This window comes from Microbulbifer halophilus, from assembly GCF_026183675.1.
Classification (GTDB): domain Bacteria; phylum Pseudomonadota; class Gammaproteobacteria; order Pseudomonadales; family Cellvibrionaceae; genus Microbulbifer; species Microbulbifer halophilus.
Map to the genome: position 1 here is coordinate 171,451 of NZ_JAPIVK010000002.1, position 57,671 is coordinate 229,121.

At 62.6% G+C, this 57,671-nt stretch carries 49 protein-coding genes (1 of these 49 running past the window's edge); 23 read left to right on the top strand and 26 right to left on the bottom strand.

Features of this window, described 5'->3' with window-relative positions:
• Both lptG and lptF read right to left on the bottom strand, forming a co-directional pair.
• Positions 1 to 593, bottom strand: the 5' portion of a protein-coding gene (gene lptG, locus OQE62_RS01805; protein ID WP_265720269.1) for an LPS export ABC transporter permease LptG. Its footprint begins 469 nt before the window's first position; the window shows 593 of its 1,062 coding nt (coding positions 1-593); its start codon is at positions 591 to 593; its stop codon lies beyond the left edge, outside the window.
• Positions 590 to 1,708: an LPS export ABC transporter permease LptF gene (gene lptF / locus OQE62_RS01810; RefSeq protein WP_265720270.1), complete on the bottom strand. Its 1,119-nt coding sequence runs from the start codon at positions 1,706 to 1,708 to the stop codon at positions 590 to 592. The genes lptG and lptF overlap by 4 nt, the downstream gene beginning before the upstream one ends.
• Positions 1,709 to 1,893: 185 nt before the next feature.
• Here lptF and OQE62_RS01815 point away from each other — a divergent pair, with 185 nt between their 5' ends.
• From OQE62_RS01815 to OQE62_RS01830, 4 genes are all read left to right on the top strand, one after another.
• On the top strand, positions 1,894 to 3,360 hold the full coding sequence (locus OQE62_RS01815; RefSeq protein ID WP_265720271.1) for a leucyl aminopeptidase: 1,467 nt from the start codon (positions 1,894 to 1,896) through the stop codon (positions 3,358 to 3,360).
• Positions 3,361 to 3,779: 419 nt separating this feature from the next.
• Positions 3,780 to 4,205, top strand: coding sequence for a DNA polymerase III subunit chi (locus OQE62_RS01820; protein WP_265720272.1), 426 nt, complete (start codon positions 3,780 to 3,782; stop codon positions 4,203 to 4,205).
• A gap of 24 nt (positions 4,206 to 4,229) precedes the next feature.
• Positions 4,230 to 5,027, top strand: coding sequence for a hypothetical protein (locus OQE62_RS01825; RefSeq protein WP_265720273.1), 798 nt, complete (start codon positions 4,230 to 4,232; stop codon positions 5,025 to 5,027).
• A 173-nt stretch (positions 5,028 to 5,200) separates the two neighbouring features.
• The gene (locus tag OQE62_RS01830) at positions 5,201 to 7,972 is read left to right on the top strand and encodes a valine--tRNA ligase (RefSeq protein ID WP_265720274.1); all 2,772 of its coding nucleotides are present in this window, start codon (positions 5,201 to 5,203) and stop codon (positions 7,970 to 7,972) included.
• Between the two features lie 31 nt (positions 7,973 to 8,003).
• On the opposite strand, the gene OQE62_RS01835 is transcribed toward OQE62_RS01830, so the two are convergent.
• Positions 8,004 to 8,561, bottom strand: coding sequence for a hypothetical protein (locus OQE62_RS01835; RefSeq protein ID WP_265720275.1), 558 nt, complete (start codon positions 8,559 to 8,561; stop codon positions 8,004 to 8,006).
• Between the two features lie 352 nt (positions 8,562 to 8,913).
• On the opposite strand from OQE62_RS01835, the gene OQE62_RS01840 reads away from it, so the two are divergent.
• From OQE62_RS01840 to nagX, 18 genes are all read left to right on the top strand, one after another.
• Entirely contained in the window at positions 8,914 to 10,437 is a 1,524-nt protein-coding gene (locus OQE62_RS01840) for a Coq4 family protein (RefSeq protein ID WP_265720276.1), read from the top strand.
• 301 nt (positions 10,438 to 10,738) lie between these two features.
• The gene (ndhC, locus tag OQE62_RS01845) at positions 10,739 to 11,152 is read left to right on the top strand and encodes an NADH-quinone oxidoreductase subunit A (RefSeq protein ID WP_377535434.1); all 414 of its coding nucleotides are present in this window, start codon (positions 10,739 to 10,741) and stop codon (positions 11,150 to 11,152) included.
• A gap of 9 nt (positions 11,153 to 11,161) precedes the next feature.
• Entirely contained in the window at positions 11,162 to 11,818 is a 657-nt protein-coding gene (locus tag OQE62_RS01850) for an NADH-quinone oxidoreductase subunit B (protein ID WP_265720277.1), read from the top strand.
• 219 nt (positions 11,819 to 12,037) lie between these two features.
• Positions 12,038 to 13,843: an NADH-quinone oxidoreductase subunit C/D gene (gene nuoC, locus OQE62_RS01855; protein WP_265720278.1), complete on the top strand. Its 1,806-nt coding sequence runs from the start codon at positions 12,038 to 12,040 to the stop codon at positions 13,841 to 13,843.
• Between the two features lie 27 nt (positions 13,844 to 13,870).
• Entirely contained in the window at positions 13,871 to 14,449 is a 579-nt protein-coding gene (gene nuoE, locus OQE62_RS01860; RefSeq protein WP_322746554.1) for an NADH-quinone oxidoreductase subunit NuoE, read from the top strand.
• A complete protein-coding gene (gene nuoF / locus OQE62_RS01865; protein WP_265720279.1) occupies positions 14,427 to 15,740 on the top strand; it encodes an NADH-quinone oxidoreductase subunit NuoF in 1,314 nt (437 codons plus the stop codon). Before nuoE ends, nuoF begins: the two co-directional genes overlap by 23 nt.
• Before the next feature lie 349 nt (positions 15,741 to 16,089).
• A complete protein-coding gene (gene nuoG / locus OQE62_RS01870) occupies positions 16,090 to 18,906 on the top strand; it encodes an NADH-quinone oxidoreductase subunit NuoG (RefSeq protein WP_265720280.1) in 2,817 nt (938 codons plus the stop codon).
• A complete protein-coding gene (nuoH, locus tag OQE62_RS01875) occupies positions 18,903 to 19,862 on the top strand; it encodes an NADH-quinone oxidoreductase subunit NuoH (RefSeq protein ID WP_265720281.1) in 960 nt (319 codons plus the stop codon). Before nuoG ends, nuoH begins: the two co-directional genes overlap by 4 nt.
• A gap of 12 nt (positions 19,863 to 19,874) precedes the next feature.
• A complete protein-coding gene (gene nuoI, locus OQE62_RS01880) occupies positions 19,875 to 20,390 on the top strand; it encodes an NADH-quinone oxidoreductase subunit NuoI (protein ID WP_265720282.1) in 516 nt (171 codons plus the stop codon).
• A gap of 140 nt (positions 20,391 to 20,530) precedes the next feature.
• Positions 20,531 to 21,070 (top strand): endonuclease domain-containing protein, encoded by a 540-nt coding sequence (locus OQE62_RS01885; protein WP_265720283.1) that lies wholly within the window; start codon positions 20,531 to 20,533, stop codon positions 21,068 to 21,070.
• A 2-nt stretch (positions 21,071 to 21,072) separates the two neighbouring features.
• Complete coding sequence (gene nuoJ, locus OQE62_RS01890; RefSeq protein WP_265720284.1) at positions 21,073 to 21,594, top strand: NADH-quinone oxidoreductase subunit J; 522 nt, start codon at positions 21,073 to 21,075, stop codon at positions 21,592 to 21,594.
• The gene (gene nuoK, locus OQE62_RS01895; RefSeq protein WP_265720285.1) at positions 21,584 to 21,895 is read left to right on the top strand and encodes an NADH-quinone oxidoreductase subunit NuoK; all 312 of its coding nucleotides are present in this window, start codon (positions 21,584 to 21,586) and stop codon (positions 21,893 to 21,895) included. The genes nuoJ and nuoK overlap by 11 nt, the downstream gene beginning before the upstream one ends.
• Before the next feature lies 1 nt (position 21,896).
• Entirely contained in the window at positions 21,897 to 23,744 is a 1,848-nt protein-coding gene (gene nuoL / locus OQE62_RS01900) for an NADH-quinone oxidoreductase subunit L (protein WP_265720286.1), read from the top strand.
• Positions 23,741 to 25,339: an NADH-quinone oxidoreductase subunit M gene (gene nuoM, locus OQE62_RS01905; RefSeq protein ID WP_265720287.1), complete on the top strand. Its 1,599-nt coding sequence runs from the start codon at positions 23,741 to 23,743 to the stop codon at positions 25,337 to 25,339. Before nuoL ends, nuoM begins: the two co-directional genes overlap by 4 nt.
• Entirely contained in the window at positions 25,336 to 26,871 is a 1,536-nt protein-coding gene (locus OQE62_RS01910; RefSeq protein WP_265720288.1) for an NADH-quinone oxidoreductase subunit N, read from the top strand. Before nuoM ends, OQE62_RS01910 begins: the two co-directional genes overlap by 4 nt.
• 60 nt (positions 26,872 to 26,931) lie before the next feature.
• Positions 26,932 to 27,390 carry a ferritin family protein gene (locus OQE62_RS01915; RefSeq protein WP_265720289.1) on the top strand — a complete coding sequence of 153 codons (459 nt, stop codon included), beginning with the start codon at positions 26,932 to 26,934 and terminating at the stop codon, positions 27,388 to 27,390.
• A gap of 302 nt (positions 27,391 to 27,692) precedes the next feature.
• A complete protein-coding gene (locus OQE62_RS01920; protein WP_265720290.1) occupies positions 27,693 to 30,776 on the top strand; it encodes a chitinase C-terminal domain-containing protein in 3,084 nt (1,027 codons plus the stop codon).
• 224 nt (positions 30,777 to 31,000) lie between these two features.
• Complete coding sequence (gene nagX, locus OQE62_RS01925) at positions 31,001 to 32,098, top strand: transmembrane glucosamine N-acetyltransferase NagX (RefSeq protein ID WP_265720291.1); 1,098 nt, start codon at positions 31,001 to 31,003, stop codon at positions 32,096 to 32,098.
• Positions 32,099 to 32,134: 36 nt separating this feature from the next.
• Here the strand turns inward: nagX and OQE62_RS01930 are convergent, their stop codons facing one another.
• Entirely contained in the window at positions 32,135 to 32,560 is a 426-nt protein-coding gene (locus OQE62_RS01930; protein ID WP_265720292.1) for a MarR family winged helix-turn-helix transcriptional regulator, read from the bottom strand.
• A gap of 173 nt (positions 32,561 to 32,733) precedes the next feature.
• On the opposite strand from OQE62_RS01930, the gene OQE62_RS01935 reads away from it, so the two are divergent.
• Positions 32,734 to 33,930, top strand: a complete 1,197-nt coding sequence (locus OQE62_RS01935) for a multidrug effflux MFS transporter (protein WP_265720293.1) — start codon at positions 32,734 to 32,736, stop codon at positions 33,928 to 33,930.
• 138 nt (positions 33,931 to 34,068) lie between these two features.
• On the opposite strand, the gene OQE62_RS01940 is transcribed toward OQE62_RS01935, so the two are convergent.
• From OQE62_RS01940 to OQE62_RS02045, 22 genes are all read right to left on the bottom strand, one after another.
• Complete coding sequence (locus OQE62_RS01940; RefSeq protein ID WP_265720294.1) at positions 34,069 to 34,572, bottom strand: protein disulfide oxidoreductase; 504 nt, start codon at positions 34,570 to 34,572, stop codon at positions 34,069 to 34,071.
• A 23-nt stretch (positions 34,573 to 34,595) separates the two neighbouring features.
• Positions 34,596 to 35,204: a thioredoxin family protein gene (locus OQE62_RS01945; protein ID WP_265720295.1), complete on the bottom strand. Its 609-nt coding sequence runs from the start codon at positions 35,202 to 35,204 to the stop codon at positions 34,596 to 34,598.
• Positions 35,201 to 37,243 carry a protein-disulfide reductase DsbD family protein gene (locus OQE62_RS01950; protein WP_265720296.1) on the bottom strand — a complete coding sequence of 681 codons (2,043 nt, stop codon included), beginning with the start codon at positions 37,241 to 37,243 and terminating at the stop codon, positions 35,201 to 35,203. The genes OQE62_RS01945 and OQE62_RS01950 overlap by 4 nt, the downstream gene beginning before the upstream one ends.
• Positions 37,244 to 37,502: 259 nt before the next feature.
• Positions 37,503 to 39,404 carry a metallophosphoesterase family protein gene (locus tag OQE62_RS01955; RefSeq protein WP_265720297.1) on the bottom strand — a complete coding sequence of 634 codons (1,902 nt, stop codon included), beginning with the start codon at positions 39,402 to 39,404 and terminating at the stop codon, positions 37,503 to 37,505.
• Positions 39,405 to 39,498: 94 nt separating this feature from the next.
• On the bottom strand, positions 39,499 to 40,206 hold the full coding sequence (gene tsaA / locus OQE62_RS01960) for a tRNA (N6-threonylcarbamoyladenosine(37)-N6)-methyltransferase TrmO (RefSeq protein ID WP_265720298.1): 708 nt from the start codon (positions 40,204 to 40,206) through the stop codon (positions 39,499 to 39,501).
• A gap of 120 nt (positions 40,207 to 40,326) precedes the next feature.
• Complete coding sequence (locus OQE62_RS01965; RefSeq protein WP_265720299.1) at positions 40,327 to 41,790, bottom strand: NAD-dependent succinate-semialdehyde dehydrogenase; 1,464 nt, start codon at positions 41,788 to 41,790, stop codon at positions 40,327 to 40,329.
• A 234-nt stretch (positions 41,791 to 42,024) separates the two neighbouring features.
• Positions 42,025 to 43,419, bottom strand: a complete 1,395-nt coding sequence (gene der, locus OQE62_RS01970) for a ribosome biogenesis GTPase Der (RefSeq protein WP_265720300.1) — start codon at positions 43,417 to 43,419, stop codon at positions 42,025 to 42,027.
• Positions 43,420 to 43,668: 249 nt separating this feature from the next.
• The gene (gene bamB, locus OQE62_RS01975; protein WP_265720301.1) at positions 43,669 to 44,832 is read right to left on the bottom strand and encodes an outer membrane protein assembly factor BamB; all 1,164 of its coding nucleotides are present in this window, start codon (positions 44,830 to 44,832) and stop codon (positions 43,669 to 43,671) included.
• The gene (locus OQE62_RS01980; protein ID WP_265720302.1) at positions 44,829 to 45,566 is read right to left on the bottom strand and encodes a YfgM family protein; all 738 of its coding nucleotides are present in this window, start codon (positions 45,564 to 45,566) and stop codon (positions 44,829 to 44,831) included. Before OQE62_RS01980 ends, bamB begins: the two co-directional genes overlap by 4 nt.
• A gap of 123 nt (positions 45,567 to 45,689) precedes the next feature.
• Positions 45,690 to 46,952, bottom strand: coding sequence for a histidine--tRNA ligase (gene hisS / locus OQE62_RS01985; RefSeq protein ID WP_265720303.1), 1,263 nt, complete (start codon positions 46,950 to 46,952; stop codon positions 45,690 to 45,692).
• Positions 46,953 to 47,205: 253 nt separating this feature from the next.
• Positions 47,206 to 48,318 (bottom strand): flavodoxin-dependent (E)-4-hydroxy-3-methylbut-2-enyl-diphosphate synthase, encoded by a 1,113-nt coding sequence (gene ispG / locus OQE62_RS01990; RefSeq protein ID WP_265720304.1) that lies wholly within the window; start codon positions 48,316 to 48,318, stop codon positions 47,206 to 47,208.
• A 275-nt stretch (positions 48,319 to 48,593) separates the two neighbouring features.
• Positions 48,594 to 49,574 (bottom strand): RodZ domain-containing protein, encoded by a 981-nt coding sequence (locus OQE62_RS01995; protein ID WP_265720305.1) that lies wholly within the window; start codon positions 49,572 to 49,574, stop codon positions 48,594 to 48,596.
• A complete protein-coding gene (gene pilW / locus OQE62_RS02000) occupies positions 49,564 to 50,343 on the bottom strand; it encodes a type IV pilus biogenesis/stability protein PilW (RefSeq protein WP_265720306.1) in 780 nt (259 codons plus the stop codon). Before pilW ends, OQE62_RS01995 begins: the two co-directional genes overlap by 11 nt.
• Positions 50,344 to 50,391: 48 nt before the next feature.
• Positions 50,392 to 51,519, bottom strand: coding sequence for a 23S rRNA (adenine(2503)-C(2))-methyltransferase RlmN (rlmN, locus tag OQE62_RS02005; RefSeq protein ID WP_265720307.1), 1,128 nt, complete (start codon positions 51,517 to 51,519; stop codon positions 50,392 to 50,394).
• Between the two features lie 171 nt (positions 51,520 to 51,690).
• Positions 51,691 to 52,119, bottom strand: coding sequence for a nucleoside-diphosphate kinase (gene ndk / locus OQE62_RS02010; protein WP_265720308.1), 429 nt, complete (start codon positions 52,117 to 52,119; stop codon positions 51,691 to 51,693).
• A gap of 188 nt (positions 52,120 to 52,307) precedes the next feature.
• A complete protein-coding gene (iscX, locus tag OQE62_RS02015; protein WP_265720309.1) occupies positions 52,308 to 52,502 on the bottom strand; it encodes a Fe-S cluster assembly protein IscX in 195 nt (64 codons plus the stop codon).
• A gap of 21 nt (positions 52,503 to 52,523) precedes the next feature.
• Positions 52,524 to 52,862, bottom strand: coding sequence for an ISC system 2Fe-2S type ferredoxin (gene fdx, locus OQE62_RS02020; RefSeq protein ID WP_265720310.1), 339 nt, complete (start codon positions 52,860 to 52,862; stop codon positions 52,524 to 52,526).
• Positions 52,863 to 52,966: 104 nt separating this feature from the next.
• Positions 52,967 to 54,841, bottom strand: coding sequence for a Fe-S protein assembly chaperone HscA (gene hscA, locus OQE62_RS02025; RefSeq protein WP_265720311.1), 1,875 nt, complete (start codon positions 54,839 to 54,841; stop codon positions 52,967 to 52,969).
• A 9-nt stretch (positions 54,842 to 54,850) separates the two neighbouring features.
• On the bottom strand, positions 54,851 to 55,375 hold the full coding sequence (gene hscB / locus OQE62_RS02030; protein ID WP_265720312.1) for a Fe-S protein assembly co-chaperone HscB: 525 nt from the start codon (positions 55,373 to 55,375) through the stop codon (positions 54,851 to 54,853).
• Between the two features lie 201 nt (positions 55,376 to 55,576).
• Positions 55,577 to 55,900, bottom strand: coding sequence for an iron-sulfur cluster assembly protein IscA (iscA, locus tag OQE62_RS02035; RefSeq protein ID WP_265720313.1), 324 nt, complete (start codon positions 55,898 to 55,900; stop codon positions 55,577 to 55,579).
• 29 nt (positions 55,901 to 55,929) lie between these two features.
• Positions 55,930 to 56,340 (bottom strand): Fe-S cluster assembly scaffold IscU, encoded by a 411-nt coding sequence (gene iscU, locus OQE62_RS02040; RefSeq protein ID WP_265720314.1) that lies wholly within the window; start codon positions 56,338 to 56,340, stop codon positions 55,930 to 55,932.
• Positions 56,341 to 56,409: 69 nt separating this feature from the next.
• Complete coding sequence (locus tag OQE62_RS02045; protein ID WP_265720315.1) at positions 56,410 to 57,624, bottom strand: IscS subfamily cysteine desulfurase; 1,215 nt, start codon at positions 57,622 to 57,624, stop codon at positions 56,410 to 56,412.
• Positions 57,625 to 57,671: the final 47 nt, after the last annotated feature.

The window sequence follows — 57,671 nt, forward strand, 5'->3', positions numbered from 1 at the left end:
CACTGATCGTCGTCGAAGACACCACCCTCGGAGAAGACCACCCGCTCCAGGTGGCGTTCGTCGTCGAAGCGGTAGCGGGTGACACCGAACAGTTCCCCGCCCGGCAGGGCCGCGTTGAAGTGCACGAACTCGCCGTCGTCGGTCATCCACAGGCCCTGGTCGAGCCCGGCGTCCTCCAGCTGGCCGGTCGCCATCGACTTGAACTTCTCCGCCGACTGGCTGGTGTGGGGAATGACAAACTCCGCCAGCGCCAGGCCCAGGAAGATGATCAGCAGTACCGGTTTCATCACCGACCAGGTAATGCGCGCCACCGACATCCCCGCGGCGCGCATCACTGTCAGCTCGCTGGTGCTGGCCAGGGTGCCGAGGCCGATCAGGCAGCCCACCAGGGCGGCGAAGCCCAGGTATTCGTACACCTGCGCCGGCAGTGTCCAGAGCAGGTAGCGCAGGATATCCGTCGCCCGGTAGGTCTCACTGAGATCCCCCATCTCGTCGATATAGGCGAAGATCAGGTCCAGGCCCATGATCACCAGCAATACGGCCACAATGGCCGAGGCTACCGCGCGACCGATATAGCGATCGAGTTTGCTCATCGGTCGCCCTCCACACGGGGGCGCTTCGGGCGGCGCCGGAAACCGCGCCCACCGAGCAGAATCAGCCCCAGGATCAGAAACGGCGGATGCACCAGCCAGATGGCGGCCGGATTCTCCAGCTCGCCATCCTCCACGGCGCCGCGTACCCACATCAGGCTGTAGAGGTAGATGATGTACAACAGCACCGCCGGAATCATCTTCAGGTAGCGGCCCCGGCGCGGATTGGTACGGCTAAGCGGCACCGCCAGCACTGTCACCACCAGTACCAGCACCGGCAGGCTGAAACGCCAGTGGAGATTGGCGCGCTCCTCGCGCACATCGCTGCGCATCAGTTCCAGGGTGGCGGTGGATTCGATCCGGTCGCTCTTTTTCCGCCGCAGCGAGGGCACGTCCAGCAACTGCTCATAGCTGGAAAATTCCATCACGCGGTAATCGCGCTGCCCGGGCACCCCCTCGTAGCGGTAGCCATCCCGCAGCACCAGGTAGCGCAGCCCCGTCTCCGGGTCTATCTGCTGCACGCCCTCGCTGGCGACAATCACCGTCTGGCGGTCGCTCTCGGTTTCGACACCGGGCGACCCCAGCTCGGCCAGAAACACATCGTGCATGGTGGATTTGTCATCGCTGAGGGAGTCCGCGTAGTAAACGGCGCGCCCGCCCTCGGTGGTGACAAACTTGCGCGGCACCAGGTGATCGAACTCGTTGCGCGACTTGTCCGCCGTCAGCAGCCCGGACGCGCGCTCGATGCCCGTGGGGGCAAAATAGAGACTCATGGCCGCCACCACCAGCGCCACCACCAGCCCCGGCAACAGGGTATAGCCCAGCAGCCGGCGCTCGCTGAAGCCGCAGGCGTGCAGCACCGTCATCTCACTCTCGATGTAGAAGCGGCCGTAGGCGAGCAGGATGCCGAGGAAAAAGCCCATCGGCAGCAATACTTCCAGGAAGCCGGGCAGGCGATAGCCCATCACCGGGAAGAGGATGCCGGCGGACAGATCACCGGTGGCGGCCGACGCCAGGTATTTCACAAAGCGACCACTCATCACCATCAACAACAGAACGGCGCTGACTGCCAGCGTGGCGTAGAGCAGCTCGCGGCAGAGATAGCGAAAAATAATCACAGACGAATGAATTCCTTGGTGACAGCGGTGCGATGAATTCTGGATCAAAAGTGAGCAAGTTTCCCGGCTGGTACAGCAATCCGGCGGCTGGCGGGTTAAACTTGTGCGACGCATTATCGCCAAAATTGTCTTCGATGTCTCGGGCCGCGGGACATCGACTCAGTTCCAGAAAAAGGAAAGGAAATATGCAGTTTACTGCCAAGGTCACCGATATCAGCAAACAGCGCAGCTCCTGCGCCGTGATTGCCGCGGATGCCAAAAATCGCCTCAGCGCCAGCGGCGACGCGCTGGACAAAACCTGCAACGGCGCCATCGGCAAGATTCTCAAGCGCGGCGACCTGGGCGGCAAAGTCGGCAGTACCCTGCTGCTCAACCAGATCGAAGGCGCGGCGGAGCGCGTACTGCTGGTGCGCGCCGGCGATGGCGTGCTGAGCCAGGCCAATTTCCGCAAGATGGCCAAGGCCGGCGCCGAAGCGGTAAAAGGCTTCAAGGACGCCACCAGCTACCTCACCGAAGTGGAAGTGACCGATGCCGACACCCGCTGGCAGGCGCAGCAACTGGCCCTGGCCGCCGGCCTCGCCGCCTACAAGTTCACCCGCTGCCTCAGCGAGGCCAAGGCGAACCCGCTGAAGAAATTCACCGTGCACGCGACGGATCGCAAACAGCTCACAGCCGCCAAACGCGGCGTCGAGTTCGGCGGCGCCCAGGCCCTGGGCAGCAATGTCGCGCGCGAACTGGGCAACCTGCCCGGCAATATCTGCACACCCAACTACCTCGCCAGCGAGGCGCGGGAGCTGGCCAAAAAGCATACAAACCTGACCACCTCGGTGCTCGACGAGAAGAAAATGAAATCCCTCGGCATGGGCGCCTTCCTCAGCGTGTCCAAGGGCAGCGACGAGCCGCCGGCGATGATTGCCATGCAGTACAAAGGTGGCAAGGCCAAGGACAAGCCGGTGGTACTGGTGGGCAAGGGCATCACCTTTGATACCGGCGGCATCAGCCTCAAGCCCGGTGCGGCCATGGACGAGATGAAGTTCGACATGTGCGGCGCCGCCAGCGTCTTCGGCGTCATCGAGGCGCTGGCGGAAATCGATGCGCCGGTCAATGTGGTGGGCCTGGTGGCCGCCGCCGAGAACATGCCCAGCGCCCGCGCCAGCAAGCCTGGCGATGTGGTCACCTCCATGTCCGGCCAGACCATCGAGATCCTCAACACCGACGCCGAAGGCCGTCTGGTGCTCTGCGACGCCCTGACCTACGCCGCCAAGTTCAAGCCGGCCACCGTCATCGACGTCGCCACCCTCACCGGCGCCTGCGTGATCGCCCTGGGCAGCCACGCCACCGGCCTCTACGCCAATAAGGACAAACTGGCCAAATCCCTGATCGCCGCCGGCGAGCGCACCGGCGACCGCGCCTGGCATATGCCGCTGTGGGATGAATACCAGCCCATGCTGGATTCCAACTTCGCCGATATGCAGAATATCGGCGGCCGCGAAGCCGGCTCGGTAACCGCCGCCTGTTTCCTGTCGCGCTTTACCAAAGACTACGAGTGGGCGCACCTGGATATCGCCGGCAGCGCCTGGAACTCCGGCGCCGCCAAGGGCGCCACCGGGCGGCCGGTGCCGCTGCTGCTGGAATACCTGCTGGGGAAATGAGGCGGGAGGCCGGGACCCGGGACTCTTGGTAGGGGGCGCCGTGCGCACCGATCCAATCAGCGGCGTACACAGCGCATCTCGCAAAGGCTCAACGGTGCGCACGGCGCACCCTACAGTTGGAGAAGAATACTGAGGCCGGATGTGAAGGCCCTGCTGCCGGGGGCTGTTTGTGAAACGATTGACTCGGGACATCCATGTCCCTCGCCCTTCGGGCACCTGCGGCGTCCAAATCGGCAGTCCTGCCGATTTGTGCCGATGAGGCTGTTGAGCAAACAGCCACCAGCAGCAGGGCCGTCCCGGAGCCTGCTTACGGAATCTGCCCGCGCCTCGGTTGCGCGAAGATGCCATTCGAAACCCCGGAACGCTAACTCTCCGGGTCCCGGGTCCCGATGGTCCCGGGTCCCGCCCCGAGGAACCCCATGACCCGCATCGATTTCTACGTCCTGCAATCCGACCGGCCCTACGAGGGCGACATCTTCGTCTGCCGCCTGGCCGAAAAAGCCTACCGCGCCGGCATGCGCGTACTGCTGGCGGTGGACGATCGCCAGCGGGCCGAGCAGCTGGACGGGTTGCTGTGGACCTTCCGCGAGGACAGCTTCCTGCCCCACGCCCTCCAGGGCGCGGAGCAGCGGGCCGCCGTGGAGATCAACTGCGGCGAGGAACCCGGGCCCCACCACGGCCTGCTGATCAACCTCTGCAGCGAGGTACCCGGCTGGTTCAGCCGCTTCGAGCGGCTGGCGGAAATCGTCGTGCAACAGCCCCGGGCCCTGGAGCGCTCCCGATCCCGATTCAGTCACTTTCGCGACCGCGGATATCCGTTACAATCCCACCGTATTGGCAATTAACCCCAGGCACAGCCCCCAGCAGCAATGTCCGGTCGCAAGAACAAGAACAGACACCGCAGAACAGCGCCGGCCACCCGCGGACAGGATCGCGGGCAGCCCACCGAGCTCCTGGACGAACTCAACTCTCTGCGCGACCTGCTGGGCAGCGACGAACTCGGCGATATCCCCCTGCTCGACCGGGTGGCCGAGCCGGCCCCGGACGACACCCCGCCGCGCCGGCAGCCGGGGCAACCCCCGGAACGGGGGCCGCAGCCGCCCGCCCAGGAACCACTGGACGAGAGCGACCTGCCAATCCTCTTCTCTCCCGTGGACGAGGAGCTGCCGGAGGACTGCAAGCCCGAACTGGACGAAGCCGACCGCGCCCTGCTGCGCCCTTTGCAGGAACTGCCGACGAATGCCAATGCCACCGGCGCCGGCTCCCAGCCGGAACAGCAGGGCGAGCTTTTCAGCGAATCCGGGGAGCGGCCCCCCACAACGTCGGAAAACCCCTTCCTCCCGGCCCATATCCGCTCGCGCCTGACCGGCGGCCGCATGCCGGAGCCCGAAGCGGAATCCGCTGCCGCCGAGGAAGACGAGTCCGGGCCCGCACCACAGGAAGGGGAATCGCAGCCCCGGCCCGCCGAGCCGGCGCCCCCCACCGCGGCGCCCCCGGCCGATACCGGGGAAACAGCTGCGGCCGCCGATACCGCGGCAACCGAGCGCGAGCGACAGCGCCAGCAACTGATCGACCGCCTGGTCGCCCAGCAACTGCCGGCACTGGAGCGCCAACTGCGCGCGCGCATCGAGCGGATGGTGGACGAACTGGAACGCAAACGGCAATAAACGGCTGTCGATGCCACCGACCCGGCATTACCGCTCACCGGTTATCGCCGATCGGCGCTGCCATTTTGCCCGCCGCGGACCCGACGGTATAATTCCCGCCCTTTTTCGGCGCACCCGGCTCGGCGCCCCCGGCAGGCACCCGACCCGAATTGACACAAGGTTTCCCCTCCCGCATGGACAAGACATACCAGCCCAACGCCATCGAACAACAGTGGTACCAGACCTGGGAAGAGAGCGGCTACTTCAAGCCGTCCGGCGACACCAGCGCCGATCCCTACTGCATCATGATTCCGCCGCCGAATGTCACCGGCAGCCTGCACATGGGCCACGGCTTCCAGGAATCCATCATGGACGCCCTGATCCGCTACCACCGTATGCAGGGCGACAACACCCTCTGGCAGGTGGGCACCGACCACGCCGGTATCGCCACCCAGATGGTGGTGGAACGGTTGCTGGCGGCGGAAGGCAAGTCCCGTCACGAGTTGGGCCGCGACAAGTTTATCGAGAGAGTCTGGCAGTGGAAGGAAGAATCCGGCGGCAATATCACCCGCCAGCTCAGGCGCCTGGGCGCCAGCCCCGACTGGTCCCGCGAGCGCTTCACCATGGACGACGGCTTCTACAAAGCGGTGCAGGAAGTCTTTATCCGCCTGTACGAGGACGGCCTCATCTACCGCGGCAAGCGCCTGGTGAACTGGGACCCGAAACTGCACACGGCGATTTCCGACCTGGAAGTGCTGAATGAGGAAGAACAGGGCCACCTGTGGCACTTCCGCTATCCGCTGTCCGACGGCTCCGGCCACCTGGTGGTCGCCACCACCCGCCCGGAAACCATGCTCGGCGACACCGCCGTAGCGGTGCACCCGGAGGACGAGCGCTACAAACACCTGATCGGCAAGACCATCAAACTGCCGCTGGCGGAGCGCGAAATCCCGATTATCGGCGACGACTATGTCGACCGCGAGTTCGGCAGCGGCTGCGTCAAGATCACCCCGGCCCACGACTTCAACGACTACGAAATGGGCCAGCGCCACAGCCTCGAGATGATCAACATCCTCGACGCCGACGCCAACCTGAACGACGAGGTGCCGGAAAAATACCGCGGCATGGAACGCTTCGCCGCCCGCTCCCAGGTCGTCGACGACCTGGACGCGCTGGGGCTACTGGAAAAAACCGAACCCCACACCCTGAAGGTACCCCGCGGCGACCGCTCCGGCGTGGTGATCGAACCCTGGCTCACCGACCAGTGGTACGTAAAAACCCGGCCGCTGGCGGAAGACGCGATCAAAGCCGTGGAAGACGGCCGCGTCAATTTCGTGCCCGACAACTACCAGAACATGTACTTCTCCTGGATGCGCGATATCCAGGACTGGTGCATCTCCCGCCAGCTCTGGTGGGGCCACCGGATCCCGGCCTGGTACGACACCGACGGCAAACTCTACGTCGGCCGTTCCGAAGAAGAAGTGCGGGAGAAACACAATCTGGGCGGTATCGAGTTGACTCAGGACGAAGATGTGCTCGACACCTGGTTCTCCTCCGGCCTCTGGACCTTCGGCACCCTCGGCTGGCCCGAGGATACCGCGGAACTGAAAGCCTTCCACCCCACCTCCGTGCTGGTGACCGGCTTCGATATCATCTTCTTCTGGGTCGCGCGCATGATGATGCTGACCCTCTATTTCAAGAAGGAAGTCCCCTTCCACACGGTTTATGTACACGGCCTGGTGCGCGACAGCCACGGGCAGAAGATGTCCAAGTCCAAGGGCAATGTGCTGGACCCGATCGACCTGATCGACGGCATCGACCTGGAGAGCCTGGTACAAAAACGCACCAGCGGCATGATGCAACCGCACCTTCGCGACAAGATCGAAAAGCAGACTCGCAAGGAATTCCCCGAGGGCATCGCCGCCTACGGCACCGACGCGCTGCGCTACACCTACTACTCGCTGGCCTCCACCGGCCGCGATATCCGCTTCGATGTGGGCCGCATCGAGGGCTTCCGCAACTTCTGCAACAAGATCTGGAACGCCTCCCGCTACGTATTGCAGAACTGCGAGGGATACGACTGCGGCCAGGACGGCGGTGAGGATTTCGAGCTGAGCCTGGCCGACCGCTGGATTATCTCCCAGCTGCAGCGCACGGAAAAAACCGTGCGTGAAGCGATGGATACCTATCGCTTCGACCTGGCCTCCCAGGCGCTGTACGACTTTGTCTGGGCCGAGTACTGCAGCTGGTACCTGGAACTGTCCAAGCCGGTACTCTGGGATGAGAATGTGTCGCAGGCGGTCAAGACAGGCACCCGCCGCACCCTGATCCGCGTGCTGGAAACCATACTGCGCCTGGCTCACCCACTGATGCCGTTTATCACCGAGGAAATCTGGCAGCGCGTAAAAGCCCTGGCCGGCACCAGTGGCGACACCATCATGCTGCAGCCCTATCCGGAAGCGGACGAGCGCCGGATCGACACCGGCGCCGAGGCGGCCATCGCCTGGCTCAAGGTAGTCACCGAGGGGGTGCGCAATATCCGCGGCGAAATGAACATTTCGCCGGCAAAGAAAATCCCGCTGTTGCTGCGCGGCGGTTCGGAAGAAGACCGGGAGCGACTGGAGGCCTGCCGCAGCCTGCTGACCAAACTCGCCAGCCTGGAGTCCATCACCTGGCTGGACTCCGGCGAAACGGCCCCCGCCTCCGCCACCGCACTCGCCGGCGACCTGGAACTACTGGTTCCCATGGCCGGCCTGATCGATGTGGCGGCGGAGAGCGCGCGCCTGCAAAAGGAAATCGACAAGCTGGAAAAGGAATTGGCCCGCGTGCGGGGCAAACTCGACAACCCCAAATTCGTCGACAAGGCACCGGCCCATGTAGTGGCGAAGGAAAAGGACAAGCTGGCGGAAATGCAGAGCGCCCTGTCGCGGCTCGACAAGCAACTGAGGGCCGTGGGCGAACTCTAAGCACCCGCTCGGGTGCGGGCGCCGCTGGCAGCTACATGGCCGGCTCGACGAAGGTTACATGCACCGGGCCACCGATACTCTGCAAACCATCCAGCAGGCAGTCCAGATACGCCAGTGTCGGGATATCGTTATAGGTGATCAGCACACTGCTGTTCTGGAATTTGCCGCTCACCACCTCCCCCTGCAGGGCAAACACTCGGGGAACACTGGGCAGATTCAACTCGGTGTCATACAGCTCCACTTGCACCGACTCCCAGTGGACTAGGCTGTCGGGTTGGTTGTCCCAGTCCACCAACGTAGTCCCCACGACATCGGTATTCACCAGGCAGGACAGACTCCCGTTGCCGGTGACATTTTTCAGTGTCGCCGTGTGTGTGGAAAAATCCTCGCTGAACATGCAGTTCAGATTGCCCGTACTGGTAAAGCTGGTCGCTTGCGGCAGCAACTTGAGCGGAGGGTTGAACTGCACGCTGGCATTCCCCAGACAGGTGGCATCCACCTGTTGGGCACCGGCGGGAAGCTGGTACAACAAGCCGGCCCCCAGCAGCAACACCACTGAAAATAGTTTTCTAAATTTAATTATATTCATAGCTAATACCTTTATAAATTTCCAGTTGGGCTAGAATAATAATCTACAAGTACTGACGGAACGATATTGGCCGGAGGGATACCATGCCACCGTTTGAAAAACGCAAACTTCGGCACATTTTCCTGCGGCAACAGACGTCCCCCGACAACCATCCCGCGCAGCCTTCGCCAAACCTGTCCGACGCTTCCAAGAGCCGGGAGATCGACCTCCGGGAATTGTCGTCAACGCGCCGACAGGCATAGAGATCAACCCAAAGCCGCCAAAAGTCATACAGTCCAACATCATGAGATATCTTTTAAAAATCCTGTGCCGTTTCGAAGGGTTTGTCTCCTGGATTGGGCGGAGGGGATTCATGTCCTTCTCCTTCCGCGCTCCCACACCTTCATCCGTCTCTTCGATGTATCTCCTTATTCATAAAAACCGACGCTGGCGCCGCCGTTTCATGACAGAAATGTCAGAAAATCGTGCTTATGCAACCATCCTGGCAAAAAAACCGGCCACACCGGGCGACCTCCCCTCCCTGGAGAAGGCCCCGGCGGGGTCCCTTGGTCATACATACGCTGCTTTTATGAAAAACCACCAACTCTCCCTGCCAGTACCGGTAGAGCCGGTGCCCGACGATGACTTTCACTATTGCGTCTACCGCATTCTCAACACCCATGATCTCTATCACGTTTTGCTGGATACCGTACCGGATTCATATGGCGAGATGGTGGTTGCCTCCTTCACCAATGCACAGATTCCACTGTATCTACACCCATCCACTCATATCGCCGGTTCTCTTGCGTATGCAGCATTCAACCGCAACACCTCAACCCGGTTTCTGATAAGAGGGTGTGCTGTGGGGCACTTACTGGGGCTGCGCAGCCAGCCATTGTTCAACGTTGACTGGGATACCCTGTGGCACTTGCCTCTGCCAGAAGCGAGACAAAAACTCGGCATCAACATTCCGGAAGTGGAATCCCTGGTTGACACTCACACCCCTGGAAGCCCCAGGCTTAAACTGCCAACCCTCTACGAGATGGGCGCGCATAAAGCCTATTATTATGAAAGGCGCCGTATTGGCGACCAGTATGTTCATCTCTACACACCGAGAGTTCCCACAAATGGATTGTGTCTGCTGGGGAGAGCGATGTTTACAAAAGGAGACTACTTTCACCCCGTAGAACGGCACAGTCTCACAGCGGCTTTACTCGGGGCGGGCTGGTCGGTGGCCATCCCTGTTCCCTGCAGGGAAAATAGTGGCGATTTCGACAAACTGGCCAAATCCCAGCTCGCTGTTATCAGAGAGTTGAACAACGACGGCTTCTCCAACCTGCATCTGATCGGTCACAGCTTTTCCGGTGTACTGTATACTTGGCTGTGCCGCGAATATGAAGAGCTGCCAGTAAAAGGCGTGGCGACAATAGCATGCGGCCTGTGGATCCGCGAGGCAGTAAAAACACTCAGCCGCAAAGAGCGACACCACCTGATGCGCTACAACATTCAAATGAGGGTACTTCAGGCAGCCGGAAGGAAAGTCGCTTCCCGACAACATGCCTCCGAAGCACTCAGTGAGACAAAGCGCCTGGTTCGACAAGTCGTGCAATTGCCCTGGAAGGGGAAGACACTGGACCCGGACAACATACTCAATCGTCTGGAAAGGCAAAACCCATCCCACACGGTGCCCTGCCTTTCCCTGGCAGGAAATGGAGATAAAATGATGCCCCCCTCGCTGGTTTCCACTTTTCATTCGCGTTTCATGCCACACGCGAATCAACATATATACCCCGGGGCCGGACACATGAACATTGTCGCTTCCGACCATTACTCGGGCGTATGGCACACACTTATCCACTGGCTGCAATCGGGAAAGACCACGGAGAAGAACCGCTGAATGAGCGGGCGTCACCAAAAACTTCAGAATAATAGATCATAAGAACAGGCTATCTGATAATTAATCGTTCCTTTCGTGGTCTGGCTTTCATTTCTACAAAGCTTTATAAAATTACTGGCCAAACGCATTGGGTCTACGTAGACTCATCCACCGGAGAACCAATAACAGCGCTTTCCAAAGCGGTGTAATTGTCAACAATTCGATTCCGGCCAGTATTCAGAAGTACCCCCTGTAGCAGTTGCGGTAACAGCGATGAACACAGGGCGCAGTCCGCGCCCGCCAGCCTTCGGGGAGAGAGAAGTTGAATGCGACAACCCTAGCCAACCCGGGTATTTGGCCACTGGTAGTCTACGGCCTGGCGGTGTTCGCGCTGATTGCACTGATGCTGGGGCTATCGCACTTCCTCGGTCAACGCCGCCGCGACAAGGCCACCGACGAACCCTACGAATCCGGCATCGTCTCCCAGGGCAGCGCCCGGCTGCGGCTATCCGTCACCTACTACCTGGTCGCCATTCTCTTCATTGTGTTCGACCTGGAAGCCATCTACCTTTTCGGCTGGGCCGTGGCCATACGCGAAACCGGCCTCGCCGGCTTTGTCGAAGCCGTTGTTTTTATCCTGATACTGCTCGCCGGTCTGGTCTACCTGTGGCGGCTCGGCGCGCTGGATTGGGGTGGCCGACAGTTGAGCCTGCGGGAACGAGACAGACAACAATAAGGAAGCCCTATGCGCTGGAAGCTCACCAGAGCGACAGAGGCAGACAACCTGATCGCCGCGGACACCGCGCGCGGGCCGGGCGAACTGCTCTCCGAAGAGGCCGAGAAAAACATTCTGCTGGCCAAACTCGAAGACCTGGTGGCCTGGGGGCGCGCCAACTCCCTGTGGCCATTCAACTTCGGCCTCTCCTGCTGCTACGTGGAAATGGCCACCGCCTTCACCAGCCGCCACGACCTCTCCCGCTTCGGCTCCGAAGTCATTCGCGCCACCCCGCGCCAGGCGGACCTGATTGTCATTTCCGGCACCGTGTTCATCAAAATGGCCCCGGTACTGCAGCGCCTCTACGAACAGATGATGGAGCCCCGCTGGGTCATCTCCATGGGCTCCTGCGCCAACTCCGGCGGCATGTACGACATCTACAGTGTGGTCCAGGGCGTCGACCGCTTTATGCCGGTGGACGTCTATGTCCCTGGCTGCCCGCCGCGCCCGGAGGCGCTGATGCAGGGCCTGAACCTGTTACAGGATTCCATCGCCAGGGATCGCCGCGCGCTGAGCTGGGTAGTGGACGACGGCGGTGTGCGACAGGTGCCAAAACCCAGCCAGCGGGATCTGCACCGGGACGAGCGGATGCGCGCGGAAAAATTGCGTTCGCCGGATTCGGTGTAGCAGCCGGATACGGCCAGTGGCACCGAACCAGGCCCTCTCCCCCGGCCCCTCTCCCGGGGGGAGAGGGGGAGAAAAACGCGGCACCGAAAATAGAGAGCCGGCACGAAACAGTCCCCTCTCCCTCCGGGAGAGGGTTAGGGAGAGGGGGAACGAACGAAGCCCCTCTCCCCGCCCCCAATCCCAAAGGGAGAGGGGAGAAAAGAGCAACAGGGAAGCCCCATGTCAGACGTAATCGCCCAAAGCGTTTACACCCCGAGCCCCTACCGCGAGGCCGCCGAAGCGTTTATCGGCGACCTGCGCCGGGAATACACGGGCGACAACTACTGGCTACAGCCGGACTGCCTGGACATGCCCACCCTGTGGATCGGCCAGCGCGATCTGCTGCCACTGCTGCGCTTTCTGAAAAGCGAAATCTCCCAGCCCTTTGCCATGCTTTACGATCTCTCCGCCATCGACGAGCGCCTGCGCAGCAATCGCGGCAAGGGCGAGCGCAAACAGCCGGAGAGCGACTTCACCCTCGTCTACCAGTTGCTGTCATTCGAGCGCGATCTGTTCGTGCGCATCAAGGTCGCCCTGCCGGAATCGCGCCTGTCGGCGCCCAGCGCCACGCCTGTCTGGGCCTGTGCCAACTGGTACGAGCGGGAAGCCTGGGATCTGTTCGGTATCGAATTTATCGGCCACCCCAACCTGCGCCGCATCATGATGCCGCCCACGTGGCGCGGCCACCCACTGCGCAAGGAGCACCACGCCCGCGCCACCGAGGTGGACCCGTTCACCCTGTCCGCGGACAAGCAACGCGAAGAACAGCAGGCGCTGCTGTTCAAGCCCGAGGAGTGGGGCATGGCCCGCGCCAACGACAGCTCGGAGTTCATGTTCCTGAACCTGGGCCCCAACCACCCCAGCGTGCACGGCGTCTTCCGCGTGGCCCTGCAGCTCGACGGCGAACAGATCGTCGATGCGGTGCCGGATATCGGCTACCACCACCGCGGTGCGGAGAAGATGGCCGAGCGCCAGGCCTGGCACAGCTATGTGCCCTACACCGACCGCATCGACTACCTGGGCGGGGTGATGAACAACCTGCCCTATGTACTGGCACTGGAGCAACTGGCCGGTATCGAAGTGCCGCCGCGGGCGCAGACCATCCGCGTGATGCTGTGCGAGCTGTTCCGCATCGCCAGCCACCTAGTGTTCTATGGCACCTTTGCTCAGGACGTGGGGCAGATGTCGCCGGTTTTCTATATGTTCGAGGACCGGGAAAAACTCTTCGGCATCGTCGAGGCGATCACCGGCGGGCGCATGCACCCGGCCTGGTTCCGCATCGGCGGCGTGGCGCAGGATCTCCCGCACGGCTGGGACAGAGTGATCCGCGAATTTCTCGACTATCTGCCCGCCCGCCTGCGCGAGTATGAGGGCATGGTGATCGACAACAAGATACTGCAGAAGCGCACCCGCGGTATCGGTGTCTACAACACCGCCGAAGCGCTGGAATGGGGCATCACCGGCCCCGGACTGCGCGCCACCGGACTCGAGTGGGACCTGCGCAAGCGCCGGCCCTACAGCGGCTACGATCAATTCGAGTTCGATATTCCCGTCTATGATGGGGGGGACTGTTTCGATCGCTGCCGCGTGCGCGTCGAGGAAATGCGCCAGAGCCTGCGCATTATTCGACAGTGTCTCGACAATATGCCGGGCGGGCCCTACAAGTCCGACCACCCGCTGACCACGCCGCCGCGCAGGAGCGGCACCATGCACGATATCGAGACACTGATCCAGCACTTCGTCAACAACAGCTGGGGCCCGGTTATGCCGGCGGGCGAAAGCTGTTTCCCGGTGGAAGCCACCAAGGGCCTGAACAGCTATCAGATCGTCAGCGACGGCGGCACCAACGCCTATCGCAATAGAATCCGTACACCGTCGTTTCCGCACCTGCAGATGATTCCCCTGATGTCCCGCGGACTGCTGGTGTCGGACCTGATCGCAATCATCGCCAGTATCGATTTCGTTATGGCGGATGTGGACCGATGACCGGGATGGCATCGAGAGGGGAGCAGGGTGAACAGTTTTAGTGAAACAGAAGTCGTCGAAGTAATGGAGCACAGCAACGCGTCCTCGGGCAATACCGACGCCGGCCTCAGCGACGAAGAAAAGCGCGAAATTGATCGCGAGTTTTCCCACTACGAGGGCAGGGCCTCGGTGGGCCTGGAAGCGCTGCGCATCGTGCAGAAACACCGCGGCTGGGTATCCGATAAGAGTCTACAGGCGGTAGCCGACTACCTGGAAATAGCACCGGCGCAGCTGGAAAGTGTCGCCACCTACTTCCAGCTTATTTTCCGCCAGCCGGTGGGCAGGGAGGTGATGCTGCTGTGCAAGAGCGCAAGCTGCTGGATCACGGGCTGCAGCCGGCTGCAGGTACATATCCGCAAACGCCTGCAGATAGCGCCGGGGCAAACCAGTAAAGACGGAATTTTCACCCTGCTGGAAACCCCCTGCCTGGGCGACTGCGACAAGGGGCCGGTAATGCAGGTGGGTGAGGAAATGCACCGCCATCTCACCGAAGAGGCCATCGACAAGCTCATCGAGCAGAAAATTCACAAACATAAAAAAAACGATGCAGACCGATCCACTGACTAACCCCCTCACCAAAAACGTGGGCGCGGAGAACATCGCCACCGATCTGGAGCGCTACCGCGCCAACGGCGGCTATCGCGGCTGGCAGAAGGCACTGCAGATGGCCCCCGGCGATATCGTCAAGACGGCGCAGGACGGCGGCCTGCGCGGGCGCGGCGGCGCCGGTTTCAATACCGGTCTCAAGTGGAGTTTTGTCCCCACTGGCGACGATGCGCCGCCGGTCAAATACCTGGTCTGCAACGCCGACGAAATGGAACCCGGCACCTTCAAGGACCGGCTGCTGATGGAGCGGGACCCGCACCTGCTGATCGAGGGCATGGCCATCGCCGCCTACGCCATCGGCGCGCGCACTGCGTATATTTTTATCCGCGGTGAGTACCACCTGGCCACGGCCCGGCTGGAGCGGGCCATCGACGAGGCGAAACAACAGGGGCTGCTGGGCGACAATATCCACGGCAGCGGCTTCAGCCTGGAAATCTACCTGCACCGCAGCGCCGGCAACTATATCTGCGGCGAGGAAACCGCGCTGCTGAATGCCCTCGAGGGCAAGCGCGCCATCCCCCGCGCCAAACCGCCATTTCCACAGGTCAGCGGCCTCTGGGGCAGACCCACGGTGGTCAACAATGTGGAAACCCTCTGCAATGTCCCGCCCCTGATCGACCTGGGCATCGACTGGTACCGGGGGCTCGGCCGCGGCGAAGACGCCGGCAGCAAACTGTTCGGCGTCAGCGGCAAGGTCAGAAAACCCGGGACCTGGGAACTGCCTATGGGTACCCCCATTCACGAAATCATCGAAGAGTGCGCCGGCGGCATGTGCGACGGCCTGAAACTCAAAGGCTTCCTGCCCGGAGGCGGCTCCACGAATTTTCTCGGCCCCGAACACCTGGACCTGCCCATGGACTACGGCGCCATCGGCAAGGCCGGCAGCCGCATGGGCACCGGCACCATCATCGTCGTGGACGACAGAACCTGCCCGGTGGGGCTGGTGCTGAACCTGTCCCGCTTTTTCGCGCGGGAATCCTGCGGCTGGTGCACCCCCTGCCGCGACGGCCTGCCGTGGGTGGTGCAACTGCTCAAACGTATCGAATACGGCCAGGGGCGGCCCCGAGATCTGGAGCTGCTTCGCGAACAGGCCGAACGCATGGGCCCGGGCAACACCTTCTGCGCCCTGGCACCGGGCGCCGCCGCGCCCATATTGAGTGGATTGAAATTATTCGAGCGGGATTTTAGCGAGCATATTGCGCGGGGCCGTTGCCCCTATGTGGCGGAGACGGAGGTGCTGGAGGCGGTGTAAAAATCCCGGGACTCGGGACTCGGGACTCGGGACTCGGGACTCACGTAGGGTACGCCCTACAGCTGTAAGAGCCCGCTTGCAGGCGAATAAATCGGAGCCTTCGCTCTTTTCGCCTGCAAGTAGGCTCCTACAGTTGCGGCTCAAAAAGAATACCGGAGTCAGCGCAAAGGTCCTGATGCCGGGGGCAGTTTGCGGGACCTTGTGAGAAAGGATGTCGATTAGAGCTACAGGGACGTATTTACCGCGTGTCCCGCAAACTGCCCCGGTAGCAGGACCGTCACTGGCCTCTCTTGGTGGCACAGAGAAAGGGCGAGGGCGGCCACGGAAATACAAATAAGACGGATCGAAAATGCCGACAATCACCATCGATGGCGAAGACTACCCGGTAGACGGCGAACAGAACCTGCTGGCCAACTGCCTGTCACAGGGCATCGACCTGCCCTACTTCTGCTGGCACCCGGCCATGGGCTCCGTGGGCGCCTGCCGACAGTGCGCGGTGATCGAATACAAGGATGCCGAGGATCCGCACGGCAAACTGGTAATGGCCTGCATGACGCCCGTGAAGGACGGCGGGCTCTACAGCGTTCAGGCCCAGGCCGCGCGGGAGTTCCGCGGCGGTATCATCGAAGACCTGATGACCAACCACCCCCACGACTGCCCGGTGTGCGAGGAGGGCGGCGAGTGCCACCTGCAGGACATGACCGAAATGACCGGCCACGTGCAGCGCCGCTATCGCGGCAGCAAACGCACCCACCGCAACCAGTACCTGGGCCCCTTTATCAATCACGAAATGAACCGCTGCATCGCCTGCTACCGCTGCACGCGCTTTTATCGCGACTACGCCGGCGGAGAAGATCTGGAATCCCTGGGCCGCAACAACCAGGTCTATTTCGGCCGCCAGAATGACGGCATGCTGGAAAACGGCTTCAGTGGCAACCTGGTAGAAGTCTGTCCCACCGGAGTCTTTACCGACAAAACCTTCAGCGAACACTATGTGCGCAAATGGGATCTGCAGACGGCGCCGTCCATCTGCGAACACTGTGCCGTGGGCTGCAACACTGCACCCGGCGCGCGCGAGCCCGGTAATGGTTCCGGGGCGATACTGCGTCGGATAACCAACCTCTACAACCGCGATATCAACGGCTACTTCCTCTGCGACCGCGGCCGCTTCGGCTACGACTATGTCAACGCCGACTCGCGGCTGAAAAAACCGCTGGCGGCCAGCTCCGAATCCCTGATCGGATCTACCGCCGCCCCGGGCGAAAAAGTACACAGAGAAATTCCCCCGGAGCAGGCGGTCGCCAGGCTCTCTGAACAGCTTCGGGAAGCGCGCAACGGCAAACGCCGCCTGTTCGCCATAGGCTCACCGCGCACCTCCCTGGAAAACAATTTCGCCCTGCGCCAGCTGGTCGGCGACGATCATTTTTATTCGGGGCTCGGCGAACGCGACCTCGAACTGCTGCACCTGATCGACCGGGTACAGTGCGACCCGCGTATTCACAGCCCCAGCACGCCGGAAATAGAGAGCGCCGACGCAGTGCTGATTCTGGGCGAGGATATCGACAACACCGCACCGCGTATTTCACTGGCGGTGCGCCAGGCGGCGCGCAACCGGCAGAAGCGGCAGGCGCGGCAACTGAAAATCCCCCTGTGGCAGGACGATTCCGTGCGCCAGCTCGGCGGTAGTCCCAGCCCGATACTGCTGGTGGGCACCGGTACGCCGGCGATGGAGGAGATCGCCAGCGAAATACTGCACTGCACCATCGGGCAGACCGCCGCCTTCGGCGCCGCGGTGCGGGATTGTCTCTGTGGTCGGGAGCCGGCAGCGGGGCTGCTGCCGGAAAGCCAGCTCGAACTGGCCCGGCGCGCCGCGGAGATGCTGTCGTCGGCGGAGCGGCCGCTGATTATTTCCGGCTGCGGCAGCCGCAACGGCGAAATGATCCGGGCTTCGGCCGCCATCGCCTGCGCCCTCGCCGAATACGGGGAAAGCGGTTCCGATCAGTGCGATCTCTACCTGGCCTGCCCGGAAATGAACAGCCTCGGTATCGCACAATTGTCTGCCCCCGACTCCGGCCGCCTGGAGGAACTGGCAGCCAAGCTCCGCGATACCCGCGAAGGGATACCGACGACACTGGTCATACTGGAAAACGACCTCTACCGCCGCGGCGACCGCCGCACAATCGATACCATGCTGTCCGCCGCCGACCAGGTTGTGTTGCTGGACACGCTGCTCAACGCCACGGCCCGGCACGCCGACCTGATATTCCCCGCCGCCGCCACCGCGGAATCGGAGGGGAGCACCGTCAACAGCAACGGGGTCGCCCAGCGTTTCTACGCCGTCTACGAAGGCACCGGCTTTATTCAGGAGAGCTGGCGCTGGCTCGCCGACGCGGCCGCCGATGACGATAAAACCCATCTCGCCGCCTGCGAACACGTTTTCGAGCTGACCGCTGCCCTGGCGAAGGAGTTTCCGGCACTGGCGGTGCTGGAGGAAACGGGCCCCGACGAAAACTACCGTATCGACGGCCTGAAGGTTGCCCGCCAGAGTCACCGCTACAGCGGCCGCACCGCAATCCGCGCCGGCGAGCATGTGGCCGAGCTGCCGCCCCACCCCGATCCCGACGCACCCATGGTCTTCAGCATGGAGGGTATACAGAACCCCGGTAAAACGCCGCTGCAGGCCAATATCTGGTCGCCGGGCTGGAACTCCAACCAGTCGATTAACAAATTCCTGCGGGGTATCGGCGGCGCACGCAAGGGCACCGACGGCGGCCAGCGAATCGAGCGGGAACCGCAATCGCTGGACGAATGGCAACCAGGGGGCGGTGAAGCCACTTCCGCGAGCGGCAACTTCACCACCATCCCCCTCTACCGAATGTTCGGCTCCGACGAACTGAGCGCGCGCGCGAAAGCGATCGCCAGCGTCGTCGACGAGCCCTATGCGGTGCTCAGTGCGAACGATGCGGAGGAGCGCCATATCCGCACCGGCGACCTGCTGCGGATCAGGGTCAATTCGGAAAGCTACCCGGTGGAAGCGCGGGTCTCCGCCACCCTGCCCCGCGGCACCCTCGGCGTACCGGCGGGCCTGCCGGGGCTCGAATCCCTCGACTGTCATCTGCCCGGCCGAGTGGTGGTGGAGCAAACCGACACCGGAGACACCCCATGAGCGCCTCCATCTGGCCGACACTGCTGAATATTTTCGGTGTGCTGACCGCGGCGGTACTACTGGCCGCACTGCTGACCTGGGGCGAGCGGCGCCTGCTGGGTTTCTGGCAGGACAGACCCGGCCCCAATCGCGTGGGCCCCTTCGGTCTGTTCCAGGTAATCGCCGATATGATCAAGCTGTTTTTCAAGGAGGATTTCGTACCGCGCTTTGCGGATATCCCGGTCTTCATTCTCGCGCCGACCATCGTCATGGTCTCGATGCTGCTGGGTTTTGCGGTGATTCCAGTGTCGCCGGCGGTGGGTGTGATCGACCTCAATGTGGGGCTGTTGTTCTTTCTCGCCATGTCTTCCATGGCGGTCTACAGCGTGATTCTGGGTGGCTATGCCTCCAACAACAAATACGCACTGCTGGGCGGGCTGCGCGCTGCGGCGCAGACGGTATCCTACGAGGTCTTCATGGGGCTGAGCCTGATGGGCGTGGTGATGCTGGCCGGCAGCTTCAACCTGCGGGAAATCGTTCTGGCCCAACAGGATGGCTGGTTTATTCTGCCGCAGTTTGTCGGCTTCCTGATATTTTTTATCGCCGGTATTGCCGAGAGCCACCGGCTGCCGTTCGACCTGCCGGAGGCGGAGCACGAACTCACCGCCGGCTTTCACACCGAATATTCGGGCATGAAATTCGGCATGTTCTTTGTCGGCGAATACCTGTCGGTCATCCTGATCTCCGCGCTGACCACCACCCTCTTCCTGGGCGGCTGGCTGGGGCCCTGGCTGCCCCCCGCGGTCTGGTTCGCGCTCAAGACCGGGCTGCTGGTGGCCGTTTTCGTATTGCTGCGCGCCGCCCTGCCGCGACCGCGCTACGACCAGCTGATGCACTTCGGCTGGAAACTACTGCTGCCGCTGTCGCTGGTCAATCTGCTGCTGACCGGAGGAATACTGTTATGGCTGCAACAGTAACGGAGGTCCGCCATGTTTAGCCTGCTGCGCAGTCTGTGGCTGGTATTCCGCCACCTGTTCACGCGCAACGCCACCGTCCAGTACCCGGACGAAAAACCCTACCTGGCGCCCCGCTATCGCGGACGCATCGTGCTCACCCGCGACCCGGACGGCGAGGAGCGCTGCGTCGCCTGCAACCTCTGCGCGGTGGCCTGCCCGCCGGACTGTATCTCGCTGCAGAAAACCGAAGACGAGGACGGCCGCTGGCGCCCGGACTTTTTCCGCATCAATTTTTCCCGCTGCATCATGTGTGGCCTGTGCGAAGAGGCCTGTCCCACCTATGCAATCCAGCTGACACCGGATTTCGAGATGTGTGAGTACGACCGGCAGAATATGGTTTACGAAAAAGAGGATCTGTTGATCAGTGGGCCGGGGAAGTATCACGAGTACAGTTTTTACAATGTGGCTGGGAAGGCGATTGATGGTAAGGGTAAGGGGGAGGCCGAGAATGAGGCGGAGCCTATCGATGTGAAGAGTCTTAATTTGTAAGTACGGGGGTCGGGAAGAGCCCTCTCCCCCGACCCCTCTCCCGGGGGGAGAGGGGAGTTTTGTAAGCAACTCAGGTTTCACCGAACAGCCTCTGTATTTTTATAAAACTTCTGAAATAAGAATATGAATTGATAAGAACCATGAACCCGAACAGACCAACAAGCGGAAAAAGAAAGCTCCCCTCTCCCCCCGGGAGAGGGGCCGGGGGAGAGGGCAGCCTGCAGCTGGCACGAGCCCGAGATCTGCGCACAAACTCAACGGAAGCCGAAAAACGCCTCTGGTATTACCTCCGCGCCCGCAGGTTTATGGGTTTGAAGTTCAGACGGCAACAACCCATCGGCTCGTACATCGTCGATTTTCTATGCCTGGATCTGAAACTGATTATCGAGCTGGATGGCGGCCGGCACTCAGAACAAGGAGCTTACGATCGAAGAAGAGATACCTGGTTGCAGAATCAGGGCTTCAGGGTACTCAGGTTCTGGAACAATCAGGTTCTGAGTGAAACCCCAGCCGTGTTGGAAGCGATAAGGCACGAGGCGCTCGCCCTCTCCCCCGACCCCACTGACTCGCGCCATCCGTGGCGCTCGCCCGCTTCGCGGGCGCCTTCGGCGTCCAAATCGGCAATCCTGCCGATTTGTCCCGGGGGGAGAGGGGAGCTTTCTTATCAGGTTGAGGAGTAAAAATGAACTTTGCGATTTTTTATCTCACCGCCACCATCGCCACCCTCTCCACCGCCATGGTCATCTTCAACCGCAACGCGGTCCACGCCCTGCTCTACCTGATCGTGTCCCTACTCTCAGTCGCCGTAATCTTCTACCAGTACGGCGCGCCCTTCGCCGCGGCGCTGGAGGTGATCGTCTATGCCGGTGCGATCATGGTGTTGATGGTGTTCGTGATCATGATGCTGAACCAGGGCGAGGCGGCGGTGGCGCAGGAGAGTCGCTGGTTGCAGCCGCGCAGCTGGATTGGCCCGGCAATACTGTCGGCGGTGTTGCTGGTGCAGTTGATATGGCTGCTCGGCGGCGACGGTGGCGAGGGCAGCCCAAACAGCGTGGGGCCCAAGGAAGTCGGGATCGCGCTGTTCAGCCGCTACATCCTCGCAGTGGAACTGGCCTCGATGCTGCTGCTGGCTGGACTGGTGGGTGCTTTTCATCTGGCGCGGCAACGGAAGACGGATGGCGGGGAGGTAGAGCATGCCGATTGAGTCGGGTCTGCACGCGGGCCTGTCACTGGCCGCCATCCTCTTCTGTCTCGGCCTCGTTGGCCTGATGGTGCGGCGCAATATCATTTTTATGTTGATGTGCCTGGAGATCTGCACCAATGCCGCGGCGCTTGCGTTTGTAGTGGCCGGCGCGCACTGGGGCCACGCCGATGGCCAGGTAATGTTTATCTTCGTGATCACGCTGGCAGCGGCCGAGGTGGCCATCGCGCTGGCGCTGGTGCTGCAGTTCTACCGCCGCCGACACACGGTGGATATCGATCGACTGAACGGGCTGCGAGGTTGATATGGAGGAGACGGGTGTGGGTATCGTCGGCTGGATTCCGCTGCTGCCGCTGCTCGGTTTTCTACTGCTAATCTCAGTGCCCCTGGTTAGCGACAGGGAGCTGCCGGAAAAAGCGACCGCAATCATCGGCGTCGGCAGTGTCGGCCTGGCGGCGCTGCTCACGGGTCTGCTGGCCGCCACCCATTTCGCCGGCAACGCTGGTGCGACACTGGCAGTATCACTCTGGCAGTGGCTCAGTGTCGGCGGACTGCAGCTGGGTTTCGATTTTTATCTGGACTGGCTGACACTGGTGATGCTGTCGGTGGTGACCGGCGTCGGCTTCCTGATCCACCTCTACTCCGCCGGCTATATGCGCGGCGACAGCGGCTACCGGCGCTATTTCGCCTACCTGAACCTGTTTGTCTGCGCCATGCTGCTACTGGTACTGGCGGACAACCTGGTGCTGCTCTATCTGGGTTGGGAGGGCGTGGGCCTTTGCAGCTATCTGCTGATCGGCTTCTGGTATCGGGATCCGGCCAACGGCGCCGCCGCGCGCAAGGCATTTATCGTCACCCGTATCGGCGATACCGCCATGGCCATCGGCCTGTTCCTGCTGTTTAACGAATTCGCCACACTGAATATCCGCGAGCTGATCGGCGCCCTGTCGTCCGCGCAGCCGAACGATGCAACGATCACCCTGGCGGCGCTGTTGCTGCTCGGCGGCGCCGTGGGCAAGTCGGCGCAATTGCCGCTGCAGACCTGGCTGCCGGACGCCATGGCCGGCCCCACCCCAGTCAGCGCCCTGATCCACGCTGCCACCATGGTTACCGCCGGTGTCTACCTGATCGCGCGTATGCACCCGCTGTTTGTGCTGTCGGAAACGGCCATGAGCGCGGTGGCGATTGTCGGTGCACTGACCCTACTGCTGGCCGGTTGCAGTGCACTGGTGCAGTCGGATATCAAGCGGGTGCTGGCCTACTCCACCATCAGCCAGATCGGCTATATGTTTCTGGCCCTCGGTGTGGGCGCCTGGTCCGGGGCCATTTTCCACCTGATAACCCACGCCTTCTTCAAGGCGCTGCTGTTTCTCGTCGCCGGCTCGGTAATCCTGAGCCTGCACCACGAGCAGGATATTTTCCGCATGGGCGGCCTGCGCCGGAAGATTCCCTTCACTTTTATCTGCTTCCTGATCGGCTGCGCCTGCCTCGCCGCGCTGCCGTTTACCTCGGGTTTTTACAGCAAGGATCAGATACTGCTCAGCGCCTGGAATTTCCATCGCGGTTTCAACGGTATCTGGCTGGCCGGGGTTGTCGGTGCACTGATCACCGGGCTCTACAGTTTCCGCTTGCTGTTGCTGGTGTTTTTCGGCCGCGAGGGCAGCGCCAGCGCCCACTGCGAGGACGCCAACCGCCCTGTGATGACACTGCCGCTCGTCGCGCTGGCGGTACTGGCGCTGCTGGGCGGCCTGCTGGCGCCGCCGCTGCAGTCGGTCTTCGGCGCCGCCGGCGGCCACGCGCCGATGTGGGTGGAGGCCATTGCCATCGCCGCACCCTTTGTCGGCATCGCCATCGCCTGCTGGCTCTGCCTCTATCGGCGCACGCCGGAAAAAGCGCCTTCGACACTTTATAAACTCTGGTACAGCGGCTGGGGCTTCGACCGGCTGTACGACACGCTACTGGTAAGACCCTTTGTCGCGCTGGCGCGGCTCAACCGCAACGATATCGTCGACCGTTTCTACAGCGGCACCGCCGCCGCCAGCCGCCAGCTACACGGCCTGATCAGCCTGTCCCAGAACGGGCAGGTGCGCTGGTATATGGCCACGCTGGCGGTCGGAACCATTCTGTTTCTCGCGCTACTGGTGGCCCTATGATGCTCTCCATAACACTGCCGGCAATCATCGCGGTACTGTTTCTCGGCGGCATTCTGGCCTGGCTGGCGGAGCGCTGGAAGGACGGCGCCAGCCGCTGGGTGGCACTGCTGAGCCTGCTGCTGGCCTCAATTCTGCTCGCGGGCTACTGGCCACAATTTACAGATGCGTCCCGCGTCGGCCTCTGGTGGGACAGCCTGCAACTGAGCTGGATACCGCGCTTCGGTATCACTTTTTTCCTGGCGCTGGACGGCCTCGGTTTTCTGCTGCTGGCGCTGACCCTGTCCATGGGCCTGTTCGGGCTCGCCGCCACCTGGCGGGATATCGACTTCCGCCGCGGCTTCTTCTATTTTAACTATCTGTGGACACTGGCCGGCGTGGTCGGCGTCTTCACCGCCATGGACCTGTTCCTGTTCTTCTTTTTCTGGGAAGTGATGCTGGTGCCGATGCTGTTCCTGATTGCGATCTGGGGTTACGAACAGCGCCTCTACGCGGCGATCAAGTTTTTTATTTTTACCCAGGCCAGCAGCCTGCTGATGTTGATCGCCATAGTCGCGCTGGTTTTTCTGCACTACAACGCCAGCGGCCAGGTGACCTTCAACTACCGCGAACTGCTCGCCGCCGAGCTGTCGCCGACCGCCGGCTACTGGCTGATGCTGGGCTTCTTTATCGCCTTCGCGGTCAAGCTGCCGGCGCTGCCGTTGCACCCCTGGCTGCCGGACGCCCACACCCAGGCGCCCACGGCGGGCAGCATCCTGCTGGCGGCGATACTGCTGAAAACCGGGGCCTACGGTCTGCTGCGTTTTACCCTGCCGCTGTTTCCCGAGGCCTCCATCGCTTTCGCGCCGGTGGCCATGGCGATCGGCGCTGTCAGTGTGGTCTACGGCGCGGTCATGGCCTTCGCCCAGCGGGATATGAAGCGACTGGTGGCCTACTCCAGTGTCAGCCATATGGGCTTTGTTCTGCTGGGGCTCTACGCCCTGAACACCATCGCCATCCAGGGCGCGGTAATGCAGATGATCGCCCACGGCCTCAGCACTGCCGCACTGTTTGCACTGGTGGGCGCGCTGCAGCAGCGGCTGCACAGCCGCGATATGGACGAACTGGGCGGGCTCTGGGCCGGCCTGCCGAAACTCTCTGCCGTCGCGCTGTTTTTTGCCGTGGCTTCGCTGGGGTTGCCGGGGCTGGGCAACTTTATCGCCGAATTCCTGGTGCTGGTGGGCAGCTTCGACAGCGGCCGTTGGGTGACGGTGGTCGCCGCCATCGGCCTGATCGGCGCGGCACTCTATGCGTTGTTGATGATGCAGCGGGTATTTTTCGGCGAAGCGAAAAAAATAAACACAGACGGGCTTTTGCGCGATCTTAACGGGCGCGAGACAGTAGCCCTGCTGGCGTTGGCTGTCGGCCTGGTGTTCCTGGGCCTGCGCCCGCAGGGGGTTTTCGATACCGCCGAGCCCGCCGTGGCTGGCGCGCTGCAGCGGATCGACAGTGCGCTGGCGGAAAAATCCCGAGATGCGGTGCCGCTCGCCACGAGCAACGCGCATTCGACGGAGGCCCGCTGGCCGCATTCCAATCCTGAAGGGGGTATTTCGCCATGAGTCTGCTGGAACTCCACGCGATACTGCCGCTACTGGTGCTGGGTGCCGGTATCGTTTTCCTGTTGCTGCAGGTCTCCTTTCGCCGCGGCCACCGCGGCGCGCTGGTTACCACGCTGATTGTCCTGGTGGCGGCGGCACTGGTCTGCTTTCAGGTGGCGGGCCTGCTGGCCGGCGGGACGAGCTCCATAGAATCCACCGACCTGCTACTGGTGGACCACCGGGCGCTGTTTTTCTGTCTGCTGCTGTTGCTGGCCGCGGTCGCCATCGCGGTGCTGGGTTTCAACTACCTGAAACACCGCTGCGATCGCAAAGTCTTCGCCGACAGCTATCCGGAAGAATTCTATATCCTGCTGCTGCTGACCATGCTGGGCGCCTGTACGCTGGTGTTCGCCAGCCATTTCGCCAGCTTTCTGCTGGCACTCGAACTGGTCGGCCTGTCGCTCTACCCGCTGTTGGGTTTCGCCGTCAACGGCGACCGCTCGTCACAGCGGGAGCAGCTCGCCTCGCTGGAATCGGGGCTCAAGTATCTGCTGCTGTCGGCCCTGTCCACGGCGCTGGCGCTGTTCGGTATTGCCCTCGTCTATGCCGCCGGCGGCGCGCTGGATTTTGCCGGCGTCGCCGCCGCGGTAACCGGCATGAAAAGTGGGCCGTCGCTGATGCTGGCGGGACTGACGCTGCTGCTGATTGGCGTGGCCTTCAAGCTGTCGCTGGTGCCTTTCCATATCTGGACGCCGGATGTCTACCAGGGCGCGCCCACACCGGTGACAGCGCTGATCGCCACCGTCGGCAAGGGCGCTGTGGTAGCGCTGCTGCTGCGGCTGTTCGAGCGGCTGGATCTGTTTGCGGTTCCCGCGCTAACCGGGCTGCTGGCGATCATGGCGGTGGCGAGTATGCTGGCGGGCAACCTGCTGGCGCTGATGCAGGCGAATATCAAGCGCCTGCTGGCCTATTCGTCCATCGCCCATCTCGGCTACCTGATCGTGGCACTGCTGATCGGCGGCAGCGCCTTCGGTATCGAGGCGGTGATCTACTACCTGGTGGCCTATGTGATCACCACCCTGGGCGCCTTTGCTGTGGTGGGGCTGATCGCCGATGCGGCGGTGGAGCTGACCCCCGGCGGTGCGCGGCCGCCGTCGGACTCCGGCAGTGATCCCTTCCACCGGGAGCACTACCGCGGGCTCTTCTGGCGCTCCCCCTGGCTGGCCTGCTGCCTGGCGGCAATGCTGCTGTCGCTGGCGGGCATCCCGCTGACCATCGGCTTTATCGGCAAGTTTTATATTTTTGCCGCCGGCGTGCAGGGGGAGCTCTGGTTGCTGCTCGCCGCGGTGGTGATCGGCAGTGCGCTGGGGCTCTACTACTACCTGCGACTGCTGCTGACGATGCTGCAGCGGGAGTCGGCCGTAACCGCGGCCGGACAGGACGGAGTCGAGATAGCCGTATCCGGTCACGCCGTACTGGTGCTGCTGACCGGGGCACTGTTGCTATTCGGTATCTTCCCGCAAGTCTTGATCAATTGGATAAATGCACTATAAACATGAAAGACGACAACGAACCATTGCCGCCACCACCCACAAAAAAGACAAGGCAATTCCATGAAGACTTTCAAACAGGCCTACCAGATACTGAAAGACGCCGAGAAGTTCCACCGGGAGATGGCCGATTTCTACGAAGAATTACTGGATAAGGCCGACAACAACCGCACCCGGTTGCTGCTAAAACATATGCTGGAGCACGAGCAGCGAATGGCGCAGAACCTGGCCAATTACAGCGGCGTCACACAGCACAAGGTGATGAAGACCTGGCTGCAGTACACCCAAGAGGAATCGGCCGGGCACTTTATCAAGTCACTGAATCTGAGCGATCCCCCCACCATTAAGGAAATCAACCGTATGGGGCGCGAGGTGGAACGCTATTTCTCGGACCTCTACGAAGCCGTCTACGGCGCGATTGAATCCGCGGAAGTCAAAGAAGTCTTCGAAGATCTCAAGCAGATTCAGGACAAGGAGCGGATTACCCTGTCGATGGCAACCAACTCGCTCTGGGATATGTAGTAGCGGGACTCAGGTGAGTGCCAGGGATGGCGCACATCACTCGGGAGTCAAGCAGGATGCACTTCCATTCCTCACCTGCAAGCGGGCTCCCCCAGGCCGGGTTCGAAAGAAAGCGGAAGATCCATGCATAAGGGGGAGTTTCTTTGGCCTGGCGGTTATTTTTTCGCCAATTTCACAATTGTGATCGAATTCCATTGCTTCAGCGGTAAGCTGTTGTTATTTTGACAGCGATGTCATTTTGATGGCGCCGGGGTTTGAGCGCCTCAACTCAATAAGAATAACTGCTCCAGCAAGGTGAAAATATGCACAAGCAACTCGCGCTCGGCGCCCTCGCCGCAGCCATGCTCGGTGCGGGACACGCACATGCCGTGGACTGCTCCAGCCTCTCCCCATGGAATGCTTCCACCGCCTACAACGGCGGCGCCCGGGTAGAACACAACGGCAACGCCTACGAAGCCAACTGGTGGACCCGGGACCAGGATCCGGAAGAGTACTCTGGCCAGCATCAGGAGTGGGCCCTGCTCGGCGCCTGTGACGATGGCGCGGATAACCCGCCCCGGGGCTCGATAACCAGTCCCACCGCCGGCTCTGTATTCACCGAAAATGACAGCGTTATCATTTCCGCGGATGCCAGCGACGACAACGGCGTGGCCGCGGTGGAGTTCTATATCGACGGCAACTCCATCGGCACGGACAACGAGGCGCCCTACCAGACCACCTGGATCGCGGTGGCCGGCTCTCCGCTGATCACCGCGCGGATCGAGGACACGGCAGGACAGGAGGCTCTCACCAATGATATCGGCATCACCGTGGAGCCCGGTGACCAGGAACCGAACACCCCTCCCAGTGTCAGCCTCGACACACCCGCCGACGACAGCAGCTACGAGGAAGGAGTCAGCGTCAGCCTGAGCGCCTCGGCCGAGGACGACGAGGGCCCAATCGGCCGCGTCGAATTCTATGTCGGCGGCCGGAAAGTCGGCGAGGATGCCAGCGCGCCCTACAGCTACGACTGGACCGCCGAGGCCGGCGAACACGAGGTTTTCGCCCGCGCCTACGACAGCGCCGACACCTGGGCGGATTCCACAGCGATCTCGATCACCGTCAACGGCGAACCGGTGACCGGCGACTTCCCCTGCCGTCCGGACGGTCTCTACACCAGCCCCGGCACACATCCGGATTACTGCGATATCTACGACGAGGCCGGACGCGAGAAAATGGGCGCCGACCATCCGCGGCGGATCATCGGCTATTTCACCAGCTGGCGTAACGGTAGCAACGGCCAACCCAGCTACCTGGTGAAAGATATTCCCTGGGGCAAGATCACCCATATCAACTACGCCTTCGCCCATGTGGGCAGTGACTACTCCCTATCCGTGGGCAACACCGACAATCCGGACAACCCCGCCACCGGCATGCAGTGGCCGGATGTACCCGGCGCGGAAACCGATCCGGATTACGCTTACAACGGACACTTCAACCAGCTGTCCAAATACAAGGAATCCCACCCGGATGTAAAAACCCTGATCTCCGTCGGTGGCTGGGCCGAGACCGGTGGCCACTTCAACGAACACGGTGACCGCGTAAATGACGGTGGCTTCTACACCATGACCACCAACGCCGATGGCAGCATCAATCACCAGGGTATCGAGGCCTTCGCCGATTCCGCAGTGGATTTTATCCGCACTTACGGCTTCGACGGTGTGGATATCGACTACGAATATCCCACCACGATGAACGACGCCGGCAACCCGTTGGATTTCGGTATCGCCAATCCCATGCGCGCCCACCTGATGGAATCCTACGAGGAACTGATGCGGGTGCTGCGCGAAAAGCTCGACGCGGCCGGCGAGCAGGACGACACCCACTATATGCTCACCATCGCCTCCCCCTCTTCCGGCTACCTGCTGCGCGGCATGGAAACCATGCAGATCACGCAGTACCTGGACTACGTCAATATCATGACCTACGACCTGCACGGCGCCTGGAACGAATACGTGGGCCACAACTCCGCGCTGTTCGATAACGGCGAAGACCCCGAGCTGGAAGCAGCCAACGTGTATTCCACCTCACAGTACGGCGGTATCGGCTACCTGAATATCGACTGGGCGGTGAAGTACTTCCGCGGATCCATGTCGCCGGGCCGTATCAATATCGGTATTCCCTACTACACCCGCGGCTGGCAGGACGTCGCCGGCGGCAGCAACGGCCTCGGCGGCAGCGCGCCGCTGCCCGCACAATCCGAATGCCCCGAGGGCACCGGCGGCGCAGCCGACTGCGGCAACGGCGCCGTGGGAATCGACAATATGTGGCACGACAAAGACGCCGACGGCAACGAAATGGGGGCGGGCTCCAACCCCATGTGGCACGCGAAAAACCTGGAAAACGGCATCCTCGGCAGCTATCTGGAAGACTACGGCCTGGACCCGACCAACGATCCGGAAGACGAACTGGTAGGTTCCTACGTGCGCCACTACGACAGCGTCGCCGAAGCGCCCTGGCTGTGGAACGAGAACAAGGATGTCTTTCTCTCCACCGAAGACGAAGAGTCCATGAGCGCGAAGGTACAGTATGTGATCGACAGGGGTGTGGGCGGCATCATGTTCTGGGAACTGGCCGGCGATTTCGGCTGGGATGCCAACCGGGGCGAGGCCGGTGAGTACTTCATGGGCTCCACCCTCACCACCCTCGCCTACGACAAGTTCAAGACCGCCGACGACTACCGCGAGCTGCGCAGCGACCGACCACTGCCGGACGAAGCGGTAAATATCGATATGGTGATAGATGGCTTCAAGCTGGGCGACCAGAACTACCCGCTCAACCCGAAGCTCTACATCACCAACAACACCGGCGTCACCATTCCCGGTGGCACGACCTTCGAGTTCGATATGCCCACCTCCACCTCCGACACCATCACCGACCAGAGCGGTGCTGGCCTGGAAGTGATCGAGAGTGGCGCCAATGCCGGCGGTGGCAACGTAGGGGGCGCGGAGCACGAGTTCCACCGCGTGCGCTTCACTCTGCCGGAATGGCAATCCCTGGCCGACGGCGCCACCTGGGACATGACCCTGAACTACTACCTGCCGGTTTCCGGCCCCCAGGCCTACACCGCCACCATCAATGGCACCACTTACGCCCTGGCGTTCGAACATCCCGAGTTGCCGCTAGCGGACCTGTCCGATGGTGGTGACGGCGGTGGCGGCAGCAGCTGTAGTTCAGCCGACGTGGACACCGGCGACCTGGTGACCTATCCGGAGTGGCCCCGGGGCGATCACGCCTCCGGCGGTGACCGGATTATCCACGAAGGCAGTGTCTATCGGGCCAACTGGTGGACCAACTCGGTGCCGGGTAGTGACGGCAGCTGGGAATTTGTCTGCACCGTCGACTGAGTAGCTTCCCTCTCCCTTTGGGAGAGGGAACTTGAAAGAAGCTGTTCTCTCAGGATGTTTCTCTCTCGTCGTTGATCTATAGGTAATGCTCCTATATTTGCCCCGGCTCACCGGGGCTTTTTTCGTTCTTGAGCGGGGGAGTATTTTTCCAATGGATCTGCTCACGGACACGCAACGGGTAAAATGCCCACAAGAGATTCGGAAAAGATGTATCGGGAAGTAGTATGAAAGCCAAAAAACAACGCCTCGCCTCCCTGGATGCCCTGCGCGGTTTCGACATGTTCTGGATTATCGGCGGCGAGGCCCTGTTCCCGCCGTTGCTGGCACTTAGCGGCTGGTCGGTATTCGCGTTCGGTCACAGCCAGATGCAGCATACGGAGTGGAACGGTTTCACCTTCTACGACCTGATTTTTCCGCTGTTCATTTTTCTCTCCGGCGTCACCCTGGGCCTCGCCAGTAAATCCCTGCGCGGACTGCCACTGGCCGAGCGAAAGCCGGTCTACGGCAAAGCGGTAAAGCGCCTGCTGATCCTGGTCGTTTTGGGGATTGTCTATAACCACGGCTGGGGCACCGGCATTCCTGCAGATCCCGGAGAAATCCGCTACGCCAGCGTGCTCGCCCGAATCGGCTTCGCCTGGTTCTTCGCCGCCATGATCGTCTGGCACACCGGTGTGCGCACCCAGTACGCGATCGCCGTCGCCATACTGCTGGGTTACTGGCTGATACAGGCCGGTTTCGGCGACCTGACGCCAGTGGGCTCCGCCAATGCACGAGTCGACCAATGCTGCCTGCCGGGAATCACTTTCCGGAACCGCGCCTACGACCCGGAGGGCCTACTGTCCACCATTCCGGCCATCGTCAACGCACTGATGGGTGTGTTTGCCGGCCGCTGGCTTCGCCGGTATCAGGGACAACACGGGAAAATCCTGCAGGGATTGGTATTCGGCGGTAGCGCCTGCCTGTTGGGCGGCTTTCTCTGGCACTGGATCTACCCGGTGAACAAGGCGCTCTGGACCAGTTCCTTCGTGCTGATCACCAGTGGCTGCAGCCTGTTGCTGCTGGCGCTGTTCTATCTGCTGGTGGATGTCTGGCAGTGGCGGCGGTTCAGCGCTTTTTTTGCGGCAATCGGCTGCAACGCGATTCTCGTGTATCTGGGCACCAGCCTGGTCAATTGGAGCTACAGCAGCCAGAGCCTGTTCGGCGGTATCGCCGCGGCGCTGCCGGAGGCCGGTGGTACCCTGGTGATCGCCATCGGTGTGATACTACTGCAGTGGCTGTTGCTGCGCTGGCTGTATAAACGCGGTATTTTTATCAGCCCCTGAAGCCGTTCGGGTGATCGCCGCCGGCCGGAGCAATTTTCAGTCTTCGTCCGGCAGGCACTTCCGCAGCAGCCCACTCAACTGTTTTTTCTCCGCCGCGCTCAGCGCATTGAAAAACTGTTCGTGGGCGCCCCGCCGGGCCACACGGATTTTTTTCAACACCTCCATTCCCCCATCGCTGAGCGACAATTGCTGGCGCCGCGCGTCTTCCGGATCGGGACTGCGCAGAATCCAGCCTTCCGCCACAAGGGGAGACAGCATCCGGGTAATGGTCGCCTTGTCGCGGCCGGAGCGGCGCGCCAGTGCGCCGGCGGAGATACCGGGCTCGGTGCCGATCATCTGCAGCAACTGTGTCTGAGGCGGGGACAATTCCAGTCCCGCCCGCGCCAGCGACCGTATCATGACCTTGCGCAGCTCGATCATCAGGGCGCCGAGGGTAAATTCGAGGGAGGGGGTATCCGGCATGGCTTCTATCCGCAATCGGCAACAAAACAAACAGCTGGGCTACCCGTAGGCAGTGCATAAAAGTTGACAACGCCAACCACATTTGATTGACTACATCAACTATCTATCCTGCTGCCCCGCCTGTCAAGGCCCAGTGGAAACACATTGCTTGGCTGTCTGTCAGAGGTACTACTTTGAACCACTCCCCCGCCCCGGGTTTCGGGTTTATCCTGCTACTCGCCATGACCGTAGCCCTGGGCCCCCTGGCGCTGGATACCTACCTGCCGGCCTTTCCCGCCATGGCCGACACTCTGGGGGTGGACAGCCACATTCTTTCCCTGAGTATTTCCATCTATGTATTTGCACTGTCGCTGGGCCAACTGATCGGCGGACCGCTGTCCGACCGGCTCGGCCGCGGGCCGGTGCTGCTGTCCGGGCTGGCGGTTTTCACCCTGGCCAGCCTCGCCATCTGGCAGACGGACGACTTCAAGCTGCTGTTGCTATTGCGCGCCCTGCAGGCCTTCGGCGGCGGCTGGGCCGCGGTCTGTGTACCGGCACTGGTGCGCGACCGCATCCGTGGCCGCGAAGCGGCAAAACTGTTCAGCATGATCGGCCTGATCGTGGTGGCTGCGCCGGCCTTTGCCCCCAGTCTCGGCAGCCTGTTGCTGGAACTGGGGGGCTGGCCCAGCATCTTCCTGTTCCTGGGCGTGTACGGCGCGGCTCTGCTGGTGGCCCTGCGCAGCACCCTGTTCCGCGGTCCCCGGACCCCGGTGACGGCACCCGCGACCAGTGCCCTGCGCCGCTACGCGGCGGTTCTGGCCACCCGCCCGGCGCTGCGCTTTATCGGCCTGCAGGCTATGGCCTTCTCGGTGATGATGCTGTTTATCACCCATTCATCGTTTATCTACCAGCATCATTTCGGGGTGGGGCCAAAACTTTTCGCCATACTGTTCGGCGCCAATATCGTGGTGATGACGGCGATGATGCTGCTCAACCGCATTGCCCTGAACCGTTTCTCCCCGCACCGGATACTGCGCATCTCGATCACCCTGCAGGCGGCCGGTATCGCCGCGCTATCGCTGGTACTGTGGCTGGCGCCGACGCTGTGGCTGTTTGTCCCGGCGATGATGATTACAGTGGGCGCCATGGGTGCCATCAGCCCCAACAACCAGGCCAGCTGCATGGAGTATTTTGAAGAAAACGGTGGCACCGCGGCCGCGCTGATGGGCGCTTTGCAGTTTTCGGTAGCGGGCGGGGTTTCGGCGCTGTCTTCCATGCTACCGGAAACCGTGGAGGCGGTTGTCGCGGGTATGGCGATCTGTTCGGCGGTGTGCCTGCTGCTGGTGTGGACGCCGTTCAGGGATTCACTGCCGGCTGAACAGCCGCTTTAGAATGGCGCTCCCCCCCAACCTACACTTGCCATTCCGGCAGGGGCCAGCCCCGAGACGGTGTAGATCGGGCTGAGCCCCGCGAAGTCCAACGAGCAGGGCACGGGCCCATCTTCCGCCGCGCCGATGACCGGTAAGCATTCAATCGGTCAGCGCCAGCCGCAACTGCAGGCCCCATTTGGAGGTGGTGCCCGAGGTCACCCAGCGGACGTCGCCACGGCTGTCGACAATCACGATGGTGGGAGTCACACGCACGCCCCAGCGGCCGCTGAGCGCGCCGGTCGGATCGTTGATGGTTGGAAGCTGAAGCCCGTGATCACGCAGATATCCGCGCAGTTCATTCCCGTCGCCGGACTGCATGGCGACGGAAATGACCTGGTGATCCCGGGCCAGGTCGGAGACGGCCGGGGATACCACCCGACAGTAGGGACACCAGGTGGCCCAGAAATAGATCAGTACCGGCCCGTCGGCAGCCATCCGCTGCAGGTCGACGGCGCGCCCTTCCAGCGTGGTGCCCGCCAGCGGCGGTGCCTGCTCTGTGGGGATACCCCGCTGCTGGTAGTAACCCACAGCGCCGACAATCACCGCCGCAAACAGCAGGACAGCCGCCAGTTTGCCCAGCGCCGCGATCAGTTTTTTCCGCAACGGCATATCCCCTGAGGCACCGGTCAGTACTTGACGCTGCAGCCGTAGGCCCGCGACGAGGCGACGTCGATCGCTTCACCGCTCAGGGAGGCATCCAGCGCAGCGGCCACATAGTTCTCGGAATCGGGTATCACCGCCGGGTTGGCGGAGTCGTTGTTGTCGATGGCGCCGGCGTAAACCACTTCACCCTGCGGGTTGATGATGAACATATGCGGCGTGGTCTTGGCGCCGTAGGCGCGGCCCATGCTGCCGTCCGGATCCAGCAGGAAGGGCGCGCTGGCGTTCAGCTTGTGGGTCTCGGCCTCCGCCAGTGCCTGCGCCGGCTCCAGGTAGCCCTGCTTGCCCTTGGCCGAGGAGATCACCGTCAGCCAGTTGATATCCTCCGCAGTGTATTTCTTCTGCAGCGCCTGCATATTGCCGCTGCCGTAGTGTTTCTGGACATAGGGGCAACCCTGGTTGAACCACTCGAGCACCAGCCACTCGCCCTGGTAGTCGGCCAGCGAATGGGTCTTGCCCTCGGCGTCAACCTCGGAGAAATCCGGGGCCTTTTCACCCGGCACGGCGGCTGCCAGTGCCAGCGTGGGTAGGGCGAGCAACAGCAACAGGCTGCGGATCAGGTGTCTTCCGTTCATGGCGTTTCATCCTCTGCAAGTTGAAGGGTGGATTTCTCATCGAACAGCGCCACTATCATGCGCTTCTGTAAAATCTGCGGCAGCAGCTCCGGCTCTTCCGCACCGGGCGCATACCAGGCGTAGACCGGCACCGAATTGCGCCCCAGTTGCGCCAGCGCCCGGGTGATCTCTGAATCGTGATTGGTCCAGTCGGCACGCACCAGCAGTACGTCGTGGTCGGCGAACAGTTTCATTGCCGCCGGCGTATCCAGCACCAGTTTCTTGTTCACCTGGCAGGTAATACACCAGGCGGCGGTGTAGTCGATAAAGACCGCGCGGCCATCGGCCCGCGCCCGCTCGATGGCGATTTTGTCGTAGGGCTGCCACTCGCCCTGCGCCAGTTGCGGTTCACTCTCCGGCGAGCGCAGCGCGCCGAACGCCGCCACCAACGCACCGACCGCCAGCAGATAGCCGGCCACCCGGCCGGCGCGAGCGAAGTTGCGCCCCAGCCACAGGGCGAAGACCACCGCCAGCAACAACAGGGTGCCGATCAGCCAGCCGCTGTCCCCCAGCAGCCGGCCCAGTACCCACAGCAACCAGATCACCGTGGCGTAGAGCGGGAAAGCCAGCAGCTGTCGGAATTTGTCCATCCAGGGGCCCGGTGCGGGAAGCCTCTTCAACAGCGCCGGGCTGGCGCACAGCAACACGAAGGGCGCGGCGAGGCCGGCGCCGAGCCCCAGGAACAGCGCCATCGCCGAGGCGGATGGCAGCACCGCCGCCGCTCCCAGTGCCGCGCCCATAAAGGGCCCGGTGCAGGGCGCGGCCACAAATACCGCCAGCACGCCGGTGGCAAAGGAACCGCCGCGACTGCTGCCGGCGATATTCATCAGCCGGTGGCCGAACTCGAACACGCCGCTGAACGACAGCGCCATCAACCAGAACAGCAGGATCAGCGCCAGCACCACCGGCGCCGACTGCAACTGGAAGCCCCAGCCCACCGCGGCGCCGCCGGCGCGCAGTGCCAACAGCAGGCCGCCCAGGGCGGCAAAGGTCACCAAAACACCGGCGCTGTAGACCAGCCCCTCGCGCAGCCGGCCGGCGGTATCGGTGCCGGTATTGATCAGGCCGAACAGCTTTATCGACAGTACCGGGAAGACGCACGGCATCAGGTTCAATACGGCGCCGCCGGCAAAGGCGGCCAGCAGCAGCCACCAGAGGGCGGTGGCCTGTCCATCCGTCGGGGCGCTCGACGCGGCACCGAACGGAATTGCATCGAACCGCCAGGCGCGCTCGCCGTCGGTGGCGACAAAACCGGCGGTTTCGGGCCGCTGCGACCCGGGTACCCGCTCGAAGGTGTAGTGGATCCGATCGCCGTCGGTGCGCAGCGCCGGTTCCGTGGCCGTCAGCAGTTCCCCGTCCAGCGGAAATACCCGCGGCGATTGGCCCGGTCCCTCCAGGGTCAAGCGAACCTTTTCGCCGCCGGATTCGGACAGGGATATCGCCCGCCAGGGGCTCCCGGCGCCGGGGCGCGGCACACGCTGCGCAAACCGGTCCCGCAGGGCGCGGTCGCCGCTGTTCCAGCTGGAAGCCGGCCCCACCGGGCGCTCCAGGCGCATGCTGCCGAAGCCGGGGATGCAGTTGATCCTGCACACCAGCCATTCCAGATTTGCCTTCAGGGACAGCGTATCGGCGCCGGCGGCGGGTGTTACCTCGAACAGGTAGGCGACATTGCCCTTGTAGCCGAGATTGGTGAGATGCTCGATCGGCAGGCGCACCGGAAAGGGCCACTGGATCTCGCCCACTGCCGCCGTGTCACTGGCGATATCGAAGCGCGGCGCGGCACCGGAATCGCCCGCGTTGCGCCAGTAGACATGCCACTCCGGATCCACTTCAAAATAGAAACCGATGGTTTCCGTCTCGCCGGCGACAAAGGATTCCGGCGCCAGCCAGCGCACGCGCACATGGTCGCCGCTGGCGCTGTCCTGGGCAGCCGCCACAGAGGCAAGGCCCAACAGGATCACCAGGAGAATGTATTGCGCGACATTGTGCAGGTTGGACACTGACACCTCGTTAATGGCTGCCGGCCCGGATACGGGGTGTTCGGTTTACCGGTGTTATTTTTATACGACAGCGTCATTCAAGCGGATTCGCCGGCCCGCTGCAAATGCGTTTGCGATGGTTGCACCGGGATTGGGGGCAATCGGAGAAAGCGTTGAGGGGGCTCGGGTGGGATGGCCGGAAGTGTAAACGATGTTTCCGGTTTGTACCGTACAGTCCCCTCCCCCCAAGGGAGAGGGGACTGTACGGGGCCATAGCCACTTAATCCAGGCTGTCGCGCTCGACCAGCGCCAGTTCCGCATCCCGCTGCAATACCGCCCACCAGCGATTGTCCTGTGCCGGGTCGAACCCCGCCAGCGGCCAGTCGCCACAGCCGGCGGCCCGCTCCGGCGCCGTATCCAGGTAACTCTGCTGCCAGCCCGCCTGGACCAGGCACTCTTCCGGTGCCAGCGCTCGCCAGTCGCCCGCCTCTTTGATAGCCAGTACCGGGGATTCCCCGGCGTCTTCCGGGCCGCTGAATGACAGCGCGTAGGGGTCGGCCACGGCGTCGCCGATATTCCAGGATTTTGTCGCGTAGTCCGGCAGTTCGACCGGCGGCTTGGCACCGCCGTCGGTGCTGCTCGCGGGCAGCCCCGAATCCGCTTCGATATCTCCGGGCGCGCCGTAGTCGTCCTGGTAGACACCGGTCTGGTTCTGGGTGCCGCTGACAATCAGGATATCGGAAATGGTGTCGTCGCCAGCAGGCAACCAGCTCAGGGTGATGTGCTCTTTCAGGTCGATGGTGGCTTCCGGGATTATCAACGAATCGCTGTCTGTATCCGGTACAGCGCGCTGCGGGCCGTTCAGGTTCGGTGTCCAGCTCTCGTGGTACTGGAACAGCCACTGGTAGGCCAGGCGCATGAGGTCGTTGAGGGATTCCGCGCGGCTCAACCCGGGGGTGTATTCCATATCCCGGGTGCGGGTATCGGTGCGATTGAAGGTCCTGTTGCGCCCGCCAGTCAGTTGCGCCTCACCGCCATTGGGCGACAGGCAGAGAGGGGTACGGTATTCCGGCTGCAATACCATCGCCGAGCGGGTGCCCTCTGGAATCGAATCCGGATAGACCACCACCTCACAGCGGTCGGTGGTGCGGGAAAACCGGTCGAGCAGTGCCCATTCCGCTGCAAACGACTCGGCCCCGTCATTGCTCTGCGCCGTATGGGGTGAGAAATGGGAAGCGTAATCCACCCTGGAGCCGCGGAAAGTCAGCACCGAGGAGTTGACGTCGAGAGACCCCGAGCCGTTTTTCATGGTGGCGTTTTTCTGCGACACGATCGTCTGCACCAAGTCCCGTTCCCCGTAGCGGAATTCGTAGCCCTTGTAGGAGGCGTTGCCGGCCATGATCTGGGTGTAGGCCGGCATGCGGTAATTGCCGCCCGCAGGTGTGGAGCCGGACGGCAGCGTCTGCAGCGCGGTGCGGGCGGAGATCAGCGAACGCTGGTACTGGTGCTCGTGGCCCTGCACATAGATGACGTCGTTGTCGGCGAGGAATTCGCGGATCTGCGGCTGCACCCGATAGACCCGGTTGTCTTCTTTCGTGCCCTCGACAATCTGTTCGCGGGTCTGGCCGTACTTGGCACCGATCAGGCCGTCATGGCTGGCGACGACGATATGATCCACCCTGTCACGCTGCTCGTAGACCACCTGCTCAACCCACTCGAAGGCGATGGGCAGGTTGTAGTAGGCGAGACCGATCACCAGCACATTCTCGCGCACCACATAGTAATTGACCCATTCGTAACCGGGCATATGCACCGCGTCCCCGGGAATGAAATCCCGTATACTGTCGATCCACTCGACGGTGTAGGCATAGCTGGTTTCGTGGTTGCCCATCACCGGCAGGAACTCGATGCCCTTTTCCGCGTAATCGCCGGCCGCGGAGCGCCACTCGGCGAATTCCAGCGCGGAACCGTGATCCGTCAGGTCACCCAGCGCGATCACCATATCCACGCCCGCGGCCTCCTGGTGCTGGAGCACTGCGCGCATCGGGTGCAGGGCCACATGGGCCTGTCCCTCTCTGTCGGTACCGCCCTGGGTGTCGGGCAGCAGGCCGATGCGGAATACCGGCGTTTCGATTGTAGATTGGGAATCCGATTCGCAACCGACAAGAATCAGTGCCGACAAGAGCCAACAGCAACCGGTTCTGATATTACCGACCATTTCTCCCGCTCCATTTACCGGCCCATTGAACCGACAGAAAATGACAGTTTAGCGACATTTATTGGAGATCCCGTTCCCGCAGGGGCGTCAGTGCAGTCACCTCGATCCCCCCGTCGACATAGCGCCAGCGCAGGTCGAAGCCGCACAGTTGCATACCGTAGATCCGCTGCGAATCCGGTTGCTGGTAGGCGGGTTTGGGGTCCTGGGCCAGCACCTGCTCGATCAGTCGCGGCAGGTCCGTGCCCCGGTCGTCGCGGTAGGCGGCGGCCTGTTCGCGGATGGCGTCCGGAATCGATACCGGCAGCGGCGCCGGCGCCGCACCGGCAAAGGCACTGCGCGCCTCGGGGAGCGAGTCGGCGTAGGGAATATAGGGCTTGATATCCAGCACCGGTGTGCCGTCCACCAGGTCGGCGCCGCCGACAATCAATTCGACCTTCGGTTCGGTGCGCACCTCAAGCAGCCGTACCACCGACAGTCCGATATTGTTGGGGTGAAACGGCGAGCGGGTGGCCAGCACGCCCAGTTTTTTATTGCCGCCCAGGCGCGGCGGCCGCACTTTCGCCGACCACTGACCGGCGGCCCGATGAAACTGGAACATCACCCAGATATGGGTATTTTCCTCCAGCCCCGCCACCGCATCGGGCATATCCAGCGGCGGCAGCAGTTCGATGGAAGCGCGGCTGGCGTCGGCCAGCAACGGCTGTCGCGGCACGCCGAACTTTTCGCCGAAGCAGGAGTGGACGGTGGCGATGGGCTCGACAATCATCGGTGACCAGTGCTCAATTGGTAGTAGTAGGATGCGCCGTGCGCACCGGCCGGATTAGCAACGATCTCGATCCTGGCTGGTGCGCACGGCGCACCCTACACTGTTTCCCGTTGGGGGGAATCAGTTATTGATGCCACCGAGGCAGAGATATTTTATTTCGAGATAATCGTCGAGGCCGTACCTGGAACCCTCGCGGCCCTGGCCGGATTCCTTGACACCGCCGAAGGGTGCCATCTCGTTGGAGATGATGCCTTCGTTGACGCCCACCATGCCGTATTCCAGCCCCTCGCTGACGCGCCAGATGCGGCCGATATCGCGGGAGTAGAAATAGGAGGCGAGGCCGAATTCGGTATCGTTGGCCATGGCGATGACTTCGTCCTCGCCGGAGAATCTGTACAGCGGCGAGACCGGGCCGAAAATTTCGTCCCTGAACAGTTTCATCTCGTCGTTGACATCGGTCAGAACCGTGGGCGCATAGAAGCAGTCCCCCATTTCGGCGGGGCCGCCGCTGACAGCCTGCCTGGCGCCCTTGGCGAGGGCATCCTCCACCAGTGCCTTGACATCCTCCACCGCCTGGCTGTTGATCAGCGGACCGACTTCGATGCCCTCTTCCACGCCGTTGCCCATTTTCAGCGCCTCGACGGCGGTGGAAAATTTCTGCGCGAATTCGTCGTAGACGCCGTCCTGTACAAAAATGCGGTTGGCGCTGACGCAGGTCTGGCCGGCGTTGCGGAATTTGCAGATGATGGCGCCCTTGACGGCCTCATCGATATCCGCGTCGTCGAAGACGATAAAGGGTGCATTGCCACCCAGTTCCATCGAGGTTTTCTTGATGGTCTCGGCGCACTGGGCCATCAGCTTTTTGCCCACTGCCGTGGAGCCGGTAAAGGTGAACTTGCGCACCAGCGGGTTGGCGGTCATCTCGGTGCCGATTTCCCGCGAGCTTTTGCCGGCCACCACGTTGAACACCCCGGCGGGAATGCCGGCCTCTTCCGCCAGCACCGCCAGTGCCAGCGCCGACAGCGGCGTATCGGAGGCCGGCTTGGCCACGAACGGACAGCCGGCAGCCAGTGCCGGGGCCATCTTGCGCGCGATCATGGCACTGGGGAAATTCCATGGAGTGACGGAACAGGTAACACCGACGGACTGCTTGATGACGACGACGCGCTTGTCGTTCGACGGCGGCGCGATGACATCGCCGTAGACACGCTTGGCCTCTTCACTGAACCATTCGATATAGTTGGCGCCGTAGGCGATTTCGGTTTTCGCCTCCTTGAGCGGTTTGCCCTGTTCGGCGGTGAGGATTTTTGCCAGGTCGTCGACATTGTCCATGATCAGGTCGTACCAGCGGCGCAGGATCTTGGCCCGCTCCTTGACGGTCTTGTCGCGCCAGGCGGGCCAGACTTTGTCGGCGGCCTCGATGGCGCGGCGGGTTTCATCGGCCCCCAGGTCGGCGATGCTGGCGACCACTTCGCCGGTGGCGGGGTTGGTGATATCGAAGGTTTTGCCGGAATCGGCGTCGATCCACCGGCCGTTGACGTACGACTGCTTGCGCAGCAGGGAAGGATTGTTGAGTTCAAGCATTTTTGGCCTCCATGTTGGTTCGCCTGCAAGCAGGCTCCTGCGGCGGAGCTGGAGCCCTCAGTGCTCCGAGAAAACGGCTCCGCGTTCCCGGGACCGGCCCGTCCGCCGCTCCTTTGGGAGAGGATTGGGGAAAGGGGCACCGGTCGAGGCCCTCTCCCCCGGCCCCTCTCCCGATGGGAGAGGGGAGCTGTTCTTTCGGGTTTCGGGGCCGTCCGGCCCCGAGTCCCGACAACCCTACTTCTTCTTTTTTACAAACTTCATCAAGCGGCGCTTCTTGGCTTTCTGGCGATCGGTCAATTTGTTCTTCCTGCCGGCGTAGGGGTTGCTGCCGCTGCGGAGTTCGATCTTGACCGGGGTGCCGTGCAGGTCCAGCGCCTTGCGGAAGGTTTTTTCCAGGTAGCGCACATAGTGCGCGGGCACCTGCTCCGTCTGGTTGCCGTGGATCACGATCACCGGCGGATTCTGGCCGCCGGCGTGGGCGTAGCGTAGCTTGATGCGGTGGCCGTGCACCAGCGGCGGTTGGTGCTCACTCACGGCCCACTGCAGAATGCGCGTCAGGTGGTTGGTGGACAGTTTGTCGGTGGCGCTCTGGTAGGCGGACTCAATCGACTCGTACAGGTGGCCCACACCGGTGCCGTGCAGGGCCGAGATAAAATGGATATCGGCAAAATCCACAAAGCGCAGGCGCCGTTCCAGTTCCGTTTTCACATACTGGCGGTGGTCGTCCTCGAGCCCATCCCATTTGTTCAGCGCCACCACCAGCGCGCGGCCGGCCTGGATGACGCTGCCCATCAGGTGCAGGTCCTGGTCCACCAGGCCCTCGCGGGCGTCGATGACCAGCACCACCACATTGGCGTCTTCCACCGCCTGTAGCGTTTTGACGATGGAGAATTTCTCCACCGACTCGCGGATATTCTTGCGCCTGCGAATACCCGCAGTGTCGATCAGAGTGTAGGGCTTATCGTCGCGCTCGTAGTTGATATAGACACTGTCGCGGGTAGTACCGGGCTCGTCGTAGACCACCACGCGGTCCTCGCCCAGCAGGCGGTTGACCAGTGTGGACTTGCCCACATTGGGCCGGCCGACGATGGCGATCTTGATACCCTTGGCCTCGTCCGCGATCTCCGGCTCCACCGGTTCGGGGAGGTCTTTCACCACCCGCTCCATCAGCGCGCGCACGCCGCGGCCGTGGGTGGCGGTGGTGGGCAGCAGCTCGCCGATACCCAGTTCGTAGAAAGGCGCCAGGGCGATATCCGGATTGACGCCGTCGACCTTGTTGGCCACCAGCAGGGTCGGTTTGGAGCGGGTGCGGAGCTGGTCGGCGATCATCTCGTCCGCCGGGGTCAGACCGTCGCGGCAGTCCACCAGAAACAGGACCACATCCGCCTCGTCGATGGCCTGCAGCGATTGCTGGGCCATGGCTTCGTCGATGCCCTCCTCATCGCCGCTGATACCGCCGGTGTCGACCAGGATAACCTTGTGGCCCTCGATCTCCGCCTCGCCGTATTTGCGATCGCGGGTGAGACCGGCGTAGTTGGCCACCAGGGCATCGCGGCTTTTGGTGAGCCGATTGAAAAGGGTGGATTTGCCCACGTTGGGGCGCCCGACCAGGGCGATTACTGGCAGCATAGATCGTTCAACTCAAGGCAAATTGGCGTTTGCCAGAAATGCGAACGCCCGCAGAGATGCGGGCGGTATTCCAATTTGGAGGCGCCGGCCCGGCCCTCTCCCCCGGCCCCACTGACTCGCGCCTTCCCTGGCGCTCGCCGCTTCGCGGCGCCTTCGGCGTCCAAATCCGCTCCCGGCGGATTTGTCCCGATAGGAGAGGGGAGCTATTCTATCGGGTTTCGGGGCCATCCGGTCCCGGGGCCCGGAGTATTATCCCCGCTCCAGCCGCAGGGCGACCAGTTCGCCGTCGTCGGACAGGGCAAACAGCAGGTCGCCGTCTGCCAGTAGCGGGATACGCACCGGGTCGCTGTCGATCTCTTCGCGGCCGACAATCTTGCCACTGGCGGGATCCAGCACGTGCAGGTAGCCCTCCAGGTCGCCGACCACCAACACGTCGCCGAAATAGGCCGGCCCGCTGAGTTGGCGGCGCAGCAGGTCGTCGTTGTTCCATACGATCTGACCGTTGCCCACATTGTAGGCGTAGACGCTGCCCCCGGCATCGCTCAGGTAGACATTGCCCGCGCCCACGGCCACGCTGTGGTGGGTCGAGGCGTCGCGCGCCCAGAGGCCGCGGCCGTCCTCACGGGACAGGGCCACGGCGCGGCCCTGGTAACTGGCGGCGAACACCAGGTCGCCGCGTACCACCGGCGAGCCGTCGATATCCACTACCCGGTCCAGCTCGGCGGAGCCCTGTGGAACGGCGACGCGCTGGTCCCAGCGCGGGATACCGTCGGTGGCATCCAGCGCGACCATTTTGCCGTTGTCGAGGCCGGCGTAAACGACGCCGGCGGACATCACCGGTGCGGCGGTACCGCGCAGGGTGAGTACCGGCAGGGTTGTACTGTGGCTCCAACGCTCCTCGCCGCTGGAGGCATCGAGGCCAATCAGCTTGCCGTCGACGGTCTGCACCACCACGCGACCGGAGCCGACCGCTGGCGCCGCGACCACTTCGCTGGACAGCTGATGGCTCCAGACTTCCTCGCCGGTATCCAGGTCCAGCGCCTCGACCCGACCGCGGTAGTCGGCGACCACGGCGAGGCCCTGGCCGACACCCACACCACCGCTGATCTCGACGTCCAGCTCTGTCTCCCACAGACGCTTGCCGCTGCTGCGCTCAAAGGCGACCACATCGCCCTCGCTGTTGGCGGCGACGATGCGGCCGGCGGCGATACCGGGCTGCAGCATGGCGTAGAGTCTGGCGTCGATGTCACCGATATTCTCGGACCAGACCTCACGCAGTTCGACACTGGGTTCGATATCCACCAGTTCGACCGGATCCGTATCCTCTTTGTCATCATTGGAGGCGCAGGCGCCCAGGGTTGCGGCCAGTGCCACGGCCGCCATACGCGCGGTGTTGCGGGAAAGAAAATTCATTGCTCACTGCTCTCCTGGTCCTGTGCGTCTGTCCCCGATTGCGCCGGTCCTGCGCTGTCTTCTGCTGCAGCTTCCTCTTCGGCCGGGGCCAGGCTCTCCGACTTCATGCGCAGCAGCCGGGCGCTGTTGGCCTGATCCGGCAGCAGTTGCGCCAGCGCCTGCTGGTAGGCGCTGTGGGCACCGGCTTCGTCACCCTTCTGCAGCAAGATATCGCCGCGGGTTTCGGCGTAGAGGGCGGCGAAGGCCGGCGGCACCTCGCCTTCCAACAGTGCCAGCGCCTCGTCCGGCTCGCCGCGGGCGGCCTTCACCGCCGCCAGGCGGCGCTTGGCCAGCAGTTCCATGGAAGGTTCGGAGGCGTTGTCCAGTACCCACTGCAACTGTTTGGCCGCGGCCTCCAGGTCATTGTTCCCGGCGGCAATCGCGGCCAGGCGCAGGGCGGCCTGGCTGGCGTAGATACGCTTGCCGAACTCGTCTTTGAGTTGCCGCGCGACACTTTTGGCGGTGGTCAGTTGCTTGTTGTCCGGCTGGCCTTCGTTGGCGGACACTGCCTCTACGAAACTCTGGTAGAGATTGGAGGCCGCCTCGGCCTTGTCGCGTTCACTGGTCTGCCACCACTGGTAGCCGAAGTAACCGGCCAGTGCCAACACCACGCCGGTGACGATGCCCGTGCCGTTTTCCGCCCACCAGCGTTTGAGGGTTTCTATCTGTTCTTCTTCGGTAATGTGGTCAGCCATGTAATTATTTGCCTTTCCAGTTTTTAGAGTCGGGCCGGGGCCCGAAATTCACGAGCCCGGAATCGGGTTACCAGATTTGCCGATGCGCGGGCCCCGGAGCCCGATGGTCCCGGGTCCCGAAGATCACCCCTGCAGCACTGTCGGCAGTTCGGCCAGCGCGACCGTCTGCTGCGGCTGGTCGGCGCGCAGGAATTTGACCGTGACCTGCCCCGACGCCGCCTCGTCCTCGCCGATTATCAGCGCGAATTCGGCGCTGCTCCTGTCGGCCTTTTTCATCTGGCTCTTGAAGCTGCCGCCGCCCATATGGGTCTGCAGGCGCAGCCACGGCATTTCGTCGCGCAGTTGCTCCGCCGCAGCCAAAGCCGCCGATTGTACATCACCTACGGCCACTACGTAGGCGTCCACTTGCTGGTGCAGCGCTTCGGGCAGCACTTCCAGGGTCTCCAGCAGCAATACCAGCCGCTCGACCCCGAGGCCGAAGCCCACCGCCGGTGTCGATTTGCCGCCCAGTTGTTCTACCAGACCATCGTAACGGCCGCCGGCGCAGACGGTGCCCTGGGCACCGAGGCTGTCGGTGACCCACTCGAACACCGTCTTGCCGTAGTAGTCGAGGCCGCGTACCAGGCGGGAGTTGATCTCGTAGCCGACGCCGGCGGCATCGAGCATGGCTTTCAGTTGCTCGAAATGCGCCGCGGATTCCTCGTCGAGGAAGTCCAGTAGACAGGGGGCGTCCGCCAGCAGTTCCTGAGTGCGGGCGTTCTTGCTGTCGAGAATGCGCAGCGGGTTGCGCTCCAGGCGGCGCTGGCTGTCCTCGTCGAGCTGCTCGCGGTGGTCGCTGAGGTAGGCCACCAGCGCCTCGCGGTAGGCGGTGCGGCTGGCGCTGTTGCCCAGGGAGTTGAGCTGCAGTTTGACGTGATCGGCGATACCCAGCTCGCGCCACAGGCGCGCAGTCATGATGAGGATTTCCGCATCGATATCCGGCCCCTCGATACCGAACACCTCGATACCGAACTGGTGGAACTGGCGCAGGCGGCCCTTCTGCGGGCGCTCGTAGCGGAACATGGGGCCGAAATACCAGAGCCGCTGGGGCTGTACCAGCAGGTTGTTCTGGATGGCGGCGCGCACGGTTCCGGCGGTGCCCTCCGGGCGCAGGGTGACGCTGTCGCCGCTCTTGTCTTCGAAGGTGTACATTTCCTTCTCGACAATATCGGTGGCCTCACCCACGGCGCGGCTGAAAAGCTGCGTCGCCTCGAGGGAGGGGGTGCGGATTTCGCTGTAGCCGTAGCGGCCGAAGAGTTCGCTCAGGGTGGATTCCACATACTGCCATACCGGGGACTGGCCCGGCAGCAGGTCGTTCATGCCGCGTATTGCGCGAAGTTGTTTCAACGGTGTTCCTTAACTTGCTCGTTCTTGTGATACCACGGTGGCTGGTGCCGGTAAGAGAAGTCCGTGGCGGCGCTGCTACCGGTACTCCCTTGCGGGACACGCCGTACATCCATCCCTGGAGGCTTGTCGGCGAGGTGTCCCGGCCGCTCCAGGTATTCACGGCGCCTTCGGCCCCTCTCGCCGACAGTCCCGCAAGGGAGTACCGGCACCAGCGCCTTGCATCTGGCTTTCGTGTTCTTTTCGGTTGACTGACTCAGGACTTTGCGATGATATCCGCCTCGCGCTCCTCCTTGGCCGCGGCTTTTTCGCGGATCAGGCGCTCGAGGTTGTCGACCAGGTTCTCGTGCTTGAATTTGCGGTCCGGCTGGCCGTCCACGTAGATGGCGTGGCTGGGCGTACCGCCGGTGAGGCCGATATCCGCCTCCTTGGCTTCCCCCGGGCCGTTGACGATGCAGCCAATCACCGCCACGTCCATCGGTGTGGTGACGTCCTCCAGGCGCGTTTCCAGTTCGTTCATGGTATTCACCACGTCGAAGTTCTGGCGCGAGCAACTGGGGCAGGCAATGAAGTTGATGCCCTTGGTGCGCAGGCGCAGGCTCTTGAGCAGGTCCCAGCCCACTTTCACCTCTTCCACCGGGTCCGCCGCCAGCGACACGCGTAGGGTGTCGCCGATGCCGTCCAGCAGCAGCGCGCCCAGGCCGATGGCCGATTTCACCGTGCCCGAGCGCAGGCCGCCGGCCTCGGTAATGCCCAGGTGCAGCGGCTGCTCTATCTGCTCGGCCAGTTTCCTGTAGGCGGCGGTGGCCATGAAGATATCCGAGGCCTTGACGCTCACCTTGAAATCCTGGAAATCCAGGCCGTCGAGAATCTCCACATGGCGCAAGGCGGATTCCACCAGCGCGTCCGGCGTGGGCTCGCCGTATTTCTTCTGCAGGTCTTTTTCCAGCGAGCCGGCGTTGACGCCGATACGGATGGGGATATTCAGGTCGCGGGCCTTGTCCACCACCGCGCGGATGCGCTTCTCGCGGCCGATATTGCCCGGGTTGATGCGCAGGCAGTCGACCCCGAGGTCCGCAACCCTGAGCGCGATGCGGTAGTCGAAGTGGATATCCGCCACCAGCGGCAGGTCCACCTGTTTCCTGATCTCGCCGAAGGCCTCGGCGGCGTCCAGGCTGGGCACGGAGACCCGCACGATGTCGGCGCCGGCCGCCTGCAGCTGCTGGATCTGGTCCACGGTGGCGGCCACATCGCAGGTGTCCGTATTGGTCATGCTCTGCACCGAAATCGGTGCACCGCCGCCGACGGGCACATCGCCCACCATGATCTGGCGCGACTGGCGGCGGACTATAGGTGACTCAAATTGCATAGGACTGACTCGGCAGTTTCGCAGACTGGAAAATCGAAGGGAGGGATTATAAATGCGGAAGGCTGACAAATCAGCATGGATAGCTGATTTGTACAGCCGGAGGCTGCCCCCGCAGGGGGTGAAGTACAGGGATGTGCTTCATACATGCGGAATATGGTTAAATCGCGGGCAAATCGGCCAATTCCGTACGTTTGACCGTCAGTGAGGATATGCCCCATAGGGACAGGGAACTCCGGAATGCAGCGAGGGGATCATTCCGCATTCATCATTCCCCCTCACTCCCCAACCCTGAGCTTGCGGGTACTGCGCCCCCCGAGCGGATCGCTGTCCACCAGTTCGCCGCGGAAGTGCACCCGAGTACCCGCCGCATTGCCGAGCATCAGCTCGAACGGCGGTTCGCCATCGACGGCGACCTGACTGCCGGGGGGTTGCAGTTTGGCCAGCAGCACGGCACCGCTGGCGTCCTTAACTTCCACCCAGGCCTCCTCGGTGAAGGTGAGCTGCAGGGGCTCGCTGTCCGCCGCTGCCGGGACCGGTTCGGCGGCCGATTCGGCCGCGGCGAGCTCTTCGGCCGGCGCTTCCGGCTCGGGCTCCGGCGCCGCCGGTTCAGCGGTCGACTCTGCGATCGATTCTCCGGCGAGCGACTCGCCGGCGACCTGCGGCTCGGCTTCCTGCCCCGCCGGGTCGTTATATTCATCGGTTTCCACCGCCGCGGCCGTCGCGAACTCCGCAGTTTCCGTCGGCGCCTCGGGAGTGTCGGCGACAGTCTCTTCGGCAACAGGGTCGACAGGCGCCGAATTCAGCACTGGCGGCGTCAGGTCGCGCCCATTCACCCACCAGAAGATGCCGGCAACCACCAGCAGCGGCAACAGTGCCAGGCCACGCAGGCTGCGTTTGGGGCGATTGTCGATCACCGGCCCGCGGCGCACGTGTTCGACGATCGCCCGGCTCTCCTCTTCCGCCGCGGCATAACCGGAAAAGGCTTCCAGTGCCGGGGCCGGATCAATGCCGAGCTCCTTGCAGGCATTGCGGATATAGCCACGCACATAGAGGGCGCTGGGCAGGCGGTCGTAGTCGTCGCGTTCGAGCAGTTCGAGCTTGTCGACGGTCATGCACAGGCGGCGCGAGAGATCCTCCAGGCTGAGGCCGGCACCCTCGCGAGCGCGGCGCAACTGGTGGCCGGGGGAATTGTCCAGGTCCCGCTCACCGCTGTGCGGCGCGGGGCTCTCGGTGCTGTCAGAAACGTTATCCGTCATTGGCAATCATCTTCTTGTACTTCAGCGCTTCGTCTGAGTAGGGGTAGAGATTTTTCAGGGCCAGACCGTAACTGCGCTCCTTGTCTCGGTTGCCAAAGATTTTCTCGATACGGATCCCCAGCCACAGGGACTGGGGAGTCTGCCGGTTGTCGGCGCTGAATCTGTCCAGGTAGCGCTTCGCCTCAGGATAGGCACCGGCATCGTATTTTAGTTCCGCCAGCGCCAGCATTGCCCGCGCCAGGTTGTTGTCCAGTGCCAGGGCGCGGGTATAGGCCTTTTCGGCCTCTTCCTCCCTGCCCAGCCGGGCCGCTGTGCGGCCCAGATTGGCGTAGGCGTAGGAGCGGCGGTTGTAATCCAGGTCCCGGGAGGCTTCGCGGAAGAGTTCCAGCGCTTCTTCGTAGCGCTCCTGCCGGTAGAGAAAGGCACCGTAGTTGACTTTCGCCATGGAGAAGTCGTCGCCGTAGCGCAGGGCCTTCTCGAAGTGGTCTTCGGCGACGTCGGTCTCGTCCTGCTCCTGGTACAGCAGGGCCAGGCCGTGGTGGGCACGGGGATCGTGCTCGCCGAGTTCCAGGGCTTTCTTGAAGTGCTCCCGTGCGGCGCCGCGGTTTTCACCGCTCTGCAGATAGCGCAGCCCCAGTTGTACATGGGTCTCCAGCGCCTGGTCCAGGTCGATTTCCTGGCTTCGCGGCAGGCCGGTGGTCACACAACCACTCAGCAATACAGTGAGAAGAAGCCCCGCAAGCGGCAGGGGGAGGGATCTGGCTAACACAACATCACCTGTCTTTTTATATTCCGCCCGGGTGATGTCTTGCCGACATCACCCGACGATATGTACCGGCCGCTCGGCATTGCGATAGCGCTGGGAGCGGCGTGTGCGGTCGTTGACGTTGCCGGCCAACTGGCCGCAGGCCGCGGCGATATCGTCGCCGCGAGTGGTACGCACGGTTACGGTAAAGCCTTTGTCCAGCAAAATCTGCTGAAAACGTCGCAAAGCGTTGTTGCTGACCCGCTGGTAATCGGACAGCTCGAACGGGTTGAAGGGTATCAAATTTATTTTGACGGGCACATCGCGCAGCAGTTCGGCCAGCTGCTCGGCGTGCTCCGGGCGGTCGTTGACCTCCCGCATCATGGTGTACTCGATGGTCATTTTGCGATGGGTGTCGGGCATGCTGTCGATATAGCGCTTGGCGCTGTCCAGCAGCATGGCGATGGGGTATTTCCTGTTGATCGGCACCAGTTCGTTGCGCAGTTCGTCGTTGGGCGCGTGCAGCGAGATAGCGAGACTCGCGTCGGTCACTTCCGACAGCTTGTCCAGCGCGGGCACGACGCCGGAGGTGCTCAGGGTCACGCGGCGCTTGGAGATGCCGTAGGCGTTGTCCTCCATCATCAGGTTCATGGCGTCGACGACATTGTCGAAGTTGAGCAGGGGTTCGCCCATGCCCATCATCACCACGTTGGTGACCTTGCGCGGCCCCTTGGGCTCGAGCTGGCCGAAGGATTTGCAGGCAATCCACACCTGGCCGATGATCTCGGCAGCGGTCAGGTCGCGGTTGAAGCCCTGCTTGCCGGTGGCGCAGAAACTGCAGTCGAGTGCGCAGCCCACCTGGGAGGAGACGCACAGGGTGCCGCGCTCGCCATCGGGGATATAGACGGTCTCGATGGCACTGCCGCCCTCGACCCGGACCAGCCACTTGCGCGTGCCGTCGGCGGAATCCCACTGTTTGAGCACTTCCGGGGCGCGGATCTCTGCCACCTCGGCCAGCTTCTCGCGCAGGGCCTTGCTGACATTGGTCATCTGCGCGAAGTCGTCCACGCCGCTCTGGTGCATCCACTTCAGCACCTGCACGGCGCGAAAGCGCTTCTCGCCCAGGGACTCGAAGAACGCGGTCAGCTTCTCGACCGAGAGGCCGAGCAGGTTCACTTTTTCGGTTTTTTCCTGGGTCATGGGATTCACCTCAAGGGATTCTTTCAGGCTCCGGGGCCGGGCCTGCTACCGGGGGCTGTTTGCGGGACACGCCGTGAATACATCCCTGTAGGCTTGTCGGCGAGGTCCCTCTCGCCGACAGTCCCGCAAACAGCCCCCGGTACCAGGCCCTTCACATCGCCCTAACCGACATTAGCCGCGCGGGCAGATCTCGTCGTCGGCGAAGAAGTAGCCGATCTCGCGGGCGGCTGATTCGGGGGAGTCGGAGCCGTGTACCGCGTTGGCGTCGATGCTGTTGGCGAAATCGGCGCGGATGGTGCCGGCTTCGGCTTCCTTCGGGTTGGTGGCGCCCATCAGGTCGCGGTTGGCGGTGATGGCGTTGTCACCTTCCAGTATCTGGACCACAACCGGGCCGGAGGTCATGAAACCCACCAGGTCCTTGAAGAAGGGACGCTCTTTGTGTTCGGCGTAGAAACCTTCAGCCTTTTCGTTGGACAGGTGCAGCATTTTCATGGCGACGATACGCAGGCCGGCCTTCTCGAAGCGGCTTTCGATTTCGCCGATAACATTCTTGGCGACCGCGTCCGGCTTGATGATGGAAAGAGTGCGCTCCTGGGCCATGATTTTCTCCAATTTCTCTGGTTGCTGGGATATTCGTCATTCAAATACAGAAAGAGCAACCCGATAGTTGCTCTCTCCCGATATTCGCTTCGTTTAATAAATAAACAACCGCCGGTGGCGGACGGCGGATTATACGCGTTACTGCGTGAAGTTTGTACTATTTCCGATGCAACGGGGCCCTATCCAGGCTAATCGGCCTCTTCGATCCAGGCAGCCTGGATGGCCTCGAGGATTTTCTCGCCGCAGCGATCGGGATCGTCGTCGAAACCGGGCAGCTCCACCACCCAGTTGCGCAGGTCGACGAAATTGACCCGCAGCGGATCCACATCCGGATGGGTGTCCACCAGCTCGATGGCGATATCGTTGATGTCGGTCCATTTCATGTTGTCTGCTCCCGCGCTCCGTCAGTGTTTTTCCGATACCTGGTTGATGGTGTATTTGGGGATTTCCACCACCAGGTCTTCACCGTCGACGATCGACTGGCAGGACAGGCGCGACTCGGGCTCCAGTCCCCAGGCCTTGTCCAACATATCCTCCTCCAGCTCGTCCGGCTCTTCCAGTGAGTCGAAGCCCTCGCGCACGATCACGTGGCAGGTGGTGCAGGCGCAGGATTTCTCGCAGGCGTGCTCGATCTCCACGCCGTTCTGCAGCGCCGCGTCGCAGACGCTGACGCCAGGTTCCACTTCCACTACCTTGCCGTCGGGGCAGAGTTCGGTGTGGGGCAAAAATACGATTTTCGGCATAACTGACTGACTCTCTATGGTCCTAAACCCGGGAACATCGGGGCTCGCCCGACACCCTCTCCCCCGGCCCCTCTCCCAAAGGGAGAGGAGGAGCAACGCGGGGGTTATTTATCGAATTCATCCAGCGAATGGCCCTGCATGGCGCGCTTGATGGAGGCATCCATGCGGCGCTGGGCGAAGCCTTCGGACAGTTCGTTGAGCGCCTCGATGCGCCGGTGGATCTCGTCGGCGTCGCCACCGTTATGGGCCAGGCGCAGCGCCTCCATGCCGCGTTCGATATCGTCCAGTTCGCTCTCGCTCAGCAGCTCCGCGCCGTTTTCCCGCAGCGCCACCAGCAGGCTCTCCAGGGTGCGCTCCGCCTCCACCTGGGCCTCGCGCAGCGCGCGGGCGGCGACATCCTCTTCCGCGTGGGCGTAGGATTCCTTCAGCATGCGCGCGATATCCGCGTCCTCCAGGCCGTAGGAGGGCTTGACGGTGATATCCGCGCTGACGCCGCTGCTCTTTTCCATGGCGCTGACGGACAGCAGGCCGTCGGCATCCACCTGGAAGCTCACGCGGATATGCGCGGCGCCGGCGGTCATCGGCGGAATGCCGCGCAGCTCGAAACGCGCCAGGGAGCGGCAGTCCGACACCAGCTCGCGTTCGCCCTGCACCACGTGCACGGCCATGGCCGTCTGGCCGTCCTTGAAGGTGGTGAATTCCTGCGCCTTGGATACCGGGATGGTGGTGTTGCGCGGGATGATCTTCTCGGTGAGCCCCCCCATGGTCTCGAGCCCCAGGGACAGCGGAATCACGTCCAGCAGCAGCAGGTCGTCGCGGGACTTGTTGCCCACCAGGACGTCCGCCTGGCGCGCGGCGCCGATAGCGACCACCTGGTCCGGGTCGATATCCGCATGGGGTGCGCGGCCGAAGTAGGCTTCCACGCGCTCGCGCACCCGCAGGGTGCGGGTGGAGCCGCCCACCAGCACCACTTCGTCGATGTCCTCCGCGCCCAGGTCGGCGTCGCGCAGGGCGCGCTTGCAGGAGCGCAGGGTTCTGGCGATCAGCGGATCCAGCAGTTCGGCCATGCCGGCGCGATCCAGGCTGCCGCGCCAGTCGCCGAATTCGAGTGCGACGCTGTCTTCGCTCGCCAGCAGCTCCTTGGCCGCGCAGGCCCGATCCAGCAGCGCGCGCTGGGTGGAGACGTCCAGGTCGCTGCCGAGGCCCGCCTGTTCGGCGATCCAGCCGGCGATGGCGCGGTCGAAGTCATCGCCGCCCAGGGCCGTATCGCCGCCGGTGGACAGCACCTCGAACACGCCGCGGGACAGGCGCAGGATGGAGATATCGAAGGTGCCACCGCCCAGGTCGTAGACGGCGATGGTGCCCTCTTCCTTCTGATCCAGGCCGTAGGCCACAGCGGCGGCGGTGGGTTCGTTCAGCAGACGCAGCACGTGCAGGCCGGCCAGTCTGGCGGCGTCCTTGGTGGCCTGGCGCTGGGCGTCGTCGAAGTAGGCCGGCACGGTAATCACCGCCCCGTCCAGTTCGCCGCCCAGTGCCTCGCTGCCCCGCTGCGCCAATACTTTGAGGATTTCCGCCGATACCTGTACCGGACTCACCGGACCGGCAGTGGTCTCGATCATCGGCATGCCGCCGTCGCTGTCGACGAAGCGGTAAGGCAGTTGCTCGCCGAAGCTTTTCACATCGGCGATACCGCGGCCCATCAGGCGCTTGATCGACAACATGGTGTTGTAGGGGTCTTCCCCGGCGCGTGTGCGCGCCGGGGCACCCACGGCGATATCGCGCTCGCCCTCTTCCTTCATGCCATAGTGCACCGCCGACGGCAGTATCACACTGTCGTCGGGCCCGGCGATCGCCTCGGGCGCGCCGCTGCGCACCGCGGCCACCAGGGAGTTGGTGGTGCCCAGGTCGATACCCACCGCGCGTTTGCGCTGGTGCGGCTCGGGTGTCTGGCCGGGTTCGGAAATCTGCAGTAGTGCCATTGTTACTCTTTAATCCAGGAGATCTTCTTCCAGTTCTTCGACCTGCTTCTGCAGTTTGCCCAGGAACTGCAGCTTGAGCAGGGAGTCCTTGCCCGCGTCGAGGTCGCCGTCGGCGAAGACTGCGGCAAAATGTTTCTGCTCCGAGGCGAAGAGGCCGTGCACCTCATCGCTCAATTCATCCAGGGCCGCGGCCGGGTCCGCTTCGCCGCGCACCTCTTCAAGACGCTCGCGCAGCATCATCTGTTGCATCAGGAATTCGGCGTCGGAGGTGGTCCGCTCCGGGCTCACCTCGACGCCGGCAAGCTTGAGCAGGTAGCCGGCGCGCCGCACCGGATCGCGCAGTGTGCCGTGGGCCTCGTTGATCTGCGCCGCGTACTGCATGGCGAGCAGTTGCTCGCGATCGGATTTCGAGGCGTACTTGTCCGGGTGGAATTCCCGCTGCAGTTCGCGGTAGCGCTCGGCCAGGGCCTTGCGATCGACCTCGAAACCGGGCTCGAGACCGAATATTTCGAAATGGGTCTGGTTCTGTGCCATTGAATACGCTCTTTTTCCCCGGCCCCACTGACTCACACCTTCCCTGGTGCTCGCCGCTTCGCGGCGCCTTCGGCGTCCAAATCCGCTCCCGGCGGATTTGTCCCGGGGAGAGGGGCGCTAATCTATCGGGACCCGGGTCCCGAAAATACTAAAAAGGCCGGCGTGCGCGACGCACCCGGCCTCGTCGTGGCGGCGGAGAAATTACACGTGAAAGCTTTCGCCACAGCCGCATTCGTTTTTCACGTTGGGGTTGGAGAAGGCAAAACCTTCATTCAGCCCCTCCTTGACGAAATCCAGTTGTGTGCCATCCAGGTAGGCCAGGCTCTTCGGGTCGACCACCAGTTTGACGTCGTCCCGCTCGAACACCCGATCCTCGGCTTCCGCCGAGTCGACAAACTCGAGCACATAGGCCATGCCGGAACAACCGGCGGTCCTGACACCGACGCGGATACCGATACCACTGCCGCGCTTTTCGAGCTGGCGCCGGATATGGTCCCGGGCCGCCTCTGTCATGGTAATTGCCATAGCGGTTCCCCTACTGCTTCCGCTCGCGATCAGCCGGCCTCCTGTACATCGTCGGCAGCCTGGCCGCGCTTGTCGCGGATGCTTTTCACGGCGGCCTTGATGGCGTCCTCGGCCAGTACCGAGCAGTGAATTTTCACTGGCGGCAGCGCCAGTTCCTCGGCGATGGCGGTATTCTTGATCTGCTCCGCCTCGTCGATACTCTTGCCCTTGACCCACTCGGTGAGCAGGGAGCTGGATGCGATGGCGGAACCACAGCCGTAGGTTTTGAACTTGGCGTCCTCGATAAGGCCGTCGTCGTTCACCTGAATCTGCAGGCGCATCACGTCGCCGCAGGCCGGCGCGCCGACCATGCCGGTACCGACATTGTCCGACTTGTCGTCCATGCGACCAACATTGCGGGGGTGTTCATAGTGATCGATCACTTTGTCGCTGTAGGCCATGACTCTAATCTCCTAAAGTTCTGCAATTTCCAAAAGTGGTCTCAAAGCCCTGCGGCTTTGCGGCCACTTTTAGTGGGCCGCCCATTCAATACTATTCAGGTCAATACCGTCTTTGTACATATCCCAGAGGGGCGACAGTTCGCGAAGTTTCTCCACTGCCTTGCGCACTTCCGATGCAGCGGTATCCACGTCGCTCTCGGTGGTAAAACGGCCGAAACTGAAGCGCAGGGAGCTGTGGGCCATCTCGTCGTTGACACCCAGGGCACGCAGCACATAGCTGGGCTCGAGGCTCGCGGAGGTACAGGCGGAACCGGAGGAAATCGCCAGGTCCTTGAGCGACATGATCAGGCTCTCGCCCTCCACGAAGGCAAAGCTCACATTCAGGTTGCCGACCACGCGCTGCTCGACGGAACCGTTGATATGGACCTCTTCCATATCCTTGATCTGGTCCCAGAAGCGGTTGCGCAGCATCAGCAGGCGCTCGTTCTCCGAGGCCATTTCCTCCCTGGCAATACGGAAGGCCTCGCCCATACCCACGATCTGGTGGGTCGGCAGGGTGCCGGAGCGCATGCCGCGCTCGTGGCCGCCACCGTGGACCTGCGCCTCGATACGTACCCGCGGCTTGCGGCGTACATAGAGGGCGCCGACCCCTTTGGGGCCGTAAACCTTGTGGCCGGAGAAAGACATCAGGTCGACTTTCATTTCCGCCAGGTCGATCGGCAGCTTGCCGGCGCTCTGGGCGGCGTCCACGTGGAAAATGACCTTCTTCGCACGGCAGATCTCGCCGATGGCGGCGATATCGTTGATCACGCCGATCTCGTTGTTGACGTGCATCAGGCTCACCAGCACGGTGTCCTCGCGCAGCGCTTCCTCAACCTGTTCCGGGTAGACGATGCCGTCTTCGCGCGGGTTCAGGTAGGTGACTTCGAAACCCTCGCGCTCCAGTTGGCGGCAGGCATCCAGAACGGCCTTGTGTTCGATCTTGGAGGTGATGATGTGCTTGCCGCGCCCCTGGTAGAAGTGGGCGGCGCCCTTGATCGCCAGGTTGTCGGACTCGGTGGCACCGCTGGTCCAGACGATTTCGCGCGGGTCGGCATTGACCAGCTCGGCCACCTGGCGACGCGCATCCTCGACCGCCTCTTCCGCTTTCCAGCCATACAGGTGGGAGCGGGACGCAGGGTTGCCGAAGTTGCCCTCCATGGTCATCTGCTCCGCCATTTTGCTGGCGACGCGAGGGTCCACCGGGCAGGTAGCCGAATAGTCCAGGTAGATGGGAAGCTTCATACTTATCTCTCCGCGCACTGATCTGTTAACTCGAGTGCTGTACTTGC

Excerpts from the sequence above, each read along its gene's own strand:
- OQE62_RS01815 (WP_265720271.1), top strand. The coding sequence starts at position 1,894 with ATGCAGTTTACTGCCAAGGTCACCGATATCAGCAAACAGCGCAGCTCC.
- OQE62_RS01820 (WP_265720272.1), top strand. The coding sequence starts at position 3,780 with ATGACCCGCATCGATTTCTACGTCCTGCAATCCGACCGGCCCTACGAG.
- OQE62_RS01825 (WP_265720273.1), top strand. The coding sequence starts at position 4,230 with ATGTCCGGTCGCAAGAACAAGAACAGACACCGCAGAACAGCGCCGGCC.
- OQE62_RS01830 (WP_265720274.1), top strand. The coding sequence starts at position 5,201 with ATGGACAAGACATACCAGCCCAACGCCATCGAACAACAGTGGTACCAG.
- OQE62_RS01835 (WP_265720275.1), bottom strand. The coding sequence starts at position 8,561 with ATGAATATAATTAAATTTAGAAAACTATTTTCAGTGGTGTTGCTGCTG.
- OQE62_RS01840 (WP_265720276.1), top strand. The coding sequence starts at position 8,914 with ATGTCCTTCTCCTTCCGCGCTCCCACACCTTCATCCGTCTCTTCGATG.
- OQE62_RS01850 (WP_265720277.1), top strand. The coding sequence starts at position 11,162 with ATGCGCTGGAAGCTCACCAGAGCGACAGAGGCAGACAACCTGATCGCC.
- nuoC (WP_265720278.1), top strand. The coding sequence starts at position 12,038 with ATGTCAGACGTAATCGCCCAAAGCGTTTACACCCCGAGCCCCTACCGC.
- nuoF (WP_265720279.1), top strand. The coding sequence starts at position 14,427 with ATGCAGACCGATCCACTGACTAACCCCCTCACCAAAAACGTGGGCGCG.
- nuoG (WP_265720280.1), top strand. The coding sequence starts at position 16,090 with ATGCCGACAATCACCATCGATGGCGAAGACTACCCGGTAGACGGCGAA.
- nuoH (WP_265720281.1), top strand. The coding sequence starts at position 18,903 with ATGAGCGCCTCCATCTGGCCGACACTGCTGAATATTTTCGGTGTGCTG.
- nuoI (WP_265720282.1), top strand. The coding sequence starts at position 19,875 with ATGTTTAGCCTGCTGCGCAGTCTGTGGCTGGTATTCCGCCACCTGTTC.
- OQE62_RS01885 (WP_265720283.1), top strand. The coding sequence starts at position 20,531 with ATGAACCCGAACAGACCAACAAGCGGAAAAAGAAAGCTCCCCTCTCCC.
- nuoJ (WP_265720284.1), top strand. The coding sequence starts at position 21,073 with ATGAACTTTGCGATTTTTTATCTCACCGCCACCATCGCCACCCTCTCC.
- nuoK (WP_265720285.1), top strand. The coding sequence starts at position 21,584 with ATGCCGATTGAGTCGGGTCTGCACGCGGGCCTGTCACTGGCCGCCATC.
- nuoL (WP_265720286.1), top strand. The coding sequence starts at position 21,897 with ATGGAGGAGACGGGTGTGGGTATCGTCGGCTGGATTCCGCTGCTGCCG.
- nuoM (WP_265720287.1), top strand. The coding sequence starts at position 23,741 with ATGATGCTCTCCATAACACTGCCGGCAATCATCGCGGTACTGTTTCTC.
- OQE62_RS01910 (WP_265720288.1), top strand. The coding sequence starts at position 25,336 with ATGAGTCTGCTGGAACTCCACGCGATACTGCCGCTACTGGTGCTGGGT.
- OQE62_RS01915 (WP_265720289.1), top strand. The coding sequence starts at position 26,932 with ATGAAGACTTTCAAACAGGCCTACCAGATACTGAAAGACGCCGAGAAG.
- OQE62_RS01920 (WP_265720290.1), top strand. The coding sequence starts at position 27,693 with ATGCACAAGCAACTCGCGCTCGGCGCCCTCGCCGCAGCCATGCTCGGT.
- nagX (WP_265720291.1), top strand. The coding sequence starts at position 31,001 with ATGAAAGCCAAAAAACAACGCCTCGCCTCCCTGGATGCCCTGCGCGGT.
- OQE62_RS01930 (WP_265720292.1), bottom strand. The coding sequence starts at position 32,560 with ATGCCGGATACCCCCTCCCTCGAATTTACCCTCGGCGCCCTGATGATC.
- OQE62_RS01945 (WP_265720295.1), bottom strand. The coding sequence starts at position 35,204 with ATGAACGGAAGACACCTGATCCGCAGCCTGTTGCTGTTGCTCGCCCTA.
- tsaA (WP_265720298.1), bottom strand. The coding sequence starts at position 40,206 with ATGATTGTCGAGCCCATCGCCACCGTCCACTCCTGCTTCGGCGAAAAG.
- OQE62_RS01965 (WP_265720299.1), bottom strand. The coding sequence starts at position 41,790 with ATGCTTGAACTCAACAATCCTTCCCTGCTGCGCAAGCAGTCGTACGTC.
- der (WP_265720300.1), bottom strand. The coding sequence starts at position 43,419 with ATGCTGCCAGTAATCGCCCTGGTCGGGCGCCCCAACGTGGGCAAATCC.
- bamB (WP_265720301.1), bottom strand. The coding sequence starts at position 44,832 with ATGAATTTTCTTTCCCGCAACACCGCGCGTATGGCGGCCGTGGCACTG.
- OQE62_RS01980 (WP_265720302.1), bottom strand. The coding sequence starts at position 45,566 with ATGGCTGACCACATTACCGAAGAAGAACAGATAGAAACCCTCAAACGC.
- ispG (WP_265720304.1), bottom strand. The coding sequence starts at position 48,318 with ATGCAATTTGAGTCACCTATAGTCCGCCGCCAGTCGCGCCAGATCATG.
- OQE62_RS01995 (WP_265720305.1), bottom strand. The coding sequence starts at position 49,574 with ATGACGGATAACGTTTCTGACAGCACCGAGAGCCCCGCGCCGCACAGC.
- rlmN (WP_265720307.1), bottom strand. The coding sequence starts at position 51,519 with ATGACCCAGGAAAAAACCGAAAAAGTGAACCTGCTCGGCCTCTCGGTC.
- ndk (WP_265720308.1), bottom strand. The coding sequence starts at position 52,119 with ATGGCCCAGGAGCGCACTCTTTCCATCATCAAGCCGGACGCGGTCGCC.
- iscX (WP_265720309.1), bottom strand. The coding sequence starts at position 52,502 with ATGAAATGGACCGACATCAACGATATCGCCATCGAGCTGGTGGACACC.
- fdx (WP_265720310.1), bottom strand. The coding sequence starts at position 52,862 with ATGCCGAAAATCGTATTTTTGCCCCACACCGAACTCTGCCCCGACGGC.
- hscA (WP_265720311.1), bottom strand. The coding sequence starts at position 54,841 with ATGGCACTACTGCAGATTTCCGAACCCGGCCAGACACCCGAGCCGCAC.
- hscB (WP_265720312.1), bottom strand. The coding sequence starts at position 55,375 with ATGGCACAGAACCAGACCCATTTCGAAATATTCGGTCTCGAGCCCGGT.
- iscA (WP_265720313.1), bottom strand. The coding sequence starts at position 55,900 with ATGGCAATTACCATGACAGAGGCGGCCCGGGACCATATCCGGCGCCAG.
- iscU (WP_265720314.1), bottom strand. The coding sequence starts at position 56,340 with ATGGCCTACAGCGACAAAGTGATCGATCACTATGAACACCCCCGCAAT.
- OQE62_RS02045 (WP_265720315.1), bottom strand. The coding sequence starts at position 57,624 with ATGAAGCTTCCCATCTACCTGGACTATTCGGCTACCTGCCCGGTGGAC.